Raw genomic sequence first — 56,672 nt, forward strand, 5'->3', positions numbered from 1 at the left:
ATGTTTGGAAAACTCAAGGACTGGAGGCGCATTCACACACGATACGACCGCTGCGCCCACACCTTCATGTCCGCAATCGCCATAGCCGCCATCGTCATCTTCTGGATATGATCAATGAGTCCTGAGCCTAGTGAAGTAAACCTGATTAATCCTGAAGATAGTGCGTCAACCGGGCAAAGCTTGCCTGCACTCCTCCTGCAGGAGAATCTTCTGCAAGAAAACTGTCTAACCCCGGCCACAGGCGGATTGCCTGATCGACCATAGGGTCGCTGCCTTTTTCATATAACCCTGCCTGAACCATCATTTCGGCGCGATCCCATGCCGAAAGCAAGGCTCTGGCGCGGGAAATCAGGCCGTTCTCGGCGTCACTTGCTACGGCAGGCAGGCTACGGGAGACCGAGCGCAGCAGATCAACTGCGGGAAATCGCCCCCGCTCTGCGATCCTGCGATCCAGAATGACGTGACCGTCGAGCACGCCGCGCAGAATATCTGCAACTGGCTCTTCCATATCCGACCCCGCAACCAGAACGGTAAAGACCGCTGTAATATCTCCTTGCCCATCAACACCCGGTCCCGCACGTTCTGCCAGGGCCATGATCGCGTGCTGGAGCGAGGGGGGATAGCCCCGCAAACTTGGCGGCTCGCCTGCTGACAACGCAATCTCACGATGGGCTTCGGCAAAGCGCGTGATGCTGTCGGCAAGGAGCAACACATTCAGCCCCTTGTCGCGGAAATGCTCCGCCACGGTGATCGCTGTCAGGGCGCAACGGCGACGCAGCAACGGTGACCGGTCAGAAGTGGCGGCGATCACGATGCTGCGCTTCATGCCCTCTGGCCCCAGAACGCTTTCGGTAAATTCTCGCAGCTCACGACCGCGCTCCCCGATGAGCGCAATCACCACGATATCGGCAGAGAGCGCCCGCGCAAAGCTGCCCAGCAAGCTAGATTTTCCGACACCCGACCCCGAAAAAAGCCCGATTCGCTGCCCTCGTGCAATCGGCAAAAGCGTGTCGAAGGCCGCTTTACCGGTACTGAGCCGCTCGCCCAGCCGCCTGCGGCGCGCTGGTGGTGGCGGGGCTGAGGAAAGACTGCGCAATTCGGTTCCCGAAAAGAGCGGGCGCCCATCCAGAGGTTGACCGAGCGGATCAATCACCCGGCCGATCCAGCTTTCATCCGGCGCAATCCGGGCAGGGCCATGCAACGCGATTTCCGCGCCAATGGCCAGGCCATCCAACCCGTCATCGGGCAGGACGGTCAGGGAATCAGGGCCGATCCCGATAACTTCCCCCCCGCTCTGATTTTTTGCACCAATAGCGATTCGGTCCCCCAAAGCGGCCGCATGTTGCAGGCCCCGAACAGAAATTGTTCCGCCCCCGGCGGTGCGGATCCGTCCGATCGGATGCGAAAGACTGATCCGGGCGATCTGATGGCTTAGCGGGGTAAAAATATCGGTCATGGGATTCTCCCTTTGTTCGGTGATTACGTTTTTTAAAGGAATCACCCCTAAGAACTGATGAAGCGGATCGAGGGAGAAGCCCCGGTGTTTGAAAAACTTGGATTGACCAGAATGGCACAGGCACTTGCAGCCCACGCGGGCTCTCGGGTTGAAGTGGTGGCGCGCAATGTGGCTAATGCTGATACCCCCGGCTTTCGGGCGATGGACATGCCGGCATTTGCCAGCATGTATGAGGATGACGGGTTTTCACTTCGCGGCACCCGTGTCGGTCACATTGTGAATGAAAGATCACTTTCCTCCTCACCCGTGATGTCCGGCTCCGGGATGACCCCCAATGGCAATGATGTTTCCTTGGATCAGCAGATGATGAAGGCGATCGAGGCGCGCCAAAGCCACGAGATGGCATTGGCAGTCTATCGCAGCACCTCTGCCATTATCCGCACATCACTTGGCCGGAACAATTGAGGGGGATGACATGACAGATCTTTTGAAGGCATTGTCGCTCTCGGCCTCTGGAATGGAGGCTCAGGCAAAGCGGCTGCGGCATGTGTCCGAGAATATCGCCAACGCTGACACGCCCGGATACCAGCGCAAACTGGTTTCCTTTCAGTCAGAGATGAATACTGGAGCGGTTTCCGCCGCACGTGTCCGATTGGATAAAACGCCGCTGCCAAAACTCTTCGACCCCAGCCATCCTTTGGCTGATACGACCGGTCACTATGATGGATCGAATGTCGATCTGGTGATCGAAATCGCTGACGCGCGCGAAGCGCAGCGCAGCTATGAGGCTAACCTCAGACTCTTCGATCAGGCGCGGCAGATGACGCAGAGCCTGTTCGATCTCATCCGTCGATAGGAGATCCAGAATGGATATCAAGAAGTCTCTGGCCGCGCAGGCCTATGCGCAAACCCGTTCAGCGGTGGCGCTTGAGCCACCCCCGAATTCAGCCGAGGATGGCGCGGCGCGGTTTCTGGGCAGTTTTGCCGAAACGCTGTCGCGTGGCGAGGAAACGGCCCGCGCCGCAATGACTGGCGGAGCCGACCCACATGCTTTGGTCGAAGCCCTGGCCTCGTCTCAGACTGCAGTGGAAACGGTGGTTACCGTGCGTGACCGTGTGGTTGAGGCATATCAGGAAATCCTGAGGATGCCGGTATGAACAGCCCGACGACCGAGGGTGTCATCTTTGACATCCTACGGCAGGGCCTCTGGATTGCCGTTACCATTTCTGCCCCGCTTCTGATTGTGGCGCTGGTTGCGGGTGTGGTTGTGGGCCTGTTTCAGGCCCTGACCTCTATCCAGGAGATGACGCTGACTTTTGTTCCAAAGGTGGGCGCGATGCTGATCGTTTTCTGGGTATCGATGAGCTTTATGACCGCAACGCTTGTGACGTTTTTTACCGATGCAATCATTCCTTTGATTGAGGGAAATTGACATGGATACCCCCGGTTACACCGCTTTGACCCGGCAGTCGGGCCTGATGCGTGAAATGCAGGTGATTGCCAACAACATTGCGAATATTTCTACCAACGGGTTCCGGCGTGAGGGGGTGGTTTTTTCCGAATACGTCACCCGGCTGGAGGGGGAGCCTTCGCTTTCGATGGCCCACGGGAATGCCCGCCATGTCGATCTTGGTCAGGCTGGTTTGTCACAGACGGGCGGCATCTTTGATCTGGGTCTTCAGGGCGAAGGGTTCTTTCTGATCGCCGCTCCAGAAGGCGAACGGCTGACCCGTGCCGGGAGCTTTTCGCCGAATGCCGAGGGTGTGCTGGTCAATTCAGATGGGTTTGCTTTGCTGGATGCTGGCGGAGCCTCCGTTCCGGCGCCGCTTGGTGCTGGTGCGGTCTCTATTGCGTCGGATGGCACCATGTCTGCCGACGGCCAGCCGATTGCCCAGATCGGCGTCTGGCGCCCGGTTGATCCGCTGTCGCTGCGTCATCAGGCGGGAACACTGTTTGCAGCAGATGACATCGAGCCGGCCGAAGGCGCCGTGATCCGGCAGGGGTTTCTTGAGGACAGCAATGTCGAACCCGTTTCGGAAATTGCCCGCATGATCACGGTTCAGCGGGCCTATGAGCTGGGCCAGAAGTTCCTGGATGCCGAGGATCAGCGCCAGCGCAACGTTATCCAAACACTTGGCCGATAGGAGAAACCTATGAAAGCGCTGCAAATTGCCGCAACCGGCATGGCCGCACAACAAATGCGGGTCGATGTTGTGGCGCACAACCTCGCGAACATGTCGACCACGGGATATAATGCCCGACGGGCCGATTTTGCCGATCTTCACTATCAGCAGCTGGCGCGCCCCGGCTCTGTATCTGCCAGCGATGGCACCTTGTTGCCGACCGGGGTGCAACTGGGGCTGGGTGTCAGGCCTGCCGCCGTCTCGGTCATCCTTGCGCAAGGGCCGCTGACCCAGACCGGTGGCGATCTTGATGTCGCGATCGAGGGGTTGGGCTATCTTGAGGTCACGCTGCCCGGCGGTAATGCCGCCTATACCCGCGACGGCGCGCTGAAGCGCACCGGAGAGGGGTTGATCGTCGACTCCGAGGGGAATCAGGTTGCGCCGGGCATTACGATTCCCGCAGATGCGCGGTCCCTTGCCATCAATGCGGACGGCGAAGTTTACGCCTATTTCGGGGATCGGGCAGAGCCCGAACTGCTGGGAGCCTTGTCGCTGGCGGGCTTTACCAACGAAAAAGGACTAGAAGCCATCGGGTCAAACCTTTTTCTGGAAACCGAGGCCTCTGGCCCTCCGCTTCAGGCCGCACCGGGTGAGAATGGTCTGGGCACATTGCGCCAGGGCTATCTTGAAGAAAGCTCGGTTGACGCGGTCCGTGAGGTGACCGAACTGATCAAGGCGCAGCGTGGGTATGAGTTGAATGCAAAGGTGATCACCGCTGCGGATCAGATGCTGTCAGCCACCACACAGGTCCGCTGATGCGCTGGATGGTTCTTTGCCTTTTTCCCCTGCCGGCTTTTGCCGATGCGTTGATTCCGAACCGTATCATAAAGGCGGGTCAGGTGATTGAAGCGGCTGATATTTCCGTTGTCGATGCCGACATTCCGGGCACGGCAACTGACCCCGCCCTTGTGGCTGGCCAAGAGGCGCGTGTGGCGCTGTATCCGGGGCGCCCCATTCGTAACGGTCAATTCGGCCCGCCTGCAATCGTCCTTAGAAACCAAGTTGTCTCACTCTCTTATGTCATGGGAACACTTGCCATTTTTACCGAAGGCCGCGCACTTGATCGTGGCGGTGTTGGCGATGTGATCCCCGTAGTAAATCTCTCTTCACGCAACACGGTGCAAGGGCGGATCATGCCCGATGGCACCGTGAGCGTCGTCCGGACAGAAGGATAGCCCATGCGCACTGCTCTTTGTTTCATGCTTTTTCTGGCGGGGTGCGGCTCACTTGACCAGGTGGGAAAAGCCCCGGATTTTTCGCCATTGGAAGGCAGCTATCAGCATCATGCGATGTATTCCAATGCGCTGCCAGATCAGGCAGATCCGGATGGCCCGACCGACGCCTCGTCGCTCTGGACGGCGAGCCGGGCATCGCTCCTCGGCGACAGGCGTGCCGGAAAACGCGGCGATATTCTGACCGTTGTGATCGAGATCGACGACAGGGCAGAGATTTCCAACTCTTCAGGCCGGTCCCGTACCGGGAATCAGACGATGGGAATGCCCCAGCTTCTAGGGATTCCACAACGCCTCAACAAGGCCCTGCCGGAAGGGGCAACGATGGCGGAGGCGGTGAATACAAACTCGTCGTCGACCTTTTCGGGGAACGGTTCGGTGTCACGCAACGAAAAGATGACTTTGCGGGTCGCAGCTACCGTGGTCGAAGAACTGGCCAACGGTGTTTTGCGGATCGAAGGGCAGCAGGAGGTCAGGGTAAATTTTGAATTACGCGAGCTGATCGTGACCGGATATGTGCGCCCGGCGGATATCTCCAGAGCGAATGAAGTGACCTACGATAAAATTGCGGGGGCGCGGATTGCCTATGGCGGCCGGGGGCAGATAACTGATGTTCAGCAGCCCCGCTATGGTCAGCAGATTACCGACATCCTTCTGCCGTTCTGAGGACATAATGCGCAAACTCCTTCCTCTGTTGCTGATTTTGCTTGGTGCGGGTGCCGGAGTTGGGGCGGGGTTTTTCCTGCGTCCACCGCCTGCGGCTGCGGTGGGGGATGAACATGGTGCAGATCCCGCTCCGCAAACTGCAAATGAAGCGGCAAAGAGCGATCAACTGCCTGAGTTTGTGAAACTGACCAATCAGTTCATTGTGCCGGTCGTCGAAAAGAACCGGATTGTCTCGCTTGTGATCCTTTCCCTGAGCCTTGAGGTGAAGCCGGGGGGGACCGAACGGGTTTTTGCGCAGGAACCCAAGCTGAGGGATGGGATTCTTCAGCTCTTGTTTGATCATGCGAATACGGGCGGGTTCCGGGGCTCATTTACCGATGCGGACAATCTGGTCATCCTGCGCAGGGGGCTGAAGGAGGTCGCACAGCGTGTGCTGGGTGACATGGTAAAGGATGTTCTGATCACCGATATGATCCGCCAGGACAGCTGACCACCAGTTTCAGGTGACCGATCTGGCAAACGGGTTGGTGAAAACCCGTTCGGTCTGATCCGGCGGAAAGATTCTTGCTTGCATATTGTTGTGGCGCCAAGCCTACAAGTTGCTGTGCCCCCCGAGCAGCGCAAGCGGCCCGGTGACCGTTTCCCGTGCCATACCATACAGGCCCGCAGAATCACCGGCGTTTTGTCAGTTTGCCAAGCACTTCGGCGCGTCCGAAGGATTTTTGCGCATCGGCCTTTGCAGCAAGCCATTTGACAGTGTCCCGGGCCAGCTGCTGATTGAGCAAGATACGACGGTTCATGGTCCACAGACCGAAACGGTCAACGACTTGTGCCGCGATCACAGGGTCCAGTCCAGTGGTTGGTTGTGTTTTGTCGAGGCCCGAAAGCAGCGACTGAGTTCCGGCCTTTTGAGCCGAGGCGAGTGTCAGCCGGGACAGATCCCGGTCCCGCATCAGCTGCGCGATCTTTTCCAGCTTGCGCAGGTTTTCCAGGGTGTTCATCGGGTGCGCGCCTTTGCCCGTTTGCGCATCGCTTCGGCAAAGCGGATGGCGGCCGCGACAGCGCGGTAGTGATCCCGCGCGATGGGCTTTCCGATCTCGACCATGGCAAACAGGGATCGTGCCGTCGGGGGATCGGAATGGATCGGCACGCCATGCTCTGCCGCGGCCTCGCGAATGCGGCGGGCGATTTCATCAACGCCCTTGGCCACGACAATGGGGGCAGTCGGTGCGCCTTTTGTCCAGCGAAGGGCAACCGCATAGTGGCTTGGATTGACGATCACCACACTGGCTGTCGCCACTTCGGCCAGCATCTGATTCATCGCGATATCCTGCCCCCGTTGCCGCCGTTGCGACTTAGTATGCGGGTCGCCTTCGCTTTCTTTCATTTCATCCATCATGTCTTTGCGTGACATACGGTTGCGCTGCAAAAGAGAGTGGTTCTGCCAAAGCAGATCAAGACCACCGATGGCGGCGGTCACCAGAATGACAATCATCAGAAACTGGCCAAGCAGAGCGATCAGTTGTACGAGCCCTTGGCGTGGATCGAGGGACGCGGAAGCCAGGATGTTGTCAGCATGGCTGATGAGGAACCAGCCCAGAGCGACAGACACGATCATCAGCTTTGAGAAGTTCTTTGCAAACTCCACCAGACCTTCGGCGCCGAATTTTTTCTTTGCGGTCGCCAAGGGTGAAATGCGGGAGAGCTTCGGTGCCAGCTTGTCCGGGGCAAAGACGATTGCCTGTTGCGCAAACAGGGCAAGCCAAACAGCCGCCGCAGGAACCAGCAGCAGCAGCACAAAGGGCAGAACCGACGCCTGAAGCACGCCAGCGATGACAGCACGCGCGGACTCCGTAGCCAGTCGGGCAATGTCGGGCGCTTGGCCGATCAGGATGCTGGCGGCAAGAGCTGCCTTTTCCACCGCGGGCGCACCGGCCAGCCCGGCAACAAGCAGCCCGGCATAAGAGGCTGCTGCCAGCAGTTCGGTTGATTTGGCGATGTCGCCCTTACGGCGTGCATCTGCCAGCTTTTTCTCGCTGGGCGCGTGTTCCTTTTCGCTCGGGCTCTGATCGTCAGATTTTGACATCTGCGATCACCGTATCGGGCCGGAAGGGGCGACAAGAAAGCTGTTCAAGGACTGAAGCCAGATCGCCAAGGCAAGGGGGGCGACCAGTGCAAGCAGGATCAGCCCACCGAAGCTGAGCGCAGGGGCGCCTATAAAGGTCACCATCAACTGTGGCATGGCGCGGTTGATGACTCCGAGCGCCACGTTGTAAATCAGGGATGCAATGACAAAGGGCATCGCAATCATGAATGCCATGGCAAAGGCGCGCCCGGTCTGGGCGACACCCCACTCGGCCATAAGACCCGCAGACGGCCATTGACCGGCGGGAAGCATTTCATAGCCAAGCAGCAGGTAATCGAGCACCCGCAAATGCAGCTCTGCGGTGACGGCGAGCGCCAGCCCGGTCGTCACCAGAAGTTTGGAAATTGCGGGCTGTGCCTCTGCTCCGGCGGGAAACAGCTGCGACAGCGAGGTGGCATTTGCGGCGATTGAGCCCGCAGTCATCAGAGATAGGACGAACAGGCGTACCATCAGTCCAAGCGCCAGACCGATCGCCACTTCGGGCGCAAAGCCGGTACTGAACGAAATACCGTCCAGCATGGGCTCGACGCCGGGGAACAGCGCGGCAGAGAGCATCACTGCCAGGACCAGCCTGATCCGGGCAGGAATTGTGGTCTCGCCAAAGGCCGGAAGTGTGGCCATCACCGCCCCGACACGCAGAAAAACCAGCGCCGCCGCCTCTGCCTGATCTGCGACGAGCGCATGAGAGGTCATCAGCAGGGTGAGGATCTCGTTCATTGCGGGACCAGACCAACAATGGCGGGCCGCGCTTCCAGCCCGATTTCCTCATACGACAACACAGGTGCGCTCAGGCCCTTTGCAGCCAGAACGGTGCGGACAAACCGTCGCCTCAACGTGGTGGTCACAACGGCGGCGGTGATGCCGCTTTCGGCGGCTCGGTTCAGCTTTTCTGCCAGCAGTCCAGAGAGACGGGCAAACTGATCGGGCGGCAGGGCGATGTCGCGATGGCCACGCTCCCCGTCGATCTGATAGGTGGCAAAGGTCTTTTCCCACTCAGGTGCGATCTGGATCAGGGGTATCGTGCCATCATTGCGCTTCAGTTCCGAGACAAGCTGAAATCCGATCCTTTGCCGCACATGTTCGCAGATTGCTTCGGCGGACGGCAGGCCCCGGCCTTCGGCAATGGCTTCGAGGATCAGGGGCAGATTGCGGATCGACACCCGCTCATCCAGCAAAAGACGCAGGACCGACAGCAGCAGGTCGACCGGCACCTTTTCCGGGATCATGTCATCCAGCAGTTTGCGGTTCGACTCGGCGCGGCTGGGTTCGGACACGTTGATGAACTCATCCAGCAGCCGTCGCAACCCACGCAAAGACAGCAAACGGGCCAGGTTGGCGCGGATCACTTCCATCAGATGGGTGGCGAGCACTTCGGGAGGGGAAACGACGGTCATACCGGCAATCACTGCATCTTCCTGCTGCTCCGGAAGAATCCAGCGCGCGGGTGTGCCGTAGACGGGCTCGCTGACATCAATGCCATCGGGGGCTGGCATCCCCTCATTCAGCAGGACAAGGCAGCGCTCGGGCATCAGCCGGTTGGTCACGCGCTCTACCCCCTGAATGCGGATACGGTAGGTGCCATGCGGCAAGGCGGGTTCGTCGGTCAGGCGAATTTCGGGCAGGATCAGGCCAAAGCTGGCCGCAATATGGTTGCGCATGTTCCCGATACGGCCATCAAGACCGGTTGCCGGATCCAGCACCATGGCAACGAGGTCGGGAGAGAATTCCAGATGAAGCTCATCAAAATCAAGCACATCTCCCAAAGCCCGTTTGCGCTCTGGCTCGACAGCGGGCAGCAGGGGCATTGCGGTCTGGACAGAGCGTCGATGGACCAATAGCGCTGTGCCGGCCAGTACCCCGGCCCCCAGGATAAACGGCAGAAAGGGCATGCCCGGCACCAGCGCAAAAAGCGCCATCAGAACGGCCACAGTGCCGAGCGCACCGGGGTAACGCCCAAGTTGGGCAAAGAATGAAACATCTGCCGCGCCTTTGGCGCCGCCACGGGCAAGCAACAGAGCTGCGGCGACCGAGATGATGACGGCGGGGATCTGGCTGACAAGACCATCGCCGACGGTGAGGATTGCATAGGTTTTGAAGGCTTGCGCGACCTGCATATCATGCAGGAACACGCCCATCACCAGACCCATGATGATGTTTAGCATGGTGATCAGCAGGCCGGCAACCGCATCACCCTTTACAAATTTCGAGGCCCCGTCGAGAGAGCCGAAAAAGTTGGTCTCAGCCAGTTCGCGTTCGCGGCGTTCCTTGGCTTCGGTATGGTCGATTGCGCCTGCGGCCATATCGGCGTCAATCGCCAGCTGGCGGCCCGGCATCCCATCAAGCGCAAAGCGCGCCCCGACCTCTGCCATGCGGCCTGCGCCTTTGGTGATAACCATGAAGTTCACGATCAGCAAAACGCAAAAAATGACCAGACCGAGCAGAACATTGCCGCCCATGATGAAATTGGCGAACCCTTCGATCACCGCCCCCGCAGCGTCGGTACCGGTGTGACCTTCGCCGATGATCAGTTTGGTGGACGAGACGTTGAGCGACAGGCGCAGCATCAGCGAAGACAGAAGGATGGTCGGGAACGCCGAGAAATCCAGCGGACGTTCGATAAAAAGCGTCACCGTCAGCATCAGGATCGCAAGCGCAAAGGACAGCGCCAGCCCGATGTCGAGCATCCAGGCAGGAACCGGCAGGATCATCATGACGATGACCGACATCAGGGCCAGCGCCAGAAGAATGGTGGGGCGGAACAGCAGGGCGAGTCGGGCTTGGGCGGTCATTCTGGCTACCGGAACAAAGGGACGGCAGCGCGGTCGGACAGTGTTGTCACCAACGACCCATGCGCACCTGCCACGCCGGGCATCAGCAGGGGATAAAGGTTTTCACGTGACGCCGTCTGCAAAGGGCCTGAGGGGGCCGCCACCTGCATTTTGGTATCCATCAAGGCAGAAACTCTTGCCAGATAGGCCGTTGCCGCACCGCTTTGCCGCGAATGATAGGCCCCGATTGCATCGTCCCACGACCCGAATTCCTGATACAGCTGCAACAGAAAACGCGCCGCATAGAGGGCATTTTCCGCAGGGTCAAACATCGCCTCCAATGAGGTGAACTGAGTGCCGTGCCAGCGCATGTTGATCTGAAAGCACCCGATATCAATGTTGGTTTCACCATTGCCCATGGCAAGCGAGACGTGATCCATCGCGTCAGACTTTGACTTAAAGAACGACCCGGACCCGGCTTGATTGACGGCCCAAGGCCAGGGTGAAAGCACCCCGCCAATGGTGCGCCCGGTTTCGACACGCGAAATTGCCAGAAGCACGGTTGCTGGAACGCCGGTGATCTCGGCGGCCCTGCCACCTGCCGCGTCACACAGGTTCTGGCTGTCGTGCGATGTGCTGGCCTGAGCGCTGGCAATCCCCATTGCCAAAAAGCCCGCCACCAGCGAAAGACCCCAGATAAACAAAGACGCAGTCTGTCGCATAGGTTTCACCTGCCCGGATGACGCGCACCATTCTGATGCTGTGATGACCATACGAAGCGAATCTTTCGAAATCGGAAACACCATGCGGTAGGATGCGGGCTTGACCCTGCCTTTGGCCTCGTTACCCTTGCGCCCAAGGGTGGAGGCAACCCACAGAAGACGGAGCAGATGAATGACCCAACGGCTACACTTGGTGTTTGGGGGGGAACTTGTGGACCCTGCCAAATCGACGTTTGCAGATGTGAACGACATCCATATCGTGGGCATGTTTCCCGACTATGCCTCGGCGCACAAAGCGTGGAAGGCAGAGGCACAGCGTACAGTCGACAATGCGCATATGCGGTATTTCATCGCACATATTCACCGTCTGCGTGATGAAGAGCAGGCCGGATCGGTGACGGAAGAACTGGGCCGGTAATGTGCCGGGCAAATGGTGCATTCGCTTGGTCTGACACTTTATAATCTGCGGCCCCGGCGCGATCCTGCGTCCGGGGGGGGCTGGCCCGAGCGCCCCTCAGGCCGGTTGATCTGGATGCATGCGCCTTCTGCCGAAGCCGCCCGCGGATTGCTGGAGCTGGCGGCCCGTCTGATCGAGGAAGACGGTTTGACGGTCCTGTTAACATGTCCCGAGGGTTTGCCGGCCCGGAAGGGGCTGGTCAGGGTGTTGCCACCCGATGACCGTCCGGCCGAGGCCCGCGCCTTTCTTGATCACTGGCGGCCAGAGATTGCGATCTTTTCAGATGGTGAGTTGCGCCCGGCCGTGCTGCACGAAGCGGCGGAGCGTGGGGTGCAGCTGATGATGGTTGACGGGCGCGCGCCCTATGTGCTCAAGGACCGCAACGGGTGGTATCCGGGTCTGATGCGGTCAGCCTTGCAAGGTTTTGCCCATGTCCTGACACTGGACGAGGCATCGGCCCGCGCCTTTCGCAAGGGCGGCGCGGCCCTGTCCGCCGTTGGTGTGACCGGACGGATGGAAGAAAACAGTGCTGCCTTGCCCTGTCTGGAAGCGGAACGCGCAGCGCTTGCAAAGCTGTTGGCCACGCGCCCAGTATGGCTGGCAGTCGGGCTGCCCGAGCCGGAAGAAGCGGCTGTGATCGCGGCACATCGTGCGGCACAAAGCCTTGCGCACCGGCTGCTGCTGATCATTGCCCCCGAAGATCCGGCACGGGCCGCCGCTCTGGCCAGACGGTTGGCCGATGACGAAGGCTGGATCGTTGCAGAGCGGTCCGAAGATCAGGAACCTGAGGCGGATGTCGAGGTTTTCGTCGCCGACGGAATGGCCGAGCTGGGGCTGTGGTATCGGTTGGCGCCGATCACTTTCATGGGGGGAAGCCTGGCGGGGCAGGGCTGTGTGCGCAACCCGATGGAGCCTGCAGCGCTTGGCTCTGCGATCCTGTATGGCCCGCGTCCGGGCGTGTTTGGCGGCACTTTCGGCAGGCTTGGTGCTGCCCGAGCAGCCCGCCCTGTGGGCAGTGCTACGGATCTGGGCGAAGCCTTGTCTGATCTGCTGTCGCCGGACCGTGCCGCGCGGTTGGCTCAATCGGCGTGGATGGTGGCGTCAGACGGGGCGGATGTGACCGAGCGTATTATCGCGCTGGTCCGCAACGCCGTGAAAGATAACGCATGATGCGCCCGCCTGCGTTCTGGCACAATCCGCCTTATGCACCGGGTCTGATGGCCCGTTTGTTGCAGCCCTTGGGCTTTGCCTATGGCGCTGCAACCGCCCGCCGGGTGGCACAAGGCGGTTATCGCGCTTCGGTTCCGGTGATTTGCATTGGCAATCTGAATGTGGGCGGCACCGGCAAGACCCCTGCCACAATCGCCCTGCTGGCACGGGTGCAAGGCGCGCATGTGGTGTCCCGGGGCTATGGCGGGGCGCTGGAGGGCCCGATTCTGGTGGAGCCGCAGCTCCATACGGCGGCGCAGGTCGGGGATGAACCGCTGCTGCTGGCCGCCTTTGCGCCAACCTGGGTGGCCAAGGGCCGCGCCGCAGGCGTCCGGGCGGCAGAGGCCGCGGGCGCAAGGATCATCCTGATGGATGACGGCTTTCAGAACCCGTCGGTTCACAAGGATCTGTCGCTGGTGGTGGTCGATGCCGAGCGCGGCTTTGGCAATGGGCTGTGCCTGCCTGCCGGGCCTTTGCGGGAGCCTGTCGTGGCGGGTTTGGCCCGCGCTCAGGTGCTGCTCTCGATCGGCGGGGCTGAGGCTCAGGAAAAATTCGCCCGGCAATGGGGGCCGGCGATTTCCATCCCGCAAGTGCAGGGGGAACTGAAGCCCTTGCAGATGGGCATGGACTGGCGTGGTCAGCGCGTGCTGGCCTTTGCCGGGATCGGCCACCCGGACAAGTTTTTCGCCACCTTGCGCAGTCAGGGTGCAGAGATCGTGCGCGCAGTTTCGCTGGATGATCACCAGCCGCTGTCGGACACCCTGCTGCGTCGGCTGGAGGCCGAGGCCGCTGGATTGGGGGCCCAGCTTGTGACGACGGAAAAGGATCAGGTGCGCCTGCCGCCAGCGTTCCGGCCAAAGGTTCTGACCCTCGTTGTCCGGCTGGAGGTCGCGGATTGGTCGGTTCTGGATGCGGCGCTCGCGGGGCTGCGCTAAACCCCGCCTGCGCCTTTGTCAGCCGACTTCGGCCTGATGCTCGCCCAGCTTCGGTGCCGGGCGGTCCAGCGCAAGGTTGGCTCCGGAAAAGCGGAACGGGGACCGAACGCCCGGCACGCCATCGGGAGAGATCTGCATGCCGCGTGCCACCATCTGCGGGTCGGCAAACACTTCCCCCAGATCATTGATCGGCCCGGCAGGCACCCCTGCCGCTTCGCAGGCGGCCAGCAGATCGGCCTTGGTCCATGTCTGGGTGGCTGCGGTCAGCCTGATGGTCAGTGCCTCCCGGTTCTGCACCCGGTCGGCGTTGGTGAGGAAGTCCGGCGCAGTTGCAATATCGCCGAGCCCGAGGATCGTGCACAGACGCTGATACTGGCCATCGTTCCCCGTGGCCAGGATCAGCCAGCCATCGGCGCAGTCAAAGACCGCATAGGGCGCCAGATTGGGGTGGGCATTGCCCATCTTTTTCGGCGCGATGCCGGTCGTCAGATAGTTCATCGACTGGTTGGCCATGGTTGCCGCTGCCACATCCATCAACGCCATATCGACATGCTGACCGATGCCGGAGCTGTGCCGCTGGTGCAGGGCCGCCAGAATGGCCGTCGCCGCATAGATCCCGGTGAAAATGTCGGTGACGGCCACGCCGACCTTTTGCGGCTGGCCATCCGGTTCGCCGGTCACGCTCATCAACCCGGCCATGCCCTGAATGATGAAATCGTACCCTGCCCGATGGGCATAGGGGCCATCCTGACCAAAGCCGGTGATGGAGCAATAGATCAGGCGCGGGTTTACTTTTTGCAGGCTGGCGTAATCCAGCCCATACTTGGCCAGCCCCCCCACCTTGAAATTCTCGATCACCACATCTGCATCGGCCACCATGCGGCGCACCATATCCTGCCCCTCGGGCGTGCGGAAATCGCAGATGACAGACCGCTTGCCCCGGTTGGTGGCATGGAAATAGGCGGCAGACCGGTCGCCGTCCCGTTCGATGAACGGCGGCCCCCAGCGACGGGTATCGTCACCTTCGGGGGCCTCGACCTTTATCACATCCGCGCCCAGATCGGCCAGGGTCTGACCGGCCCACGGGCCCGCAAGAATGCGGGCCAGTTCAATGACCTTCACTCCAGCAAGCGGCGTGGTCATTCCTTGGCAAGCTCTGCGTCAAGGATGGCTTTCAGATCGGCATAAGACATGTTTGCATGTTTGGTGCCGTTGATGATCAGCGTCGGGGTGCCTTGCACCTCATACTCTTTCATCATGGTTTCATAGTGATCGACCATTGCCTGTGCCGTAGCACCGTCCTGCATGCAGGCATCAAGCTGTGCATCGTCCATCCCAGCCGTCCGGCCAATCTTCTTCAGATTGCCGACCACCACATTCGGATCATCCGAAGCGGTCCAGGCCTGCATGTCCTTGTACAGCATCTCCTGCACGCCGAAGTATTTCATGTCTCCGCCACAGCGGGCCACCATGGCTGCCCATAGGCCGTAGCGATCAAAATACACCTCGCGGTAGACAAAGTGGATCTTGCCGGTGTCGATGTATTCTTTCTTGAGATCTTTGAAGACATTGGCGTGGAAATTCGCACAATGCGGGCAGGTGTAGGACGCATATTCGATCAGCGTCACCTTGGCATCGACCGGACCCAGTGTCATGTCCTTGATTTCAACCGTTTGTGCCTCAGCCGCCGGGGCCGTTTCCTGCGCCTGTGCGCTGGAAACCGGCAACAGTGTCTGGCTGACATTTCCGGATGTCATCGACCACAGGCCAAAGCCGCCTGCAATGACAAGGGCCGATGCGGCCAGAATGGTTTTCTTTGACATTATTTCTCGCCTTCTGTCGTCTTGCGACGGTTTAGGATGTTTTCGGCCAGCGCTTCAAGCGCCGCGCGCAGGCCGGGGTCATGAATCGGGGCCACAGTTTCACTCGCCTCGGCCTTTATGGCCGGGTCGGTTGCAGGCGGGGCCTTTGGGGCGGGTATGAATTCGGCCTGACCTTCGGCAAATCCGATGGGGGCGGTCTGTGTCAGCAGAATGCGCGAAATGGCGTTGTAGCCATAGATCGCGTTCACCTTGGTCCGGATCACTTCTTTCTGCATCTCGATCATCGGCGCCATCGGCCCGGTGGTCAGAAGCGTCAGCGTTCCGCCAAAGCCGTCGCGGCCATAACCAACCTTGACCGGGCGGGTGCATTTGGCCAGATCTTCGCCCACAACCTCTGTCCAATGGGTCAAAAGCCGTGCAATGGCAAAGCCGCGCGATTCCCCTGCCGTGCGCACAGGGTCTTTCATCAGCCCGAAGGCCGGTTCAAACCCGCGCATCCGGCGCGATTGGCTCTGGTAAGGGGTCGTGTTGCGGGCCATCTGGTATCCTGTGACTCTGTTGCTATCTTATCCCGTCAGGACAGCGCCGCCAGAGGCAAGACAGGACAAAGGGTATAAAGATTGCGTGACGCCGAGTTGAGCGACCTGCTGCTACGCTGGTATGACCGTCATGCCAGGGTCATGCCGTGGCGGGTCTCACCGCAGGACCGCAAGGCCGGCGCAGTGCCAGACCCGTACCGGATCTGGCTGTCCGAGGTGATGTTGCAACAGACCACGGTTGCGGCGGTCAAGGACTACTTCCACCGCTTTACCGCCCGCTGGCCCACCGTTTCCGACCTCGCGGCCGCGCGGGATGAGGATGTGATGGCCGAATGGGCGGGCCTTGGCTATTACGCCCGCGCCCGCAACCTGCTGAAAGCCGCGCGCGCGGTGGTCGCGGATCATGGCGGCGTGTTTCCCGGAACGCGCGATGGTTTGCTTAGCCTGCCCGGCATCGGACCCTACACCGCAGGGGCGGTGGCCGCGATTGCCTATGACGAGGCGGCGACGGTGGTGGATGGCAATGTCGAGCGGGTGATGGCGAGGCTGTTTGCAGTGAACACACCGCTTCCTGTCGCCAAGGGCGAACTCACCGCGCTGGCTGCCTCGCTGACCCCTGAAACGCGATCTGGTGACTATGCGCAGGCCGTGATGGATCTTGGCGCCACCATCTGTACCCCTCGCAACCCTGCTTGCGGGATTTGCCCCTGGAGCCACGCTTGTGCTGCACGGGATGCGGGTATTCAGGCCGAACTGCCCCGCAAGCTGCCAAAGGTGGAAAAGCCGGTGCGTCGCGGCACGCTCTGGCTTGCGACGCAAAGTGACATGATCCTCCTGCAACGCCGTCCCGACACAGGTTTGTTGGGCGGGATGCTGGGATTTCCCGGCGACGGGTGGGATGGGGCCGGAGGTGAGGCCCCTGCCGCCGCCGACTGGAGCGAGATTGGCGAAATTCGCCACACATTTACCCATTTTCACCTGTACCTGACGCTGCAAGCCGCTGAACTGCCAGCCGGGTCGGTCGTATCGCGCGGGCATTTTGTCTCGCGCCGTGATTTCAGCCCCGCCGACCTGCCAACAGTGATGCGCAAAGCCTATGATCGCTGGCGGGACAGTTTGTCCCCTTGAGATATTCCCCCCGCTGGCAGATCGTCTGCCTGAAAACAAACGGCTAATCATGTCAGACCACCCGCGCCAGAAGATCGGATTTGTGCAGGCCATGCCATTCTGGCTGACGCTGGGCATCGTGCCGCTGGCGCTGATCGGGGCGACATTCGGCGGATGGTACACCGCTTTGGTTCCGGCCTATTCGCTGGTGATCTATTCGTCGCTCGATGCGCTGACCGGGCGGAACGAGGGCAACGCCGACCCGGAAACCCCCGATGCCATGCTGTTCTGGTATCAGCTGCTGACGCTGATCTGGCCGCCGATCCAGCTGGTCATTCTGTTTGGCACCATCTGGTATGCGACCCATACCAGCCATCTGTCCGGGCTGGAGCTGGGGGTGCTGTTCTTTGGCATCGGCATTGTCACCGGCACGGTGGGGATCAACTACAGCCACGAACTGATGCACCAGAAAAGCAAGCTGGAGCGTTGGCTGGCCGATATTCTGTTGGCGTCAGTGTTGTACTCGCATTTCCGGTCCGAGCATCTGCGCGTGCACCATATCTATGTCGGCACCTGCCGCGACCCGGTGACCGCGCGCTATAACGAGGGGTTCCACCGCTTTTTCCCGCGTGTGCTGCGCCAAAGCCCGGCCTCCGCCTGGCGGGCCGAAGTGGCGATGCTGGCGCGGCGCGGACTGCCGTGGTGGCATCGCAGCAACCCGTTCTGGCGCTATGCCGCTTTGCAGGCGGGCATGCTGGCGCTTGCCATGGCCCTTGGCGGTTGGGCCGGTCTTGGGCTGTTTGTCTATCAGGCCGCCGTCGCGATCTGGCAGCTGGAGGCGGTGAATTACGTCGAACATTACGGCCTGACCCGGCGGCATCTGGGCGAGGGCAAGTACGAACATGTCAAACCGCATCACAGCTGGAACGCATCACACACCGCGTCAAACTGGTTGCTGATCAACCTGCAGCGCCATTCGGACCACCATTTCAAGCCCGACCGGCGCTTTCCGTTGTTGCAGACCTATGACGAAGATCAGGCTCCGCAGCTGCCGCTCGGTTATCCGCTGATGGTGTTTATTGCGATGAACCCGCTGTGGTGGCGGCGGATGATGAACCCCCGTGTGCGGGCGTGGCGCAAGTTTCATTATCCGGATATCACGGACTGGAAGCCCTATAACAAGGCGCTGAATCCGCCGCCCCGGTGATGGTCCTGCCTTAGGAAAATCTGCGACAAGCGATTGGCTTTGTTACTGATCTCCAGAGTGGAGATATTCTGACAGAAATGCAAAACCATATATTGCGCTGCGCAATACGGCTTGCGGGCCGATCGTTCCCCATTTATCAGGCGCGTTATTGTATAACATAACGGAGAGCGCCATGCGTCGCCCCCTATCCCTGCTTGTCCTGTCCGCTCTGTTGCCCGTTGCAGCTCTGGCTGATCCGGCAGCGCTGGACGTTGCTGCCCCGTTCGAGATCAAGGCGGCTGATCCGGTTCTGTCAGGTGATATCTTTCTCAAGATGGATGTGATGGAAACGCTGGTGAATGCCGATGAAAACGGTGCCTTGCTGCCCGGTCTTTCTGACAGCTGGAGCGTGTCTGACGACAAGCTGTCCTGGCGCTTTCACATCCGGCCGGGTGTGACCTTCCACGATGGCACCGCCCTGACATCAGATGCAGCCGCGACCGCGCTGAACTGGTCAAAATCAAAAGAGAGTATTCTGACACGCGCGCCCATTTCTTCGATCAGGGCAGAAGGCGACGAGGTGGAGATCACCCTCACCGAGGCTTTTGCTGCTCTGCCCGCCTTTCTGGCCGAGTACCGTACCGGCATTCTGGCCCCCGCAGCCTATGCTGCCGATGGCAGTGTCGTCGGTCTGATCGGAACCGGGGCATTCAAGGTGACAAGACTGGAACCGCCACTGACACTGGAGGCCGAGCGTTACGATGCCTATTGGGGCGGCGCCGCCAAGGTTCCAGCCGTGCACTACACCGCCGTTACGCGGGCGGAAACACGGGCACTGATGGCTGAATCCGGCGATGCCGAGCTGGTGGTCAACCTTGATCCGGCGTCGTTTGCCCGGCTTGGGTCGGTCGATAGCGTGACAGTGCAATCGGTTTCGCTGCCCCGCGTTTTGCTGCTCAAACTCAATGCCGCCTCACCCTTCTTTGATACAGTCGAAGAGCGGCGCGCCTTGTCGCTTGCGATTGACCGCGACGGGTTGGCGCAGGCTGTGCTGCGCTATCCGGCGGCGGCAGGTCAGATGTTCCCGCCCGCGATGGGTGGGTGGCATGACGAGGCGCTGGAGCCGCTGGCCTATGACGCCGAGGCGGCCAGGGCTGCGTTTGCGGCCGCAGGCTGGTTGCCCGGTGCGGATGGCATTTTGGAACAGGACGGTCAGCGCTTTGAGGTCGAGTTGCTGACCTATCCCGACCGACCAGAACTGCCACTGACCGCCGCCGTGCTGGAGCAGTTCTTCCGGGATGTCGGCATCGCGGTCACGATCAATTCGACCAACTCATCTGAAATTCCGGCAAAGCATACCGACGGAACATTGCAACTGGCCCTGTTTGCCCGCAACTTTGCGCTGGTTCCCGATCCTGTCGGCACACTGATGCAGGATTATGCCCCGACTGGCGACTGGGGCGCGATGGGCTGGGACAATGCCGGCTTTACGGCTGCGGTCAAGAAGATGGCGGCCGAGGGTGGTGCCGATGAAGAAAAGTCAGCGTTGGCGGCGACACTTCATGCCGAACTGCCGGTGCTGCCGATCGCCTGGTATCAGCAGACCGCAGCCATTTCGAAAACCGTGAAAGGCATCGTGATTGACCCCTATGAGCGCAGCTTTGGCCTGAAATCGGCGGAGTTTGTCGAGTGAACACCGCGCTGAATACAATCGCCTTCCGCCTGATGCAGGCGGCGGGCGTGGCGCTGGTTGTCGGCGTGATGTCCTTTCTGATGATGCAGGCCATGCCCGGCGACATGGCATTCCGCATCGCTGCGGCGCGCTATGGCTATGATCTGGTGAATGCCGATCTGGCCAATGCCGTGCGTGCCGAACTTGGCCTTGATGCCGGACCCGTCACCCAGTTTCTGCACTGGATGGGCGGGCTGGCAAGGCTGGACCTTGGGCAGTCGCTTGTCTCGGGGCAACCGGTGTGGGACGAAATCACGCATCAGCTGGGGGCCAGTCTGCAACTGGCGCTGGCGGCGATTGTCCTGTCGCTGCTGATTGGGCCGCCGTTGGGGATCTGCGCCGGTTTGCATGCCGGGGGACGGTTTGACCGGGCGTTGCTGGTGGTGGCCGCCAGTTTCCGGGCCGTGCCGCAGTTCTTGCTGGGGCTTCTGCTGATCATTCTGCTTGCGGTGCAAATGCGGCTGTTGCCCGCCGCCGGGCATGGCAGCCTTGCGCATTTTGTCCTTCCTGCGCTGACGCTGGCGCTGGGTCTGGCCGCCGCATCCGCCCGGATCACGCGCGACGCGATGGCGGGCGTTGCGGCCAGCCCGCTCTACGCCTTTGCCCGCGCCAAGGGGCTGAGCGACGGGGAGGTGCTGCGCCGTCACGGGTTGCGCAATATCGGCGCGCCGGTGGTGACCTATCTGGGCCTGCAATTCGTGTTGCTGGTCGAAGGTGTGGTGGTGGTGGAAACGATTTTCGGATGGCCGGGGATCGGGCATGCCTTGATCCATGCCGTGTTTCACCGCGATGTTCCGATGGTGCAGGGGACGGCGCTGGTGATGGGCCTGGGCTTTGTCCTGCTCAACGCCATCATTGATCTGATCGTGCGTCGCATTGACCCGCGCGGGGTGCAGTCATGACCGCGGCCCATATCGGCTGGTCCGTTCTGGCCGCCCTGATCCTGTTCGCCCTGATGGGCCCGCTGTTTGACCCGGTCGGTCCGTTCAAGCAGTCGTTGATGAAAGCGCTGTCAGGGGCGGATGCTGCTGCGCCGTTTGGCTATGACCATCTGGGCCGGTCGATGTTTTCACGCCTTGCACATGCGCTGCGCCTGTCGCTTCTGCTGGCCTTTGCGGCGACGGCAACGGCGGCGGTCATCGGCATCGGGCTGGGGGCGTTGGCAAGCTGGCGCGGGGGCTGGCTGGACCGGGGGCTGGCGCTTGTGGCCGACTCTGTGCTCGCCTTGCCCGCGCTTTTGATGGTGCTGATGATGGGGGTGATCCTGCCCTCTACCGCGCTTGCGTTCTGGGCCGGGCTGGCCGCCGTGCAATGGGTCGAGTTCTTTCGCCTGACCCGCAATGCCGCGCGCAGCCATCTCGCCAGCCCCGCTGTCGAGGCCGCCACCTTGCAAGGCTTTGGCCCGGTCTGGATTTTCCGCCGGATCCTCTGGCCAGAAATCGGCCCGATGCTGCGCACCGCTTCGGCCTTTGGGGTGGGCAATGCCATCGCAGCCATTGCCGCTCTTGGCTTTGTCAGTGTCGGCATGCGCGCGCCGACACCAGAGCTTGGCCTGATGATGGTCGAGCTGTTACCCAGCTGGCGCGAGGCCCCCTTTGCCCTGATGCAGCCGGTTCTGGCTTGCTTTGCGCTGCTGCTGGCGCTGAACCTGATTGCCGGAGATCGCAGATGACATTGCTTGTTGCCAAAGACATCAGCGTTCATGCCGGGTCTGATCGTCTGGTTGATCCGGTCTCGCTGACCCTTGAAATGGGAAAGGCGGTGACCGTTCTGGGCGAGAGCGGATCGGGCAAAAGCCTGCTGGCGCAAGCGATACTTGGCACACTGCCAAAAGGGCTCGACGGCTCTGGCACGCTGACGGTGGGGGGCGACACGTTTGATCCTGCCCGCCCGCAAGGCAACCGGGTGCTGTGGGGCCGTCGTATCGCGGTATTGCCGCAGGAACCGTGGCTTGCCCTCGACCCGTTGATGCGCGGTCAGCAGCAGGTGGCAGAGGTGCATGATCTGGTGGCTGCCGCGTCAGAGCCTGCTGTCAGGGCAAAGGCCGATCTGACCGCACTGGGGCTGGAAGCGGCGGGTGACAAATTCCCCTGGCAACTGTCGGGTGGCATGGCGCAGCGTCTGGCCTTTGCCGCCGCACGTGCCGGCGGCGCTGCGATCACCGTGGCGGATGAGCCGACCAAGGGCCTGGATGCTGACAGGCGCGATGATGTGCTGGCCCTGTTAAGAAAGGGGCTGGAAGGCGGCGGCCTGCTGACGATCACCCACGATCTGACCCTTGCAAAAGGGCTGGGGGGTGAAATTCTGGTGATGCAGGGCGGCACAGTGGTAGAGCGTGGCCCCGCTGCGCGCATTCTGACCGCGCCGCAACACCCCTATACCCGCGCCCTGATTGCCGCAGATCCTGCCAATTGGCCCCGCCGCGTTCCGCCATCCGTGCAGCCTGTTCTGGTCCGGGCCACCGACGTGACGGTATCGCGGGCAGGCCGCACATTGTTCCGCCCGGTTGGTTTCAGCCTGTCTCGCGGCCAGACCTTGGGCATCTTTGGTCCCTCGGGCTGCGGCAAATCCAGTTTGGGGAATGCAATTCTGGGTCTGCTGCCGTATGAAGGAACGCTCTGGCGCGATCCGGGCGCACCAAAGCTGGGCTTTCAGAAACTGTGGCAAGATCCGCCAGCCGCCTTTCCGGCGCGGATCACGCTGGGGCAGGGGCTGGATGACCTGATCGCCCTGCACCGCATTGACCGCAAGCGCGTTGCCCCGTTGCTGGACCGGCTGAAGCTTTCGCCCAGCCTGTTGACGCGCCTGCCCTCTGGTGTGTCAGGGGGAGAGTTGCAGCGGATCGCCCTGCTGCGCGCTTTGCTGCTTGATCCGGTGTTCCTGTTTGCGGACGAGCCGACCTCGCGGCTTGATCCGGTGACGCAGGCAGAAACCGTGCGTCTGATGACAGAGATTGCCGCCGAACGTGACATGGCGATTGTTTTCGTCAGCCATGACCGGGCCTTGCTGCACAGTGTCAGCGATCAGATGCTCGAGCTGTCAGCGCAATAGAAATGGCCCCGGCAGTTCTGCCGGGGATACAAGGTCAGCTCAGACCCGCTCCAGCGCGATCGCAATACCTTGGCCGACACCGATGCACATCGTGGCAAGCGCGCGACGCCCGCCGGTCTGCGCAAGTTGCAGCGCTGCGGTTCCGGTGATGCGCGCGCCCGACATGCCCAGCGGATGGCCAAGGGCGATGGCACCGCCATTCGGGTTCACACGCGGATCGTCATCGGCAACGCCAAGCGCGCGCAACGTTGCCAGACCCTGCGCGGCAAACGCCTCGTTCAGCTCGATCACATCCAGATCGGCGGGGGTCAACCCCAGCCGCGCCAGCAGCTTTTGCGAGGCGGGTGCGGGGCCGATGCCCATGATCCGGGGCGGCACACCTGTCGTGGCCCCGCCCAGAATGCGCGCAATTGGTGTCAGCCCGTATTTGGCTGCCGCCTCTGCATTCGCAAGGATCAGGGCCGCCGCCCCATCATTCACACCGCTGGCATTGCCCGCGGTCACCGAGCCATTGGCAAACAACGGCTTGAGCTTGGCCAAAGCTTCGGGGGTGGTGGCGCGGGGGTGTTCGTCGCTGTCCACCACCAACGCATCGCCCTTGCGCTGCGGAATGGTGACCGGCGTGATCTCGGCGGCAAGTCGCCCGTTGGCCTGCGCGGCCGCCGCCTTGGTTTGTGACGCAAGCGCCATGGCATCCTGCGCCTCGCGGCTGATGCCATAATCATCGGCTACATTTTGCCCGGTCTGCGGCATCGAATCCGTGCCATAGGCGCTGTGCATGGCAGGGTTGATAAATCGCCAGCCGATGGTGGTGTCATAAACCGCATTATCGCGGCTGAACGCGCTGCCCGCCTTTGGCATGACAAAAGGCGCACGGCTCATGCTCTCGACCCCGCCTGCAATCATCAGGTCAGATTCGCCCGCTGCGATGGTCCGCGCGGCCATAAGAACCGCATCCATGCCCGAGCCGCACAGCCGATTGATGGTGGTGCCACTGACCCCGACCGGAAGGCCCGCCAGCAGCAGCGACATGCGCGCGACGTTGCGGTTGTCTTCGCCCGCCTGATTGGCGCAGCCAAAGATCACGTCATCGACCGCCTCCCAATCCACGCCAGCATTGCGCGCCATCAGCGCGCGCAACGGCACGGCCCCCAGATCATCGGGGCGCACGGTGGCAAGGCTGCCCGCATAGCGCCCGATCGGGGTGCGGATGTAGTCGCAGATGAAAACCTCGGTCATGATCGGATCAGCCTTTTACAGTGCAGGAACATCAAGATCGGTCACCGTGCCGTCGCGGTGCAGGGTGGCGCCGGTCAGCGCCTGCAAGTCCTCGACCGACAGTGATGCCAGCTTTTCACGCAGGACGAAGTGGCCGTCAACAATGTCGATCACGGCAAGGCTGGAGTAGATGCGGGTGACGCATCCCACCCCGGTCAGCGGCAGGGAACAGCGTTGCACCAGTTTCGGCTTGCCATCCTTGGTCACGTGATCGGTGATCACGGCAACCGTCTTGGCACCATGCACCAGATCCATCGCGCCGCCAACGGCAGGCACCCCGCGCGGTCCGGTGGACCAGTTCGCCAGATCGCCGGTTTCCGCCACTTCATAAGCGCCCAGAATTGCCACATCCAGATGCCCACCGCGCACCATGGCAAAGCTGTCGGCGTGGTGAAAGAACGCGGTGCCCGGCTTGATCGTCACGGCTTTCTTACCGGCGTTGATCAGATCCCAGTCCTCTGACCCCGCGGCAGGGGCCTCGCCAAAGCCGAGGATGCCGTTTTCGGTGTGAAAGATCGCCTCGCGCCCCGGCGGCTGGAATTTTGCCACCATTTCGGGAAAGCCGATGCCAAGATTGACATAAGCGCCATCGGCAATGTCCTGCGCCGCGCGCCATGCCATCTGGGTCGGGGTGAGTTTTAGGGTCATGCTGTGGGCTCCGGATAGACCGCTTTGGCGCGGTTCAGGTCTTCTTCCTGCTGCGGGTGAGGCACTTCGACCACGCCCTGCACAAAGATGCCTGGGGTGATGACTGACTCGGGGTCGATCGCACCTGGGGCGACGATCTGCGACACCTGCACGATGGTTGTTGCGGCGGCCATGCACATCAGCGGATTGAAATTGCGCGCCGCCATCCGGTAGGTCAGGTTGCCCAGGCGGTCGCCATGATGCGCCTTGACCAAGGCGACATCGGCCTTGAGCCAGCGTTCCTGTACATACGACCGACCCTCGAACACCTCCACCGGCTTGCCCTTGGCCAGATCGGTGCCAAAGCTGGTTGGGGTATAGAATGCGGGAATGCCCGCGCCACCGGCGCGGATGCGTTCGGCCAGCGTGCCCTGCGGCACCAGCTCCAGCTCGATCTTGCCCGCCAGATAGCGTTCGGTGAACACCACCGGATCGGCCGAGCGCGGGAAAGAACAGATCAGCTTGGCGACCATCCCCACCTCGATCAGCGCTGCCAGACCCACATGGCCATTGCCCGCATTGTTGTTGACGACCACCAAATCCTTCGGGTGGCCGGTTTCGCGGAAGCGGTCGATCAGGGCGTGAATCAGTTCGATCGGGGCGCCTGAGCCGCCAAAGCCGCCGATCATCACGGTCATGCCGTCGTCAATGCCAGCCACTGCGGCGGCGAGGCTGGGAAGGGTTTTGTCCATCAGGAATCTCCATCGGGGCAGGTCATATCCCGCATTCGGGGACTTGTTGTGGGTGTGGGGTAGCGGAGAGACCGACTTGCCGTCCACTCAATTTGTGCGATATGATGCATTTGTTTACATATCGCACAGCGGATGCAGCCATGACCATTGCAGAGCGGGATATCATGGGCGGGCTCGCCAAGGGTCTGGCGGTAATCGAAACCTTTACCGCCGAGCGCCCGCGCCAATCTATTGCCGGGGTTTCGGCGGCGTCGGGGTTGGACCGGGCCACCGCGCGCCGCTGTCTGCTGACGCTGGCGCATCACGGCTATGCCGACTGGGATGGCAAGTTTTTCACCCTGACCCCGCGCGTTTTGCGGTTGGGCACCGCCTGTCTGGCCACCATGCCCTTGCCACAGATTGTGCAGCCGGTGCTGGATGATCTGTCGGACCGGATCGGCCAAAGCAGCTCGGTGTCGATCCTTGACGGGGCCGAGATTGTCTATGTCGCACGCGCGGCCCAGAAAAAGGTGATGTCGGTCGGGTTGATGCCGGGCTCACGCCTGCCTGCGCATTGCACCAGTATGGGCCGCGTGCTGCTGGCCGCCCGGCCCGAGCGGGAGGTTTGGGATCTGCTGGCCGCGCATCCTCCGACGGCCCGCACGGCCCGCACGCGCACCGAACCAGAGACGATCATAGCGGAACTGGCGCAGGTGAGGGCGCAGGGCTATGCGATCATTGATCAGGAAGTAGAGGTGGGGTTGCGGTCTTTGGCTGTCCCGCTGCTTGATGCACATGGCCGGGTGATTGCCGCGCTGAATGTTGGCGTCGCCGCCATTCATGCCGAACCGGAGCAGCTTGTCGCGCTGTATCTGGGGCCGTTGCAACGGGTTCAGATGGACCTGCGCCCGATGTTGCGCTGACCAGAGGCAAAACCGAACGCTGACTGCATCAATTGCGATCCGTCAGCTTGGATCGTTGATGTCCTTGCGGAAGCAGGATCACTACGGAACGCAGCACGGTTGCCAGAGTGGGGTATCTGCCTCAGATCGCGCGCGCATTAATGAATGATTCATAATTGGCTGAAAGAATACGGCAAACGTAATCGTGTCCGGTTCACAGTAAACACCTTTGCCACAGGCACAGCAGGACTCGGGTGATGTAGCAGATGAGTCCCCGACTTTCCGGCCAGAGTGGAGATGAGCGGGCGCACTGTAAGTGCGTACCGGCCCTTGGCACGGCATTTGTCGCGGACAAAGCCCGAAAGGGTGCCGGAGGCGCTTGACTTCAGGGTCAAAGCACATTCATTATGATGTAAGATGTCAACATAAGTATGTATTTTTGACTGGCAGGCTTCATCGCGTGACAAGGCCGGTGCAAGGCGACCCGCCACAGCCTTGACGGAGATCCCACAGCTGAGGGCTGCAGGCTACACGTGAGGCGAGGTTGAGGTCCTGGACGGAACATCAGATCGGCTGCGACGTTTTGTGCCGCCGTTCACGTAAAAAGATGAAAGGGAGAGCGGTCATGATTGCTGCATATGTGTTGATCGCCGCAATCGGGGGGCTGCTGGGCTTTTGCGCAGGGCTTCTTCTCGGGGTGCCGTTCTGGGCCTCACTGCTGTTCTATCCCGCAGGCGGCACGACGCTGGTTGCACTTTCAGTCATGTGGCAGCAGGTCAAAATATGGAAAAATACCAACACATATCAGTCTATTAATGGCGCGAGCATGCGCGGCGTTAAAGACTGAAAGAACCCGCGCTTGGCTTTGTCCCTTTGTAGAAACAGGCCTTGATTTCGCGGCGGTTCATCAGATTTGTCAGATTTCAATCTGGTTGGCTGGTCAGATCCAGCACGCGTCGGTCATCCCTTCAAACGCGCGGGGCGGTCTGAAGCCTTCGCCACTTCACGTGTCTTTTCGGACAACTCCGGCACCCCTTCTGAACTGCTGGTTTGTCAGAATCTCACCGGCGGCTGCGTGTTGCGGGGCGCGGTCTTCACCGCATTTGGCGCTCCAACCCGCGCAAGGGTCGGCGCGACTCAGTTGACATATCCAATAGTATGCATTTAGCTTACATACTATTGTATGAGTTCGCGGAGCGTGACCCATACTTCCTCATGATACCCCTGCGGGGCCTAAGACTGGAGCAAGCGATGGCACAAAGTGTAATTCAGGCTAGTACGATAAAGGATGTGTCCATTCATGCCCTGCCGGGGGAGGTCCAGCAATATATGAAATCGGGCAATGACCTTGTCGTGCAGATGAACAGCGGCGACTCGATCCTCGTCCAGGGCTTTTATACCCCCACAGCCAACGGAGAGTCACATCTTCTGGTGCTGGGTGACGGCAAAGTTGTAAACCCGGTCCCGGATGAGGACGAAGCTGCGGCAGGGCTCGGCGCGGGCATGCTCGATACCGACGAGCTGGTGGCTCTTGGCGTGGCTGGTCTTGGGGCAGGGCTGATTGCGACCAGTGGCGGCGGCGGCGCCGATCTGACTGACCCGACCGACGGCACCGACCCGACCGACGGCACCGACCCGACCGATGGCACTGACCCGACGGATGGTACCGACCCGACCGATGGCACCGACCCGACCGATGGCACCGATCCGACGGATGGTACCGACCCGACGGATGGCACTGACCCGACGGATGGCACCGATCCGACGGATGGCACTGACCCGACGGACGGCACTGACCCGACGGATGGCACCGATCCGACGGATGGCACTGACCCGACAGACGGCACTGACCCGACGGACGGCACTGACCCGACGGACGGTACTGACCCGACAGATGGCACCGATCCCACCGATGGCACTGACCCGACGGATGGCACCGATCCGACCGATGGCACCGATCCGACGGACGGCACTGACCCGACGGACGGCACTGACCCGACCGACGGCACTGACCCGACGGATGGCACTGATCCGACGGATGGCACTGATCCGACGGATGGCACGGATGGGACGGATGGGACGGATGGCACGGCCGGGTTGCTTGATCCGGTGCTGGCGGATGAGGGTTTGCTGGGGATTGTGACCGGCAATGACGGTCTTTTGGGCGACATCACCGGCTCGGATGGCCTGTTGGGCGATCTTGCGGGCGCGGATGGCCTGCTGGGCGGAATTGCCGGCGATCTGCTGGGCGTTCCTGTGCTGGGCGACGGTCCTGATTCCGAACAGGGGCTGCTTGATCCGGTGCTGGGTGATGACGGGTTGCTGGGCGACGTGACCGGCAATGACGGGGTGCTGGGCGACCTTACCGGCTCGGATGGCTTGCTGGGGGGGCTGACCGGCAATGACGGCCTGCTCGGGGCTGTGACCGGATCAGAGGGCCTGTTGGGCGAGTTGACCGGCACCGGCCTTCTGGGCGGCGGCGAGGGCGCGGGCTCCGGGGGTGGCCTGCTGGATGGTCTGCTCGGCGGCGATGACGGGTTGCTGGGCGGCTTGCTCGGTGGCGACAACGGCCCGCTGGATGGCGTGACTGACACGGTTGGCGGCCTGCTCGGCGGTGACGACGGGCTGCTGGGCGGCTTGCTCGGGGGCGACGGCGGCCCGCTGGATGGCGTGACCGACACGGTCGGCGGTCTGCTCGGCGGGGATGACGGGTTGCTGGGCGGTCTGCTCGGTGGCGACGGCGGCCCGCTGGATGGCGTGACTGACACGGTCGGTGGTCTGCTCGGCGGCGATGACGGGCTGCTGGGCGGTCTGCTCGGCGGTGGTGATGGCGTGCTGGATCCGGTGGTGGCAGATGGGGGTCTGCTGGGCGATATCACCGGCAACAGCGGGCTGTTGGGCGACGTGACCGGCTCCGACGGCGTGCTGGGCGATGTGATCGGCGATGATGGGCTGCTGGGGGATCTCACCGGATCTGACGGGCTGATCGGCGAGCTGACCGGCGCGGGCCTGCTGGGCGACGGTGGTGAGCCATCCGGAGGGCTGCTGGGGGGGCTTCTGGGCGGCGCAACCGGCGGATTGCTGGGCGGCGGCCTGCTGGGAGGCGGTCTGCTGGGAGGCGACGGCGGATTGCTGGGATCGGACGGCCTGCTGGGGGGGCTGGACGACACCACCGCCTGAACCACCCGGTCACACCACCGGGGCTCCCGCCGCTGCGGGAGCCCCACCGCGCGGCCCCCACCAGGGGACCGCGCGTCTTGTATTGAGGGCGCGTGCCAAAAGGCGGTGTTCCTTGCAGGCAATCACACTTGAGCGAAGCACCTATCCTTTATGGATGAGGCCACGCAGGCATTGTCATTTGGCGGTGATGAATACATACTGTAGTATGTGATACTGAGTCCCTCTCGACTCCGTTGTACGATTCTTGCGCAAGCACCGCGCGCATAGTGTTAGGGAAGCCGACATGACGGCACAGAAGTCCAGCCCAGCCAATCTCCCCGGAAAACATGGGGATGCTGCGGATATTCTTCCGCCGCGACGGCTTGCGGATGCCGAAGGTCAGGCGCGTTCAACCGGTGGCGGCTTCAGTGCGGCGGCCGCGATGAGCGCGGTTGGTGCCGGTTTGGCCATGCAAAGCGCTACCCATGCCGGCGAAGTTGCGCTGCGCACGGATCCTGAAGGTGATCTGTCCGTCGGGTCCGAGGGCAGTTTTTCGACGGTCGCTTCTGCGGCCATGCCTGCAGAGATCGCGCCGATAGCGGACACTGATCCGGGGCACGTGATCATTGCGGGCGGGGCCGTTGATCTGCCCGGTTCTGCTGCGATCACAATGGATGCCGCCCTAGATAAGGCCGGGCCTTCTGGGCCATCTCTGGCTTTCGCGCCACCGCTTGGCTCGGATGCGTTTGAAGGGGCAGGTGAAGGGCCGGTCCGTATTGCGGCAAACATGACGCTGCCGCTTTCCGTTCCCTCGACTGTGATACAAGGCGGTGCTTTGGCACCTGCCCCAGTCGCTGTCCACACTGCGGTCGAAGCGGGTATCAGCCCTGCGCCTGCTGTCGTGCCGGTGATTGGCACGGGCGTTGGTGCGGATGGCCCGACGGAAAACAGCGATCTGGTGGAGACGGTGGTTTCACCGGTTCTCGGGGATGGCAGGCTGGTTGATGGCATCCTGAGTCCGGTGCTTGGCGACGGCGGGATCGTCGACACGGTCCTGGACCCGATTCTTGGCAGCGATGGTTTGGTATCTGATGTCGTAGAGACGGTAATGGAAGGGGTTCTTGACCCGTTGCTGGGCGAAGACGGTTTGCTGGACACTGTGCTTGACCCTCTGCTGGGCGAGGGTGGCGTGGTTGAGACGGTACTCGACCCGTTGCTGGGTGAGGGCGGCGTTGTGGACACCGTTCTTGACCCTCTGCTAGGCGAGGGTGGCGTGGTTGAGACCGTGCTCGACCCGTTGCTCGGTGAGGGCGGCGTTGTGGACACCGTTCTTGACCCTCTGCTAGGCGAGGGTGGCGTGGTTGAGACCGTGCTCGACCCGTTGCTCGGTGAGGGCGGCGTTGTGGACACCGTTCTTGACCCTCTGCTAGGCGAGGGTGGCGTGGTTGAGACGGTACTCGACCCGTTGCTCGGTGAGGGCGGAGTTGTTGATACCGTTCTAGACCCGCTTCTCGGCGAAGGTGGTGTGGTTGAGACGGTACTCGACCCGTTGCTGGGTGAGGGCGGAGTTGTTGATACCGTTCTAGACCCGCTTCTCGGCGAAGGTGGTGTGGCTGAGACGGTACTCGACCCGTTGCTGGGTGAGGGCGGCGTTGTGGACACCGTTCTAGACCCGCTTCTCGGCGAAGGTGGTGTGGTTGAGACGGTACTCGACCCGTTGCTGGGTGAGGGCGGCGTTGTGGACACCGTTCTTGACCCTCTGCTAGGCGAGGGTGGCGTGGTTGAGACGGTACTCGACCCGTTGCTCGGTGAGGGCGGAGTTGTTGATACCGTTCTAGACCCGCTTCTCGGCGAAGGTGGTGTGGTTGAGACGGTACTCGACCCGTTGCTGGGTGAAGACGGTTTGCTGGACACTGTGCTTGACCCTCTGCTGGGCGAGGGTGGCGTGGTTGAGACCGTGCTCGACCCGTTGCTCGGTGAGGGCGGCGTTGTTGATAGCGTACTCGATCCTCTGCTGGGCGAAGGCGGGGCGCTTGAACCCGCCCTTGATCCTATCCTTGGCGAAGAGGGTATTGTTGACAGCATTCTCGACCCGATTATCGGCGATGACGGGATTCTGAGCGGGGCGCTGGACCCGGTTCTTGGTGAAGACGGTGCGCTTGGTGGCGTGTTGGCCCCCGTCGTTGGCGAGGGCGGGGTTGTGGACACAGTGCTGAACCCCGTGCTCGATCATCTTGGCCCGGTTGGTGGGCTCGTTGACACGGTCCTTGGTGGTATTTTGGGGGGACGTGGCGGCCGCTCTGCACCGGTTCAGAACGCGCCGGTGACGGCTGCCAGTGATGTATCGGCCCCTGTAATCATTACGGATGATCCGGTCGTGGTCGATGAGACGACGGATGACGACGGCGATGACGGTTTCGTGGAAGGCCTGATCGGCGAGAGCACACTTATGGCCGGGGCGGACAGTCATGAAGACATGGCAGATCTGCTGAGTACATCGACGGATGACGTTCTGGATGAGCTTTTGTCAGATGACTACCTAGCAGACCTTGATCATGACGCGGTTGTTTCCGGCGAAGACGCGCTTCTGAGTGAAATGCTTGAAGTGGGGTTGAGCGGTGCGCTGGCACAAGAGGCTGTGTTGGGCCTGACTTCTGAAAGCGATGACTCAGACCCTGAACTGGATGCCTTGCTGAGCGAGATTCTGGACAGTGGCGAAAGACCACTTGGCGGCGTCACTGATCCTCTGGCCGCCCTTTTGGAAAGTGCCACAGATGGTGAGGGGGTAGAAGGCGATCTGTCTGGTCTGGACATCGGACCGGCCGTCGAAGATGCGCTTGAAACGCTGTTTGGCGCACCGCCTGTCGAGGCTGATATTTTGGGTTCAACCTTGGGTAGTGGGGGTCTTTTGGGTGGGCTTGGCTTGCCTGGGTCTGAAGATGAGCAGCGCTGATGCCCTCCAGAAGGGGGAGTTAATCTTGCAACTCGCGCACAGATGGTGTTGTTTCAATGTTAACGCCAGTGGGTTTGGGAGATATTTTGCAGGTTTCAACGATCATTGTGTGGGAATTCAGGTGTTCAAAATGATGTTTCTACGCCGCATCTTTGTTCCGATTGCAACCGACGTGAGGTACTTGACGTGACCTGTGGCGCTTTGGTGATCAAGGACATGGCGACCCGCCTTGTCGCAGCGACCAGCGGGAGCATGTCCTTTCTGAAATGTCCGGCGCGGGTATTTGTCGTCAGCTTGTCGATGGCAGTGGCGGCCCCGGCCCTTGCCCAAACCCCGTTGCAGCAAGCGGTTCTGATCGCGTCTGAACGTGATCCTGGTATCACCGCTTTGCGCCATGAAATTGCCCGCCGCTCTGTCGATATTCAGGCGGTGAACGATCAGAAATATCCCCAACTCAGTCTTTCGGCGGATACCGCCACCACCAGCTCTGACGGGCCGGGTGTGACGCTGACTGTGTCGCAGGTTCTGTATGACTGGGGCCGGGTACGCAGCATGGTGGCCAGTGCGTCGCAGGATCGCGTGGTTGCGGTGGCTGATCTGAAGATGGGGATCGAAGAGCTCACGCTTGATGTGTCGAATTACTACATCGACGTTGACGTGCTGGACCAGAAAATTGCCCGGACGCAAGGCTATCTGGAATTCGCGCGCCGTATCGCCGACCATGCCGAAGCGCGCCTGGCAGCTGGCCGGGGCGATAACGGTGAGGTTGCGCGGGCCCGGCTGGAAGTTGGCCGAACCGAACAGCGGATGGATCAGCTGAGCAGCGACCGTATGCTTGCACTGGCGCAGCTGGAATTTCTGATGGGGCGCAATCCCGGCACGCTTTCCAGGCCTGCCGATCTGGATTTTGTGGGCCGCTACCGCAAACCGGATGCGGTCACATCGGCGATCCGGCTGTCTCCGACCTATATTTCCGCGAATGCCCGGCTGGGACGTGCCGAGTCAGAGATCGGCCTGGCGCGCGCCTCCCGGCTGCCCACCATCCGGTTGCAGGCGCAGGTGCGGGCAGATCTTGACCGGGGGCGCACACGGTCTTCGGTCGGGCTTTCAACGGGCGTGGATATTGGTGCCGGCGCCATCACCGGACGACAGATCGAGTCGGCACGGCTTCAGGCCGAAGCGGCCCGGTCAAATCTGGATGCTGTGGGTCGCAATCTGGGCAACGGGGTCCGCAGTGCGCTTGAGCGGATCCGTGTGCTGCGCGCAAGCGAGATATCGCAGCGCAATCAGCTGTCTCAGGCGCAGCAGGTTCTCGACAACTATGAACAGCAATTCGTCGGCGGTCAGCGCGAACTGATCGACCTTCTGACAACGGGGCGTGATCTTTACGATGCCCAGGTTGATCAGATTGACACTTACGACGAACGCAAACGGACAGAATACAGTGCGGCTTTTGATCTTGGTGTGCTCGGCACTCTGATCCTCGCAAGCTCCAATCAAGGCTGACAGGGATGACAATCGCGCGGGAACAGACCTCTGCCAGATCAACCCGAGCGGACCCGCTGGTGACCGGTCTGGTAGAGTTGTGCCGCGTCCATGGTATTGCGGCATCAGCGGAACGGCTGACCGATGGCCTGCCGCGCGGCAAGGACAACGCCCTGCCGATGTCCCATGCGGCATCGGCCCTGCGCCGGGCCAACATGAGCTGCCGCCTCAGTTCAGAGCCGTTGCTTTCTATCCCCGAACACAGCCTGCCCGTGCTGTTGTTCCTGCGCGACGGGACAACGGTTATTCTTGAATCGCTACATGGCGATCAGGCCAATCTGCTGCTTCCCGAGACAGGCGGCGGCCGCGCCGCGTGGAGCCTGAAAGACCTGAACGCACGTCATGACGGGCGCATTCTGGTTTCAAAACCCATCGACATCGTATCGGGGCGGCTGGACAAAGCGCCCGAGTCCCGGCGGCACTGGATCATCGGGCCGGTGCTCGACAACTGGTCTGTCTATCGCGATGTGATCATCGCATCGTTTGCGGCGAACCTGCTGGCGATTGTCTCGGCGCTGTTTGCCATGCAGGTCTATGACCGCGTGGTGCCGAACCAGGCCTTTGATACGCTTTGGATTCTGGCCAGCGGTGTCGCTATCGCCATCGTGCTTGAAATCATGCTGCGCATCATGCGCGCGTCCTTGATCGACGTGTCGGGGCGCGATCTGGATCTGCGGCTTTCGACCCAGCTGTTCGACCGCGTGTCGAACATCCGTCTGGCCCATCAACCCAAATCGACGGGCGTGTTTGCCAGTCAGGTGCGCGATTTTGCTACCGTGCGCGAGTTCTTTACCTCGGGCACCGTGACCGCGTTGTGTGACATTCCCTTTGTGATCATCTTCGTCGGCGTTCTGACCTATCTTGGTGGCCCGATGCTGGGGCTTGTCACTGTGGCGGCGGTTGTGCTGACCGTGCTGCCGGGGCTGCTGATGCAGCGCCGTCTGGCGCGGGCCTCGCGTGAAAACACGCGCGAGGCGGCGGCCTTGAACGGGCTGCTGCTGGAAACGGTGTCCAACCTTGAAACCGTCAAGGCAGCGCGGGCCGAAGGGCGCCTGCAACGCGCCTATGCGCAGCTGACGGCGACAATGGCGACAACGGCGATCCAGACCCGCAACCTGACCAACATCATGTCGCAGATCGTGGCTGCGGTGCAGAAATTTGCCTATGCTGCGGTGATCATCGTGGGTGTCTACCTGATCAGCTCCGGTGATCTGACCGTGGGCGGGCTGATCGCCTGTACCTTGCTGTCCAGCCGCACCCTGTCACCCATGGGGCAGGTCGCCGGGCTGCTGGCGCGCTGGCAGCATGTCCGTGCCGCGATGGAGGGGTTGGACGGGATCATGAAACTGCCGGTCGAACGTCCGGCTGACCGCGATTATGTCCGCGCGCCGAACATCTCGGGCGATTACCGGCTTGAGGATGTGACGTACCGCCATGATCCCGAAGCGGCCCCCTGCGTCATTATCCCGGATCTCAAATTCTCCAAGGGTGAGAAAATTGCGCTGCTGGGTGGCAACGGCGCGGGCAAATCCACGCTGCTGCGCCTGTTGGCCGGGCTGACCGACCCGCAGGACGGGGCGGTGCTGGTCGACAATCTGGCATTGAGCCAGATCGACCCGATCGACCGCCGCCGCCAGATCGGCTATCTGCCGCAAAGTGTTGCGCTGTTTCAGGGCACCTTGCGCGACAACCTTTTGCTGGATCACGGCCTGCACAGCGACGATGATCTGCTGGAGGCGCTGGATGCTGTTGGTCTGGGTACCTATGTCCGCCGCCATTCGCGCGGGCTCGATCTGCAGATCCATAGCAATGCCAACGTCTCTGGCGGGCAAAAGCAGGCCATCGGTCTGGCCCGCGTCATTCTGCAAGACCCGCGCATCGTTCTGCTGGATGAGCCGACGGCAGCCTTTGACCATATCACCGAAGACAAGGTCATTTCCTTTCTGCGGGTCTGGCTCGAAGGTCGGACCGCGATCATTTCCACCCACAAACGCGAACTTCTGGGTTTGACGCGCCGCGCCATCGTGATGAAAGACGGCCGTGTTGCCCGTGACGGTGATCTGTTGCAGATCCTCAATGCCGCACGGGCCAGCAAGGTTCAGCAATCCTCCGTTCAGATCGTGACATGAGCGGGGCGGACGCCTACGACACCAGCCATCTGGACGGAAGCTACCGGCGCGACGTGCTCCGGCGGTCCCGATGGATGATCCGGCTGGTCTGTCTGTCGGTGCTGATTGCCGTGGTCTGGGCCGGGTTTGCCGAGATTGACAAGATCACACGTGGCGACGGGCGTGTGGTGCCGCTGCGCCGGATGCAGACGATCCAGAGCCTTGAGGGCGGCATCCTGTCTGAACTTCTGGTCAAGGAAGGCGATATCGTCACCAAAGGTCAGATCATCGCGACCCTTGACCCCACCCGGTCGCGCGCCGCTTTCATGGGCGCGCGGTCGGAAATTGATGCGCTCGAGGCCGAAGTCACCCGGCTGGAGGCCGAGGTGCTGGAGCAGCCAGACCTCGATTTCGGGGCGGAGCCGACCGAGACGCAGCAAACCGAACTGCGCCTGTTCACGGCACGCCGGACCCGGCTGGAGGCGTCACTGGTTGCGCTGGAGGCGGAACGGTCGGCCATTCAGGAGCAGCTGGATATCACCACCTCTCTTGCTGCCAGCGGATCGGTCAGCCGGTTGGACATGCTGCAACTGCGTCAGAAACTGGCAGAACTCGATGGCCGCATCAATGAGGCCCGCAACGGCTATGTGCAGGATGCCTACCGCGATCTGGCCGAGCGCCGGGCCAAGCTGACAGGTCTGCAACAAGAGGTGGTGCGCAAGGAAGACGAATTTCTGCGGACCGTCGTGCGCTCGCCGGTCGAGGGGCGGATCAACAACATCTCGATCACGACGCTGGGCGGTGTCGTGCAGTCGGGCGAATCGATCATGGAGATCACGCCGATTGATGATCAGCTGATGATCGAGACCAAGATCCTGCCGCGCGATGTGGCCTTTATTGCGCCGGACATGCCAGCCAGTGTAAAGATCACCGCCTATGATTTCGCCGTCTACGGCGATCTGCGCGGAACCGTCGTGCAGATCTCGGAAGACACGGTCGAAGAAGATACCCCCTCGGGCAAACAGGACTTTTACCGAGTCATGGTCCAGACCGACCGAAGCTATCTGGAACGGTTTGGCGAGCAGTTCCCGATCCGTCCGGGGATGGTGGCACAGGTCGACATTGAAAGCGGCCAGCAAACCATCCTCAGCTATCTGACCCGGCCACTGCTCCGCGCCAAGTTGCGCTGACCCTGCCCGCCAATCATCGGTATCAAATGACCCAGCCTTTCCTCTCTTTCCGTGCAGCCTTTCCGTTTGCCTTGCTTGCGGGCCTGACCACAATTGCGCAGCCCGTGATGGGGCGGGTGTATCAGTCCGTCGAGGTGCGGGGGGCCGAGTTCATCCCCGAAGACGATATCCGCCTGACCTGTGGCGACCTGCAAGGCATTGATCTTGATGCGCTGCAACTGCGCTCGGTCGAGGAGTGCCTGATGTCGACCGGCGTGTTTGAACGCGTGTCGGTGGCAGGGCAGGGCGAGGCGCTGGTCATTGACGTGACCGAAGTTGAAACCCGGCCGGGGCGGATTGATGTCGGGGTGGCCTGGGTCAGTGACCATGGCCTGACCGGAACGCTGGCCTATGAACAGTTCAACCTGATTCCAGACGCGTTTCTGGGGATCAAAAGCAGCTACAACCGCGAGCATCGCAGCTACGCGGTGAACCTGTATCACAAGGAAACCTTTGGGCCTGCGCTGCATTTTGGTCTCGACATTGCGGGGGAACGCACCAGCTTTGACGACCAGTCCTTTTCGACCCGCCGCGATCTGGTCGAAGCCTATCTTGCCTGGACCCCGCAAGAGGACCTCCGGCTGGAATTTGGCTTGGGTTACAGGGATCACCGGCTGTTTGACGTGGCCGCCATCGCCAGCCCGCTGCTGCGGGCAGAACGTGGCACGATCAGCGCACCATTCCTGCACTTCGCGGCCGATTACACGCATGGCACGGAAGAGGACAAACAAAGCTATTCGGTGCGGCTTGACCAGTATGTGTGGAACATCGGCACCGGATCGGGTGTCGCCGAGACGCGGCTTGATGCGCGTTCGCGTTTTGCGCTCGGGGAAAAATCTGCCCTGCTTGTCGGCCTTCAGGGCGGGCTTGTTGCCGGTCGCAGCGACTATGAGACAACCGTTCTGGATCGTGCCTTTGTCGGGGGCGAGGGGTTCCGTGGCTTTGCGCCGCGCGGCTTGGGCCCTGCCGATGCGGGCGACAGGCTGGGCGGCAACCGCTACGTTGTCGGCTCGGTCGAGGTGCGACGTGCGCTTGGTGTGCAGTCGGACAACCCGTTCTACGGCGGCGTCTTCATGGATTTCGGATCGGTCTGGTCGCTGGACAATACCCTCGGCGGGACGATTGATGATGCGGCCTATTTCCGCAACAGCATCGGGCTTTCCCTGACCTTCGAGGTGGCAAAAGTGCCGGTCTCGCTTTACGTGGCCACGCCGGTCAAGCAACGCGCCGGCGACAAGCGCCAGGTTTTTGGGCTTTCCGCCGCCGCCCGGTTCTGACCCCGGCGGCCTGCCTCAGGTCACACGCCGTGCTCTATTGTCCATCGCCTGCCGGAACAGGGTCATATAGCGCGGCGCGACCACCTGCAGGCTCTGGTTCTGACCCAGAATGCGGGCGGCCTGACCAAGACGTTGCCGGCGCGCAGGGTCGTCTTTCAACGCGAGCACCGTATTCACCCAGACATCAGGATCATCGGGCAGCAAAGTGCCATTCACGCCGTCACAGATCAGTTCTGTCGGATAGCCCCGGTCCGGCGCAATCACACAACCGCCCCGGCCCAGAATCTCCATCAGCCCCCAGTTCGCCACGCCATAGCGCAGGGGGTAGAGAAACAGGTCTATGTCTGACAACTGCTGAACATAGTCGTCATAGGGCAGCTTTCCGGGCAGGTCGATGACCTGTGCAACGGCGGGATATTCGCGCATCAGATGGGCGCAGAAATCGGCGACCTCGCCCTTGTACTTGCGCTGCACCCATTGCTGTTCATAGCCATAGGTCGCCCCGGACGATTCCCCCAAGGCCACAAACCGGGCCTCGATGCCCTGCCGGATCAGGCGATCCGCGATCTGGACAAAGGTATCAAATCCTTTGGCATTCGACAGATCGCGCGCGGTAAACCCGATGGTAAAGGGCGTGCCGGGCGTTTTCACCAGCGGGGGGCCGAAATCCAGCCCTTCCAGCTGCACCTCGATATTGCCTTGCAGCGCGGGGGGGAACATGCGTTTGGCATGCTGACTGGGGCAGATGACCAGATCGCTGCGCAGCGCCTGATAGTAGTGCATCATCTCGATGTTCTTGTCGCTCATCCGCTGGGCCTGATCGGGCGGATAGGCCGGGTCCCAGCCATGGGAGCGGTAGCTGGGGAACTCGACATAGCTGACGATCGCTGCGGCGGTTTCGTCATACAGAAAGTGCGGCGTGCCCCAAAGCGAATGCGTCACCAGAACGTCAATCTTGCGCTGCTGCTCAAACGCCTGCACCGCCGCCAGCAGACCCCGGCCGATCCGTGCCGACCGTTCCAGCTTGGCCGTATAGTAATACTGCGTCTTGCCGACGATGCTGCCATCCGGGGTGAACCCAAGGATATGGTCCCCCCGGTGCTTGTTCCGCTCACGGTGACCGGGGGTGGTCAGAAAATAGGTCTCGGCCATTCCGACCTTGCGCAAGTAATCGCACAAGTGCCCGAACTGACCGGGATAGACGGCTCCGGCAAAGACGATGACGGGTCTGGTCATGGGTTCAGATCAGTTTCCTGTCGCGTGCGGCGATAACAGCCTGCGTGCGGTTGCTGACGCCCAGCTTTTTACAGATCGACTTCACATGCATTTTCACCGTTGGCTCTGCCAAGGTCAGGGCCGCGCCGATGTCCCGGTTCGGCATGCCTTCGGCCAACAACTCCAACACCCCGAACTCCCGCTTTGACAGGCCGGTCCCGGACTCATCGCTGGTCGATTGGCGTTTTTCCACCAGTTCAATCGGCAGATAGCGCCCACCCCCCGCCATGAACCTGATCTCATTCGCCAGGTTCTTGAGTGACGCGGTCTTGAGCACGATCCCGGCCCCGCCCAGGGCCATCACCTCTTCCACGACACGTGGGCTGGGGCTGCTGGTCAGGATGCCGACAGGTTTGCCACCATTGTGCTCCAGAGCCTTGGACAGACCCGACAGACCGTCCATGCCCGGCATGTCCAGATCGACCAGCACCAGATCGAACGGCCCGCTTTTGTCAAGCTCGCGGACGGCACTCGGCAGATCCGGGACAGTCTCCACCGTGATGTCAGAGACACCGTTCAGATACAGCTGCAGCATCTCCAGGATCATCGCATGGTCATCGGCGATCAGAAGCCTGATCGTATCGGTCTGTTGTTCATTCATTTTTATGACCTTCGGCGCTTCGTGGTGTCTTTATCCGTTTGGGCAGGTATGTATCTTGCTCCGCTTGGGCATCAATGACCCTTGGCAGCTTTCGCATCAATATACAGCCTGACATTGCCATTAGGGAGAGGGTCATTCTGACAACGCCTCTATCATCTGATGCGTCTCATTCAGCGCCGCGGCCAGAGCATCACACAGCACCTCGGGAACGGCATGCGTGCTGTTCACACTCAGCTCGATGTCCCGCAATCGCTTTTCCACCAGTTGCAGGCCGGTCAGCCCGCTGGCCCCTGTGGCGGCATGCAGCCTGCGTCCGGTATCCGGCCCGACGCCTTCGGCCAAAAGGTCATCCAGCACCGACCGGGCCTCGGACAGGGCGCGTTGCATGAAGGTCCGGGTGCGATCCACGCCGATCTGTTCGAATAGATCGGCCGCCACTGTGGGATTGAGCGCAACTTTGGCCGCGGGCGGCGCGGCTGGCGCTGCCACCTTGAGCGGTGTGCCGTCCAGGATGCTGGCAAGCGTGCGGCTGAGTGTGTTCGGCTGGATCGGCTTTTCCAGAACACAGACCATGCCCGCCTGCAGACAGGCCGTGCGGATACGATCATCTGCATGGGCGGTCAGCCCAACCACCTTGCCGCTCCATGTCACGGCAGAGGCCGGATCACCGGCGCGCAGCCGTGTCGCCAGCTCAATCCCGTTCATCCGGGGCAGCGTCACATCCGTCAGAACCAGATCGACGCGGGCGGCAATGTCGTGGCGCGACAGCAGTGCGAGGGCTTCCGGCCCGCTGCCGACGGGCAGGGCCTCGGCCCCTGCGACCTGCAGCACGTGGGTCAGCCAGTCGCGGCTTGACGGGCTGTCTTCGACCAACAGGATCGTCCGCCCGGCCAGCGGGGACTGACCGGGGCTGCGGTCGGGAACCGCCGCCACGCTGGACCGCGTTTCGGCACGTGGCAGGCTGAAGGTCACAGTAAAGAGTGTGCCAATCACCCGGCCATCGCTGCCCGGCTCCAGTGCCGCGCCATCACGGCCACGATCCGCAATCTCGATCCGCCCGCCCAACTGGCGCAACGCGTGCGCCAGTACATTCAGCCCGGCCGAAGGGCGCTTGTCCGTCGTTGCAATTTGCGGGCCGGGGTCGTCCACCGGCAGACCAAGCGCCTCGGCCAGACGGGCGCGTTGTGCCGGTGGCAGGCCGCCGCCTTCATCCATCAACTCCAGCCGGATCCGCCAGATCTCGTCCCCCGTCTCATCGGCGACAAGGGCAGAACCAAGCGGCGTGCAGGACAGGTGCAGATCCACCCGCCCGCCGCCGTGGTTCACCGAATTGTCGATCAGGTTCTGGCACAGCGCGCGCACAAAGCGGATCGGCCCGTGCAGGGTCAGATCCTTGGGCGCATCGACGGTCAGAGAGACTTCGGTGGCACGGGCATTGGCGATGGGTTGCACCATCGCAATCAGGCTGGTCACTTCCTCGGCGATGCGGAAATCTTCGTCCGGCTGCCCGCCTTTCAGGTTCTGTTCGCCCCGGATCACGGCAAGAACATTGCTGATATGGTCAAGCGCAAGCTCGGCCGCCCGTCTTATTCCGCCGTCACCGCGATCAACCTGCCTGTCACCCTGTTGCCGCATCAGCGAATCGGAGGCGGCCAATAGCGATTGGATCGGCGTGCGCAAATCATGGGCGACCCGCATCAGCGTGGCCGACCGGGCGCGATTGCGCAGCCATGTGGATTCCTGATCGCTTTCGGAAAGGCGCAGCATGAACCCTTCGGCGCGGCCAAGCGGCACATGCACGACCTCGCCATCAAAGGTCTGATCGCCCTCTTGCCAGGTCGCAGCGATGCTGCCCGCCCGCCGCGCCCGCCCACACAGATCGGGCCAGTTGAACCGCGACAGCACTTCGGACTGCGCAATGTTCAGCCGCTGCGCCGACACATTCGCCAGAAGGATTTCGCCCTTCTGGTTGGCAAGCGCGACGGCACGCCTGTCGGTCACGATCACCCGCGCCAGTGCCTGCAGAATGGGGCGCACGGAATCGGCCAGATCCTTGCGGTTGCCTTGTGGCAAGGCCGGTCCGGTTTCTGTCTCCTGACTGTCTCTGTCGCGTCGGTGCGGCACCGTCGGATCTCCTTCTTTTCGCCTCGGGGCAGCGGATGATCGGCGTTCGAGCTCAGTATCCCCTCCAATTTGCGCGAATACCACCTTGATGGGCGGCACAGATGAAATCGTCTGTTTGGGCTCAGCCGGGGCCGCTGTGGGGCCTCTGGAAGATACATGTCTTATAACTTTAGTATGTATTCAATTTACATACTATTGGCTATAGTGTATCGCTTGACCCATACTTCCCGATGCCCCCCCTCCCCTTGGGCCCCAGACTGGAGCAAGCAATGTCGCAAAGCACTCTTCAAGCCGGCACAATCAATAATATCTCGATCCAAGCCCTGCCGGCGGACATCAAGCAATATGTAAAAACCGGCAATGATCTGATCGTGCAGATGAACAACGGCGAGTCGATCCGCATTCAAGGGTTCTACAACCCCGCCGCCAATGGCGAAGAGCATCTGGTCGTCCTTGCTGACGGTACGCTGGTGCGGCCCGTGCCGGATGCGGATCAGGCAGGCCTTGGCGCCGGTATGCTGGCGACAGACGAAATGATTGCGCTCGGCGCTGCGGGTCTGGGCGCGGGACTGATCGCAACAGGCGGCGGCGGTGGCACCGATCCGACCGACGGCACTGATCCGACGGATGGCACCGATCCGACCGACGGCACTGACCCAACCGACGGCACCGATCCGACCGACGGCACTGACCCGACGGATGGCACCGACCCGACCGATGGCACTGACCCGACGGACGGCACTGACCCGACGGACGGAACCGATCCAACCGATGGCACTGACCCGACGGATGGCACTGACCTGACGGACGGCACCGACCCGACCGACGGCACTGATCCGACGGATGGCACCGATCCGACGGATGGCACTGACCCGACGGATGGCACTGACCCGACCGACGGCACTGACCCGACCGACGGCACCGACCCGACCGATGGCACTGATCCGACGGATGGCACTGATCCGACGGATGGCACCGATCCGACCGACGGCACCGACCCGACCGATGGCACTGACCCGACCGACGGCACTGACCCGACGGATGGCACCGATCCGACGGATGGCACTGACCCGACCGACGGCACTGACCCGACGGATGGCACCGATCCGACCGACGGCACTGACCCGACGGATGGCACCGATCCGACCGACGGCACTGACCCGACGGATGGCACCGATCCGACCGACGGCACTGACCCGACGGATGGCACCGACCCGACCGACGGCACTGACCCGACCGACGGCACTGACCCGACGGACGGCACCGACCCGACGGATGGCACTGATCCGACGGATGGCACGGATGGGACGGATGGCACGGCCGGGTTGCTTGATCCGGTGCTGGCGGATGAGGGTTTGCTGGGGATTGTGACCGGCAATGACGGTCTTTTGGGTGACATCACCGGCTCGGATGGCCTGTTGGGCGATCTTGTCGGCGCGGATGGCCTGCTGGGCGGAATTGCCGGCGATCTGCTGGGCGTTCCTGTGCTGGGCGACGGTCCTGATTCCGAACAGGGGCTGCTTGATCCGGTGCTGGGTGATGACGGGTTGCTGGGCGACGTGACCGGCAATGACGGGGTGCTGGGCGACCTTACCGGCTCGGATGGCCTTGTGGGAGAGTTGACCGGCAATGACGGCCTGCTCGGGGCTGTGACCGGATCAGAGGGCCTGTTGGGCGAGTTGACCGGCACCGGCCTTCTGGGCAGCGGCGAGGGCGCGGGCTCCGGGGGCGGCCTGCTGGATGGTCTGCTCGGCGGCGATGACGGGCTGCTGGGCGGCTTGCTCGGGGGCGACGGCGGCCCGCTGGATGGCGTGACCGACACGGTCGGTGGTCTGCTCGGCGGGGATGACGGGTTGCTGGGCGGTCTGCTCGGTGGCGACGGCGGCCCGCTGGATGGCGTGACCGACACGGTCGGCGGTCTGCTCGGCGGGGATGACGGGTTGCTGGGCGGTCTGCTCGGGGGCGACGGCGGCCCGCTGGATGGCGTGACCGACACGCTCGGTGGTCTGCTCGGCGGCGATGACGGGCTGCTGGGCGGTCTGCTCGGCGGTGGTGATGGCGTGCTGGATCCGGTGGTGGCAGATGGGGGTCTGCTGGGTGATGTCACCGGCAACAGCGGGCTGTTGGGCGACGTGACCGGCTCCGACGGCGTGCTGGGCGATGTGATCGGCGATGACGGTCTGCTGGGGGATCTCACCGGATCTGACGGGCTGATCGGCGAGCTGACCGGCGCGGGCCTGCTGGGTGACGGTGGTGAGCCATCCGGAGGGCTGCTGGGGGGGCTTCTGGGCGGCGCAACCGGCGGATTGCTGGGCGGCGGCCTGCTGGGAGGCGGTCTGCTGGGAGGCGACGGCGGATTGCTGGGATCGGACGGCCTGCTGGGGGGGCTGGACGACACCACCGCCTGAACCACCCGGTCACACCACCGGGGCTCCCGCCGCTGCGGGAGCCCCACACCGCGCGGCCCCCACCAGGGGACCGCGCGTCTTGTATTGAAAAGGCACTCTGCTGCCCCGCAAAGCCATCTTGGCAGATCGGGAGTTAGCCTTTTTCTCTCGTTGGCTGTGAATCCGGAAGCCGGAGATCGTCCCGCAAGGCCACTTCGGCGACGGTCTGGTGGTCGATGATGATCTCGGACTCACAATGTGTTTCTGCGACCCCCCATTCCATGAAAGGGCAGCAGATGCTTTTGTTCGCCATACGAAATCCGGGGGGCGTGCGTGCAACAGGCTCGGCGTTGCAACGGATCAGCCCAGCCCTGAAAAAAAACTTGCACACTAGAAACTTTTGACTCGGAATATGTATAAAAAGTATGTAGTAGTACATACTAATGGCAGAGGTCATTATTTCCACTCCGAGGAGCCGGGATGTACAAACAACAGCACGATGCCCCGCTGCACAAATCCAGGGTCACCCGACATGTCCGACCCTTTGATGTGATCTTCGAAAAGGTCGACCATCAGCTGTCGCTCACTCCGCAGGAGCTGCTTTGCCCTAAAGGTCTTTGTGTCCTTTTGGGGGAGTTCGGGGCCTCTTCGCGGGTGATCTCGGAATGGGCGCGCAAGGTCGGCACCACGGTGATGATCATTGGCGACCATCCCCTTCCGATGGACTGGCTGCGGCGCTATGCGCCCCATCTCGACTTCATGCTGGTGGATGGCGACTATATGGATGACACCGAAGATACGGTGGATTTCTGCATGCAGGTGAGACGGGCGACGCCCGCTCTGCCGTTGATCCTGTTGTCGAGTGAAGTGCGCGGCCACGATTTGACCTGCGAGCGTATGACCGCCTGTGATGTGACCCTGAAAAACCCGGTGCAAAGTGCCGCGCTGACCCAGGGTGTGCAGGCCGCCTATCAGAACAACGCCTATTTCCTCTCCAGCCGATGCTGAACGGCGAGACGCGGCCCACTCCGCTCAGACACTGACGTGTTTGCCGTTCAGGCAACTGGCCGCAGGAGGAATCCTGCGGCCCTTTTTTGGTGGGGCGTGGCGGTCCGTAGGGCTGCGCTGTGTCGGAATTGATTAAATAGCAGGCGCTCGGCTGAGCTTTGCGTAAAATGCAGACGAAAGCTGCGATCAGAAGGCATTTGCCCAAGTCTTGCATTGCACAGATGCTGGCTCCGACTGCTTTTCGCTGTGACGGAGTTGAGACATGGCACGGCTTTCCATCATCGTTGTCGAGCGCGACCGGGAGCGCGCTTTGCGCATTGTCGATGGCCTCATGGCATCGGGTGATCATGCCATCACGGTCATTTCCGAAGAAACCGGCCTGGCGCGACGGATTGCCGAGCAAAAGCCGGATATCGTGCTGATCGACGTGGCCGACCCGTCACGCGATGTGCTGGAAGAGCTGGCGCTGGTCTCCGGCCCGATGGAACGGCCCGTTGCGATGTTTGTTGACCGGTCGGATGAACAACTGACCCGTGCCGCGATCGAGGCGGGTGTATCGGCCTATGTGGTGGACGGGTTGCAGCCGGAACGGATCAAGCCGGTGCTGGATGCCGCCATCGCGCGGTTTCACATGTTTCAGAAGATGCGCGCCGAACTGGCCGCCACCAAAGCCGCGCTGGAGGATCGCAAGATCATCGACCGCGCCAAGGCCATTCTGATGAAGGCGCGCGGGATTGACGAAGAGGCCGCCTATGCGCTGCTGCGCAAGACGGCGATGGATCAGAAACGCCGCGTGGCCGACATTGCGCAGCAACTGGTGATGGCGGCGGGGCTGCTGACATGAGCCTGACGACGCTGCGCCTTGGCTATGTGCCGCTGACCGATGCCGCGCCGCTGATCGTGGCGCAGGAGCTTGGCTTTGCGGCAGAGGAGGGGCTGGCCCTTGACCTGATCCGGGTGCAAAGCTGGGCGCAAAGCCGGGATTTGCTGGGCATGGGCACAATTGATGCGGCCCATATGCTGGTGCCGCTGCCGATTGCGCAAACGCTTGGGCTTGGCCCTGATTATCCCCGGTTTGATCTGGTGATGATGCTGTCTGTGGGCGGGCAGGCGATTGCGGTCAGCGCGGCGCTAGCCGATGCGATGCGCGGGCAGGGGCACGGGTTTGGCTTTGATGATCCTGTCGCCGCGCGGGATGCGCTGATGGCCGTGACCAAAGGCCAGTTGCGGGTGGGGGTGCCGTTTCCGTTCTCGACGCAGGCCGAACTGGTGCGGCGTTGGCTGGACGGCACCGATCTGGCCGCCGGGGTTACGATCCATACCGTACCGCCACCCTTGATGGCCGACGCGCTGGCAGCGGGTGAAGTGGATGCGTTCTGTGTCGGCGAGCCCTGGGCCTCTTATGCGGTGGAAACCGGGGTGGGAGCGCTTTTGCTGGCCGGGCGGGCGATCTGGGCCTCGCCGCCGGAAAAGGGGCTGGTGCTGACGCGCAACTTTACCGAGGCTCGGCCCGAAGAAACCGGGCGTTTGATGCGCGCGGTCTGGCGGGCTTGCCGCTGGCTCGACCGGCCTGACAATCGCGGGACAGCGGCGGAGATCCTGTCGCGGCCCGAGTATCTGAACCTGCCACCGGAACTGACGGAGCGCGGCCTGCTGGGCCGATTGCATGTCAGCGCGTCGGGGGAGGTCCGGCAATTTCCGGGCTTCATCCGGTTTCACGACGGGGCGGTGAACTTTCCCTGGCGCAGTCTGGCCGCCCTTTTGGCGCGGCGGATTGCAGGGGTGCACGGGCTGGACGTTGCCCGCGCGATGGAGCAGGCGACCGAGTGTTTCCGCACTGACCTGTACCGTCAGCACCTGCGCAGCGCCGGGGCAGATCTGCCCGGCGCTTCGGCCCGGATCGAGGGGGCAATGGCACATCCGACCGCGGTGGCTTCGGAAAAGGGACAGATGATTCTGGCCCCTGACGCCTTTTTTGACGGCGAAACCTTTGATCTGGCCTTTGCGCCGCGCTGAAGTTTTGAGCAAGGCTTGCGGGTCTTGCGCAAATGATATGCTGCAACCGCGATACTGCGATGCAGCACTTGACCAGCGCCCGCGCGACGGCACATCCTGAGATCAGGACGAAAGCAATGGCGCTTTTGACCTGCACGTTTTCCGCAAAGATGCGGTCCCCCCAAATGGCAACGCCGCCACCCATCCTGTCCTCTCGTCCGAGGCAGTGATCGAGGTGGCTTTTTGCCGTTCAGCCCAAGCCCGCCGCGCAGCCGCCGGCCCGGCCTTTGCCAGAGGACACGCCATATGACCCTGATCCAGCCCAATCGCCGCAGCTTTCTGAAATCCGCCGTCAGCGTTGCTGCCACCGCAGCCGCTGTGCGCCTTGCCTTGCCCGGTGGCGCATGGGCCGCGACGCCCACGCCCGAAGTGACCGGCTGCACGCTGGGCTATATCGCGCTGACCGATTCCGCGCCGCTGATCATCGCGTTTGAAAAGGGCTTTTACGCCAAACATGGCATGCCGGATGTGAAGGTGGAAAAGCAGGCCAGCTGGGGGGCCACGCGCGACAACATGGCGCTTGGCTCGGCATCGGGCGGAATTGACGGCGGCCATATCCTGCGCCCCAAGGTGCATCTGTATGCGACCGGCAAGGTGATGCAGAACAACCAGCCGCTGCCGATGTATACGCTGCTGAACCTGAACGAGGATTGTCAGGGCCTGTCCGTCGCACAGCCCTATGCCGAGACCGGTGTCGGACTGGACAGCGCCCCCTTGCGCGAGGTCTTTGCCGCCAAGCGCGCCGCCGGTCAGGAAATTCCGGTCGCCATGACCTTCCCCGGTGGCACCCATGATCTGTGGATGCGCTACTGGCTGGCGGCGGGCGGGATTGATCCGACCAAGGATGTTGACCTGATCGTGGTGCCGCCGCCGCAGATGGTGGCGAACATGAAGGTTGGCAACATGGAGGCCTTTTGTGTGGGCGAGCCGTGGAATGAACAGCTGGTTAATCAGGGCATCGGCTTTACCGCCGCCACCACCGGCGAGGTCTGGGCCAACCACCCCGAAAAGGTGCTGGGCATGCGCGCCGAATGGGTCGATGCGAACCCCAACGCCACCCTTGCCCTGATGATGGCGGTGATGGAGGCGCAGATCTGGTGCGAAGACGCCGCCAACAAGGATGAGATGGCCGAAATCATCGGCCGCCGACAATGGTACAACGTGCCGGTGGGCGACATCATCGGCCGCATCAAGGGAGAGGTAAATTATGGCAACGGCCGCACCGCATCGGACCCCGCCCTCGCCATGAAATTCTGGCGGGGTGGGGCCACCTCGTTCCCGTGGAAATCGCTGGATGCGTGGTTCATCACCGAAAACAAGCGGTGGGGCTATTTCCCCGGCGATCTGGACACCAAGGCCACCGTGGATGCCACCAACCGCAGCGACCTGTGGCTGCAGGCGGCAAAGGGCCTGGAGATCGACACCAGCAGCTTTGGCGACAGCCGTGGGGTAGAGACGTTCTTTGACGGCAAGACCTTCGATCCGGCTAACCCGGAGTCCTATCTCGACAGCCAGTCGATCAAGGCCATGGTGTAAGGGGGTGGGCATGTCTGTCGTCGCGTTGAAAAAAGCCCCGCCACCGGTCAAGCAAGCCCCGGCACAGGTGGTGCCGCTGCCGGTTGCCGCCAGATCGGGGCAATGGCTGCAGAAGTCCGTGGCATGGGTGGTCTCATCGGTGCTGCCGCCACTGGTGGTGCTGCTCGTGCTGCTGGCGATCTGGCAGATCGCCTTTTCCGGCCCCACTGCCGGGTTGCCGACCCCCACCAAGGTCTGGGCCGAAAGCAGCGAGCTGATCCTCGACCCGTTCTTTGTCTACGGCTCGCAGGACATCGGTCTTGGCTGGCGCGTGCTTACCTCGCTGGAGCGTGTGGCTTACGGCTTTGGCCTTGCAGCGATTGCCGGGGTGCTGATGGGGGCAGTCATCGGTCAATCAGCGCTGATGATGCGCGGGTTTGATCCGATCTTTCAGGTGCTGCGCACAGTGCCGCCCCTGGCCTGGCTGCCGATTTCGCTGGCGGCTTTCATGGACAGCCGCCCGAGCGCGATCTTTGTGATCTTCATCACCGCGATCTGGCCGATCATCATCAACACCGCCGCCGGGGTCCGGGCCATTCCGCAGGATTACCGCAATGTGGCCGCTGTCTTGCGGCTCAATCAGGTGGAGTTCTTCTGGAAGATCATGGTGCCCTCTGCTGCACCCTACATCTTTTCCGGCCTGCGCATCGGGGTTGGCCTGTCCTGGCTGGCCATCGTTGCCGCCGAGATGCTGACCGGCGGGGTGGGCATCGGGTTCTTCATCTGGGATGCGTGGAATTCGTCACGCCTGACCGACATCATCGTGGCGCTGATCTACATCGGAGTGACCGGCTTTGTGCTGGACCGTATGGTGGGCTGGCTTGGCGCCGTCATCTCACGGGGGACAGCGACATGACCATGGCACCCGCAAAATACCTGCACATCGACCGGGTCTGCAAATCCTTTACCAACGGGTCCAAGGTCACCGAGGTTCTGTCTGATATCCGCCTGACCATCGACAAGGGCGAATTTGTCTCGATCATTGGCCATTCCGGCTGCGGAAAGTCCACTTTGCTGAACCTGATCGCCGGGCTGACCGACGTGACCACCGGAGCGCTGAAGCTGGAAGGGCGCGAGGTCAACGCGCCGGGGCCGGAACGCGCCGTGGTGTTCCAGAACCACAGCCTGCTGCCCTGGCTGAGCGTGTATGACAACGTGAAGCTGGCGGTGAACAAGGTGTTTTCCGGCACCAAGTCGCGGGCCCAACGGCATGACTGGATCATGCAGAACCTTGATCTGGTGCAGATGACCCATGCCGCCGACAAGCGGCCGGGCGAGATCTCGGGTGGGATGCGGCAGCGCGTCGGCATCGCGCGGGCGCTGTCGATGGAGCCAAAAGTGCTGCTCTTGGATGAACCCTTTGGCGCGCTGGACGCGCTGACTCGGGCGCATCTGCAGGATGCGGTGATGGATATCCACGCCCGCCTTGGCAACACCATGATCATGATCACCCATGATGTGGATGAGGCCGTGCTGCTGGCCGACCGCATCGTGATGATGACCAACGGCCCGGCGGCAACGATCGGTGAGGTGCTGGAGGTTGGCATCCCCCGCCCGCGCGACCGCATCGCGCTGGCCAGCCAACCCGACTACGTCCGCGCCCGCGAAGCGGTGCTGCGGTTCCTGTATGAACGTCACCGCTTCGTCGAAGCGGCGGAGTAACCGATATGAAACAACGACTTGTGGTGATCGGCGCAGGCATGGCCTCGGGCCGGATGCTGGAGACGATCTTTGAGGCGGGCGGCGATTTCGATGTCACCCTGTTCAACGCTGAGGCGCGCGGCAACTACAACCGGCTGATGCTGTCGCCGGTGCTGTCTGGGGAGAAGACCTACGCGCAAATCGTGACCCACGATGCGGAATGGTATGAGGCACACGGTGTCGATTGCCGCTTTGGCGAGGTGGTGGTCAAGATCGACCGCGCCAACCGGATCGTTTATTCCAACGCAGGCGGCGTGCCCTATGACGCGCTGGTGATTGCGACCGGATCCTCCCCGTTCATCATTCCGGTGCCGGGCAAAGATCTGCCGGGCGTCTGCACCTATCGCGATCTGGAAGACACCAACGCGATGATCGCCGCCAGCAAACCGGGGGCACGCGCCGTGGTGATCGGCGGCGGTCTTCTGGGGCTGGAGGCGGCAGCCGGCATGGCCGCGCGCGGGGCCGAGGTGGTGGTCATTCACCTGATGGGCCATCTGATGGAGCGTCAGCTGGACCCCGCTGCCGGATACCTGCTGCAAAAGGATCTCGAAAGCCGGGGTATCCGGGTGCATTGCAAAGGGGCCACCAAGGCCATTCTGGGCTCAGCCCGGGTGGAGGCGGTGCTGCTGGAAGATGGCACCGTCTATCCCGCCGATCTGGTCTGCATGGCCGTCGGCATCCGGCCCGAGGTGCGTCTGGCCAATGACGCGCATCTGGAGGTCGCGCGCGGCATCACGGTCGATGACCAGATGCGCACCTCTGACCCGGCAATCTTCGCGCTGGGCGAATGTGTGGAGCATGAAAAGCAGCTCTTTGGCCTTGTCGCGCCGCTCTATGATCAGGCCAAGGTGTTGGCGGCGACGCTGCTGGGGCAGGACGCGGCCTTCAAACCCGTGCAGACAGCGACCAAGCTGAAGGTCACCGGCGTTGACCTGTTCAGCGCGGGCGACTTTGCCGATGCGCCGGGGCGCGAGGATATCGTGTTTCGCGATCCGGGGCGCGGAGTCTACAAGCGCTTGATCCTCGAAGGGGATCAGCTGATCGGGGCGGTGATGTATGGTGATACCGCCGATGCGGCGTGGTTCTTTGACCTGATCAAGCAGGGCAAGTCCGTGACCGATCTTCGCGACACGCTGATTTTTGGCCCGGCGTTTCAGGGAGGTGCCCAAACGGACCCTCTGGCAGCCGTTGCAGCCTTGCCGCCTGAGGCGGAGATTTGTGGCTGCAACGGCGTCTGCAAAGGAAAAATCGTGACCGCGATTCAAGGCGGGGCCAACACGCTGGACATGGTGCGGATGGCCACCAAAGCCAGTGCCAGCTGCGGCACCTGCACCGGCCTCGTGGAACAGGTGATGGCGCTGACGCTGGGCGACAGTTTCAGTGCCAACGCCAACCCACCGATGTGCAAATGCACCGATCACACGCATGAGGATGTGCGCAGACTGATCAAGTCGATAGGGCTGAAATCCATTCCCGCCGTGATGCAGGAGTTGGGCTGGAAAACCGTCGGCGGCTGCGCGTCCTGCCGTCCGGCGCTGAACTACTACCTGATCGCCGACTGGCCGCTTGAGTATACCGATGACCGCCAGTCGCGCTTTGTAAACGAGCGCAACCATGGCAACATCCAGAAGGATGGCACCTATTCGGTGGTGCCGCGCATGTGGGGCGGGGTGACCACCCCGGCTGAGTTGCGCGCCATTGCCGACGCCGCCGACCGCTACGCCGTGCCGATGGTCAAGGTGACCGGCGGCCAGCGGATCGACCTGCTGGGCGTCAAAAAGGCAGACCTTCCGGCAATCTGGTCGGACCTGAACGCCGCCGGGATGGTGTCTGGCCATGCCTATGCCAAGGGTCTGCGCACGGTGAAAACCTGTGTCGGGACAGACTTCTGCCGCTTTGGCACCCAGGACAGCACTGGGCTGGGGATCAAGCTGGAGAAACTGCTCTGGGGCTCTTGGACTCCCGCCAAGGTGAAACTTGGCGTCTCGGGCTGCCCGCGCAACTGCGCGGAAGCCACCTGCAAGGATATCGGCGTGGTCTGCGTGGACTCGGGCTATGAGATCAGCGTGGCGGGGGCGGCGGGCATGGATGTGCGCGAGACCGAGTTCCTGTGCAAGGTCACCACCGAGGCCGAGGTGATGGAGGTGATCGCCGCCTTCACCCAGCTCTACCGCGAGAATGCCCGCTATCTGCACCGCATCTACAAATGGGTGGCACGGGTGGGCCTCGACTGGTGCCGCGCGCAAGTTGAAGACCCGGCCAACCGCCGCGCGCTGTATGACCGCTTCATGCTGTCGCAGTCGATATATCAGACCGATCCATGGGCAGAACTTGCCGCAACGCCGGCAGACTGGGCCCCGATTGCAGACCTGACCCTGAGGGCCGCAGAATGACAGCGTTTCTGGACATCGCCGCCTTGGATGACATTCCGCGTCAGGGCGCGCGGGTGGTGAAAACCATGATCGGCTGTATTGCGGTCTTCCGCACCGCCGAAGATCAGCTGTTCGCGCTGGAGGATCGCTGCCCCCACAAGGGCGGGCCGCTGTCCGAAGGGATCGTGCATGGCACATCGGTGACCTGCCCGCTGCACGCCTGGGTGTTCGACATGAACACCGGGCAGGCGCAGGGCGCGGATGAGGGCGCGGTGCAAACCTATCCGGTACGGCTGGAAGCGGGGCGCGTGCTGCTGGACGTAACCCGCCTTGCCCGGCGCAGTGCCGCATGACCGGGGTGCGCAGCACCTGCCCCTATTGCGGTGTCGGCTGCGGCGTGATCGCCACGCCGGATGGCAAGGGCAGCGTCCAGATCAAGGGCGACCCGGATCACCCAGCCAACCGGGGCCGGTTGTGCGTCAAAGGGGCGGCCTTGGGCGAAACCCTGTCGACCGGGGGGCGCCTGCTGTCACCGACAATCCGGGGGCAGGAAGCCACATGGAACAGCGCGCTGGACGAAGTGGCAGCGCGGTTTTCGCAAACCATCGCAGCACACGGGCCGGATTCAGTGGCACTCTATGTCTCGGGCCAGTTGCTGACCGAAGATTACTATGTCGCCAACAAGCTGATGAAAGGCTTCATCGGCAGCGCCAATATCGACACCAACAGCCGGTTGTGCATGGCGTCATCCGTGGCGGGACATCGCCGCGCATTCGGGTCGGATACCGTACCGGGGCAGTACGAAGATCTGGAACTGGCCGATCTGGTGGTGCTGGTCGGCAGCAATCTGGCCTGGTGCCACCCGGTGTTGCACCAGCGCCTGATGGCGGCAAAGGCGGCGCGGCCTGCGCTGAAGATCGTCGTGATCGACCCGCGCCGCACGGCCACTTGCGAAGGGGCAGACCTGCACCTTGCACTGGCACCGGGGGCGGATGCGCATCTGTTCAACCTGCTTTTGTGCCACCTTGCCGATCAGGGTCAGATGTCGGCGGATTTCCTCGCTCATGTCTCCGGGCTGGAGGCAACCCTCGCCGCCGCCCGCAGCGCCACCGCCGCCGAGACCGGGCTGGCAGCGGCCGATCTGGCCGCGTTTCTGGCGCTCTGGGCCGGGACAGAGCGTGTCGTCACGGTCTATTCCCAAGGGGTCAATCAATCTGACAGCGGCACCGACAAGGTGAACGCCATCCTCAATTGCCACCTTGCCACCGGGCGCATCGGTCGCTCCGGCATGGGGCCGTTTTCGGTGACTGGTCAGCCCAATGCCATGGGCGGGCGGGAGGTCGGGGGGCTGGCCAATATGCTGGCCTGCCATCTGGATCTTGAGAATCCCATCCACCGCGATGCGGTACAGAGCTTCTGGTCGTCGCCCACCATGGCCGATAAACCCGGCCTGAAAGCGGTGGACATGTTCCGCGCGGTGGAAGACGGGCGGATCAAGGCGCTGTGGATTCTGCACACCAACCCCGCCGTCACCATGCCCGACGCCGACCGCGTGGCCCGTGCCATTGCGGGCTGCGATTTCGTGGTGGTCAGTGACATCTGGCCCACAACGGATACCGCACGACTGGCACATGTGCTGTTGCCCACTGCGGGCTGGGGCGAAAAGGATGGCACCGTCACCAATTCCGAACGCATGATCAGCCGTCAACGCGCCTTTGCCGCGCCGCCGGGGCAGGCGCGGGCAGACTGGTGGCAGCTGGCACAGGTGGCGCAGCGCATGGGGTTTGCCGGCTTTGACTGGGATGGCCCCAGTGCGCTCTTTGACGAATACGCCGCCCTGTCCGGCGTGGCCGGGGGGCTGGGCAGCGATTTTGACATCTCGGTTCTGGTCGGGGCGGATTACGCCACCCTTGCCCCGACCATGTGGCCGCAAGCGCGCAAGCGGGGCGGCAGGTTCTTTGGCGATGGACGCTTTCACACCCCCGATGGCCGCGCCCGGATGGTGCCGGTCACTGCCCGGCTGCCAGAGGTCACCCCCGCCGCGCAGCCGTTCCGGCTCAACACCGGGCGGGTGCGCGACCAGTGGCACACGATGACCCGCACCGGCACCGTCCCGCGCCTGTCACAGCATCTGGGAGAGCCGTATCTGGAAGTTCATCCGACAGATGCCGCGCGTCTGGGTCTCGCCCCGGCCTCGCTCGCCGAGGTCAGCAACGATCTTGGCCGCTCTGTGCTGCGGGTGATGATCAGCGACCGGGTGCAGCCCGGCCACCCCTTTGCGCCGATGCACTGGACGGGCGAGACGGCACCAACGGGCCGCATTGATGCGCTGGTGCCGGGGCGGACAGACCCTGTCTCCGGCCAGCCCGCCAGTAAATCCGCGGCCGTCGCCATCCGGCCCTTTGCCGCCCGGTGGTATGGCTTTGCTCTGTCGCGCAAAGACCTGCGGCCCACCTGTGACTATTGGGCCAAAGGCCCGGTGGCAGGCGGGGTGCAGCTGGAACTGGCAGGGCAGGAGGAGCCCGAGGATTGGGCGGCATGGGGGGCCACCCT

Annotated in this window: 51 protein-coding genes and 1 pseudogene (1 of these 52 running past the window's edge); 37 read left to right on the forward strand and 15 right to left on the reverse strand. The window is 62.3% G+C overall.

Going from position 1 to position 56,672, the window contains the following annotated elements; all coding sequences use genetic code 11:
* A pseudogene (locus tag D1012_RS19540) lies at positions 1–111 on the forward strand (IS5/IS1182 family transposase); the annotation flags it as partial.
* 34 nt (positions 112–145) lie between these two features.
* Here D1012_RS19540 and D1012_RS19545 read toward each other — a convergent pair.
* Positions 146–1,456: a FliI/YscN family ATPase gene (locus D1012_RS19545; RefSeq protein ID WP_118155817.1), complete on the reverse strand. Its 1,311-nt coding sequence runs from the start codon at positions 1,454–1,456 to the stop codon at positions 146–148.
* Positions 1,457–1,513: 57 nt separating this feature from the next.
* Between D1012_RS19545 and D1012_RS19550 the strand changes: the two genes are divergently transcribed.
* Genes D1012_RS19550 through D1012_RS19590 form a run of 9 tightly spaced genes read left to right on the forward strand, consistent with a single transcriptional unit; the run spans position 1,514 to position 6,027 of the window.
* Positions 1,514–1,921 (forward strand): FlgB family protein, encoded by a 408-nt coding sequence (locus tag D1012_RS19550; protein WP_233517199.1) that lies wholly within the window; start codon positions 1,514–1,516, stop codon positions 1,919–1,921.
* A 10-nt stretch (positions 1,922–1,931) separates the two neighbouring features.
* The gene (gene flgC, locus D1012_RS19555; RefSeq protein ID WP_118155818.1) at positions 1,932–2,312 is read left to right on the forward strand and encodes a flagellar basal body rod protein FlgC; all 381 of its coding nucleotides are present in this window, start codon (positions 1,932–1,934) and stop codon (positions 2,310–2,312) included.
* 10 nt (positions 2,313–2,322) lie between these two features.
* Positions 2,323–2,613, forward strand: coding sequence for a flagellar hook-basal body complex protein FliE (gene fliE, locus D1012_RS19560; protein ID WP_118155819.1), 291 nt, complete (start codon positions 2,323–2,325; stop codon positions 2,611–2,613).
* Positions 2,610–2,888, forward strand: coding sequence for a flagellar biosynthetic protein FliQ (locus D1012_RS19565; protein ID WP_118155820.1), 279 nt, complete (start codon positions 2,610–2,612; stop codon positions 2,886–2,888). The genes fliE and D1012_RS19565 overlap by 4 nt, the downstream gene beginning before the upstream one ends.
* A gap of 1 nt (position 2,889) precedes the next feature.
* Positions 2,890–3,600, forward strand: a complete 711-nt coding sequence (locus D1012_RS19570; RefSeq protein WP_118155821.1) for a flagellar hook-basal body complex protein — start codon at positions 2,890–2,892, stop codon at positions 3,598–3,600.
* A 9-nt stretch (positions 3,601–3,609) separates the two neighbouring features.
* Entirely contained in the window at positions 3,610–4,395 is a 786-nt protein-coding gene (flgG, locus tag D1012_RS19575) for a flagellar basal-body rod protein FlgG (protein ID WP_118155822.1), read from the forward strand.
* The gene (gene flgA, locus D1012_RS19580; protein ID WP_118155823.1) at positions 4,395–4,814 is read left to right on the forward strand and encodes a flagellar basal body P-ring formation chaperone FlgA; all 420 of its coding nucleotides are present in this window, start codon (positions 4,395–4,397) and stop codon (positions 4,812–4,814) included. The genes flgG and flgA overlap by 1 nt, the downstream gene beginning before the upstream one ends.
* Positions 4,815–4,817: 3 nt before the next feature.
* Positions 4,818–5,537, forward strand: a complete 720-nt coding sequence (flgH, locus tag D1012_RS19585; RefSeq protein ID WP_118155824.1) for a flagellar basal body L-ring protein FlgH — start codon at positions 4,818–4,820, stop codon at positions 5,535–5,537.
* A 7-nt stretch (positions 5,538–5,544) separates the two neighbouring features.
* A complete protein-coding gene (locus D1012_RS19590; RefSeq protein ID WP_199489577.1) occupies positions 5,545–6,027 on the forward strand; it encodes a flagellar basal body-associated FliL family protein in 483 nt (160 codons plus the stop codon).
* Positions 6,028–6,208: 181 nt separating this feature from the next.
* On the opposite strand, the gene D1012_RS19595 is transcribed toward D1012_RS19590, so the two are convergent.
* From D1012_RS19595 to D1012_RS19615, 5 genes are read right to left on the reverse strand one after another with little or no spacing between them, the layout of a single operon-like run.
* Positions 6,209–6,538, reverse strand: coding sequence for a hypothetical protein (locus D1012_RS19595; RefSeq protein WP_118155825.1), 330 nt, complete (start codon positions 6,536–6,538; stop codon positions 6,209–6,211).
* The gene (gene flhB / locus D1012_RS19600; RefSeq protein WP_118155826.1) at positions 6,535–7,623 is read right to left on the reverse strand and encodes a flagellar type III secretion system protein FlhB; all 1,089 of its coding nucleotides are present in this window, start codon (positions 7,621–7,623) and stop codon (positions 6,535–6,537) included. The genes D1012_RS19595 and flhB overlap by 4 nt, the downstream gene beginning before the upstream one ends.
* A gap of 6 nt (positions 7,624–7,629) precedes the next feature.
* Positions 7,630–8,400, reverse strand: a complete 771-nt coding sequence (locus D1012_RS19605) for a flagellar biosynthetic protein FliR (protein WP_233517201.1) — start codon at positions 8,398–8,400, stop codon at positions 7,630–7,632.
* Complete coding sequence (locus D1012_RS19610; RefSeq protein ID WP_118155827.1) at positions 8,397–10,472, reverse strand: flagellar biosynthesis protein FlhA; 2,076 nt, start codon at positions 10,470–10,472, stop codon at positions 8,397–8,399. Before D1012_RS19610 ends, D1012_RS19605 begins: the two co-directional genes overlap by 4 nt.
* 5 nt (positions 10,473–10,477) lie before the next feature.
* Positions 10,478–11,173, reverse strand: coding sequence for a transglycosylase SLT domain-containing protein (locus D1012_RS19615; RefSeq protein WP_158569405.1), 696 nt, complete (start codon positions 11,171–11,173; stop codon positions 10,478–10,480).
* Positions 11,174–11,345: 172 nt separating this feature from the next.
* Between D1012_RS19615 and D1012_RS19620 the strand changes: the two genes are divergently transcribed.
* Genes D1012_RS19620 through lpxK form a run of 3 tightly spaced genes read left to right on the forward strand, consistent with a single transcriptional unit; the run spans position 11,346 to position 13,774 of the window.
* Positions 11,346–11,591, forward strand: a complete 246-nt coding sequence (locus tag D1012_RS19620; RefSeq protein ID WP_118155884.1) for a DUF4170 domain-containing protein — start codon at positions 11,346–11,348, stop codon at positions 11,589–11,591.
* 12 nt (positions 11,592–11,603) lie between these two features.
* A complete protein-coding gene (locus D1012_RS19625; RefSeq protein WP_118155829.1) occupies positions 11,604–12,800 on the forward strand; it encodes a 3-deoxy-D-manno-octulosonic acid transferase in 1,197 nt (398 codons plus the stop codon).
* Positions 12,800–13,774, forward strand: a complete 975-nt coding sequence (gene lpxK / locus D1012_RS19630; RefSeq protein ID WP_118155885.1) for a tetraacyldisaccharide 4'-kinase — start codon at positions 12,800–12,802, stop codon at positions 13,772–13,774. The genes D1012_RS19625 and lpxK overlap by 1 nt, the downstream gene beginning before the upstream one ends.
* Positions 13,775–13,792: 18 nt before the next feature.
* On the opposite strand, the gene D1012_RS19635 is transcribed toward lpxK, so the two are convergent.
* From D1012_RS19635 to D1012_RS19645, 3 genes are read right to left on the reverse strand one after another with little or no spacing between them, the layout of a single operon-like run.
* Entirely contained in the window at positions 13,793–14,917 is a 1,125-nt protein-coding gene (locus tag D1012_RS19635) for a CaiB/BaiF CoA transferase family protein (protein ID WP_118155830.1), read from the reverse strand.
* Positions 14,914–15,597 carry a DsbA family protein gene (locus D1012_RS19640; RefSeq protein WP_118155831.1) on the reverse strand — a complete coding sequence of 228 codons (684 nt, stop codon included), beginning with the start codon at positions 15,595–15,597 and terminating at the stop codon, positions 14,914–14,916. Before D1012_RS19640 ends, D1012_RS19635 begins: the two co-directional genes overlap by 4 nt.
* A complete protein-coding gene (locus D1012_RS19645) occupies positions 15,597–16,136 on the reverse strand; it encodes a DUF721 domain-containing protein (protein WP_233517203.1) in 540 nt (179 codons plus the stop codon). Before D1012_RS19645 ends, D1012_RS19640 begins: the two co-directional genes overlap by 1 nt.
* Before the next feature lie 81 nt (positions 16,137–16,217).
* Between D1012_RS19645 and mutY the strand changes: the two genes are divergently transcribed.
* The 6 genes from mutY to D1012_RS19675 all read left to right on the forward strand — a co-directional run bounded on the left by mutY (position 16,218) and on the right by D1012_RS19675 (position 23,212).
* Complete coding sequence (gene mutY, locus D1012_RS19650; RefSeq protein ID WP_118155833.1) at positions 16,218–17,264, forward strand: A/G-specific adenine glycosylase; 1,047 nt, start codon at positions 16,218–16,220, stop codon at positions 17,262–17,264.
* A 49-nt stretch (positions 17,265–17,313) separates the two neighbouring features.
* Positions 17,314–18,450, forward strand: a complete 1,137-nt coding sequence (locus D1012_RS19655) for an alkane 1-monooxygenase (RefSeq protein ID WP_118155834.1) — start codon at positions 17,314–17,316, stop codon at positions 18,448–18,450.
* Between the two features lie 172 nt (positions 18,451–18,622).
* Complete coding sequence (locus tag D1012_RS19660; RefSeq protein ID WP_118155835.1) at positions 18,623–20,122, forward strand: ABC transporter substrate-binding protein; 1,500 nt, start codon at positions 18,623–18,625, stop codon at positions 20,120–20,122.
* Positions 20,119–21,063, forward strand: a complete 945-nt coding sequence (locus D1012_RS19665) for an ABC transporter permease (RefSeq protein ID WP_233517204.1) — start codon at positions 20,119–20,121, stop codon at positions 21,061–21,063. Before D1012_RS19660 ends, D1012_RS19665 begins: the two co-directional genes overlap by 4 nt.
* A complete protein-coding gene (locus tag D1012_RS19670; RefSeq protein ID WP_118155836.1) occupies positions 21,060–21,833 on the forward strand; it encodes an ABC transporter permease in 774 nt (257 codons plus the stop codon). Before D1012_RS19665 ends, D1012_RS19670 begins: the two co-directional genes overlap by 4 nt.
* A complete protein-coding gene (locus D1012_RS19675; protein ID WP_118155837.1) occupies positions 21,830–23,212 on the forward strand; it encodes an ATP-binding cassette domain-containing protein in 1,383 nt (460 codons plus the stop codon). Before D1012_RS19670 ends, D1012_RS19675 begins: the two co-directional genes overlap by 4 nt.
* 39 nt (positions 23,213–23,251) lie before the next feature.
* Here D1012_RS19675 and pcaF read toward each other — a convergent pair whose 3' ends face one another.
* From pcaF to D1012_RS19690, 3 genes are read right to left on the reverse strand one after another with little or no spacing between them, the layout of a single operon-like run.
* A complete protein-coding gene (gene pcaF / locus D1012_RS19680) occupies positions 23,252–24,451 on the reverse strand; it encodes a 3-oxoadipyl-CoA thiolase (RefSeq protein ID WP_118155838.1) in 1,200 nt (399 codons plus the stop codon).
* A 15-nt stretch (positions 24,452–24,466) separates the two neighbouring features.
* Complete coding sequence (locus D1012_RS19685) at positions 24,467–25,138, reverse strand: 3-oxoacid CoA-transferase subunit B (protein WP_118155839.1); 672 nt, start codon at positions 25,136–25,138, stop codon at positions 24,467–24,469.
* On the reverse strand, positions 25,135–25,869 hold the full coding sequence (locus D1012_RS19690; RefSeq protein ID WP_118155840.1) for a 3-oxoacid CoA-transferase subunit A: 735 nt from the start codon (positions 25,867–25,869) through the stop codon (positions 25,135–25,137). Before D1012_RS19690 ends, D1012_RS19685 begins: the two co-directional genes overlap by 4 nt.
* A 140-nt stretch (positions 25,870–26,009) precedes the next feature.
* Between D1012_RS19690 and D1012_RS19695 the strand changes: the two genes are divergently transcribed.
* The 8 genes from D1012_RS19695 (at position 26,010) to D1012_RS19735 (ending at position 39,021) form a co-directional block, all read left to right on the forward strand.
* Complete coding sequence (locus D1012_RS19695) at positions 26,010–26,771, forward strand: IclR family transcriptional regulator domain-containing protein (RefSeq protein WP_118155887.1); 762 nt, start codon at positions 26,010–26,012, stop codon at positions 26,769–26,771.
* Positions 26,772–27,375: 604 nt separating this feature from the next.
* Positions 27,376–27,597 carry a hypothetical protein gene (locus D1012_RS19700; RefSeq protein WP_118155841.1) on the forward strand — a complete coding sequence of 74 codons (222 nt, stop codon included), beginning with the start codon at positions 27,376–27,378 and terminating at the stop codon, positions 27,595–27,597.
* Positions 27,598–28,001: 404 nt separating this feature from the next.
* Entirely contained in the window at positions 28,002–29,930 is a 1,929-nt protein-coding gene (locus tag D1012_RS19705) for a BapA prefix-like domain-containing protein (protein ID WP_158569406.1), read from the forward strand.
* A gap of 283 nt (positions 29,931–30,213) precedes the next feature.
* On the forward strand, positions 30,214–32,862 hold the full coding sequence (locus tag D1012_RS19710) for a hypothetical protein (protein ID WP_147335750.1): 2,649 nt from the start codon (positions 30,214–30,216) through the stop codon (positions 32,860–32,862).
* A 216-nt stretch (positions 32,863–33,078) separates the two neighbouring features.
* Complete coding sequence (locus D1012_RS19720; protein WP_233517205.1) at positions 33,079–34,368, forward strand: TolC family protein; 1,290 nt, start codon at positions 33,079–33,081, stop codon at positions 34,366–34,368.
* 5 nt (positions 34,369–34,373) lie between these two features.
* Positions 34,374–36,536: a type I secretion system permease/ATPase gene (locus tag D1012_RS19725; RefSeq protein ID WP_118155845.1), complete on the forward strand. Its 2,163-nt coding sequence runs from the start codon at positions 34,374–34,376 to the stop codon at positions 36,534–36,536.
* The gene (locus tag D1012_RS19730; protein WP_118155846.1) at positions 36,533–37,705 is read left to right on the forward strand and encodes a beta-barrel domain-containing protein; all 1,173 of its coding nucleotides are present in this window, start codon (positions 36,533–36,535) and stop codon (positions 37,703–37,705) included. Before D1012_RS19725 ends, D1012_RS19730 begins: the two co-directional genes overlap by 4 nt.
* 26 nt (positions 37,706–37,731) lie before the next feature.
* A complete protein-coding gene (locus D1012_RS19735; protein ID WP_118155847.1) occupies positions 37,732–39,021 on the forward strand; it encodes a BamA/TamA family outer membrane protein in 1,290 nt (429 codons plus the stop codon).
* Positions 39,022–39,036: 15 nt separating this feature from the next.
* Here the strand turns inward: D1012_RS19735 and D1012_RS19740 are convergent, their stop codons facing one another.
* From D1012_RS19740 to D1012_RS19750, 3 genes are all read right to left on the reverse strand, one after another.
* Positions 39,037–40,257: a glycosyltransferase gene (locus D1012_RS19740; protein ID WP_118155848.1), complete on the reverse strand. Its 1,221-nt coding sequence runs from the start codon at positions 40,255–40,257 to the stop codon at positions 39,037–39,039.
* 4 nt (positions 40,258–40,261) lie between these two features.
* Positions 40,262–40,897, reverse strand: coding sequence for a response regulator transcription factor (locus tag D1012_RS19745; RefSeq protein WP_118155849.1), 636 nt, complete (start codon positions 40,895–40,897; stop codon positions 40,262–40,264).
* Positions 40,898–41,029: 132 nt separating this feature from the next.
* Positions 41,030–43,021 (reverse strand): hybrid sensor histidine kinase/response regulator, encoded by a 1,992-nt coding sequence (locus tag D1012_RS19750; protein ID WP_147335751.1) that lies wholly within the window; start codon positions 43,019–43,021, stop codon positions 41,030–41,032.
* Between the two features lie 269 nt (positions 43,022–43,290).
* Between D1012_RS19750 and D1012_RS23195 the strand changes: the two genes are divergently transcribed.
* The 10 genes from D1012_RS23195 to D1012_RS19805 form a co-directional block, all read left to right on the forward strand.
* Positions 43,291–45,429 carry a BapA prefix-like domain-containing protein gene (locus tag D1012_RS23195; RefSeq protein ID WP_158569407.1) on the forward strand — a complete coding sequence of 713 codons (2,139 nt, stop codon included), beginning with the start codon at positions 43,291–43,293 and terminating at the stop codon, positions 45,427–45,429.
* Between the two features lie 459 nt (positions 45,430–45,888).
* The gene (locus tag D1012_RS19765; RefSeq protein ID WP_118155852.1) at positions 45,889–46,416 is read left to right on the forward strand and encodes a hypothetical protein; all 528 of its coding nucleotides are present in this window, start codon (positions 45,889–45,891) and stop codon (positions 46,414–46,416) included.
* Positions 46,417–46,678: 262 nt separating this feature from the next.
* The gene (locus D1012_RS19770; RefSeq protein ID WP_118155853.1) at positions 46,679–47,260 is read left to right on the forward strand and encodes an ANTAR domain-containing response regulator; all 582 of its coding nucleotides are present in this window, start codon (positions 46,679–46,681) and stop codon (positions 47,258–47,260) included.
* Positions 47,257–48,432 (forward strand): ABC transporter substrate-binding protein, encoded by a 1,176-nt coding sequence (locus D1012_RS19775; RefSeq protein ID WP_118155854.1) that lies wholly within the window; start codon positions 47,257–47,259, stop codon positions 48,430–48,432. The genes D1012_RS19770 and D1012_RS19775 overlap by 4 nt, the downstream gene beginning before the upstream one ends.
* Before the next feature lie 285 nt (positions 48,433–48,717).
* The gene (locus D1012_RS19780) at positions 48,718–50,007 is read left to right on the forward strand and encodes a CmpA/NrtA family ABC transporter substrate-binding protein (protein ID WP_118155855.1); all 1,290 of its coding nucleotides are present in this window, start codon (positions 48,718–48,720) and stop codon (positions 50,005–50,007) included.
* 10 nt (positions 50,008–50,017) lie between these two features.
* Entirely contained in the window at positions 50,018–50,902 is an 885-nt protein-coding gene (gene ntrB, locus D1012_RS19785; protein WP_118155856.1) for a nitrate ABC transporter permease, read from the forward strand.
* On the forward strand, positions 50,899–51,708 hold the full coding sequence (locus D1012_RS19790) for an ABC transporter ATP-binding protein (RefSeq protein WP_233517206.1): 810 nt from the start codon (positions 50,899–50,901) through the stop codon (positions 51,706–51,708). Before ntrB ends, D1012_RS19790 begins: the two co-directional genes overlap by 4 nt.
* A 5-nt stretch (positions 51,709–51,713) precedes the next feature.
* Positions 51,714–54,140: a nitrite reductase large subunit NirB gene (gene nirB / locus D1012_RS19795; RefSeq protein ID WP_118155857.1), complete on the forward strand. Its 2,427-nt coding sequence runs from the start codon at positions 51,714–51,716 to the stop codon at positions 54,138–54,140.
* Positions 54,137–54,472 (forward strand): nitrite reductase small subunit NirD, encoded by a 336-nt coding sequence (gene nirD / locus D1012_RS19800; protein WP_118155858.1) that lies wholly within the window; start codon positions 54,137–54,139, stop codon positions 54,470–54,472. Before nirB ends, nirD begins: the two co-directional genes overlap by 4 nt.
* A protein-coding gene (locus D1012_RS19805; RefSeq protein WP_118155859.1) for a nitrate reductase crosses the window boundary here: on the forward strand, positions 54,469–56,672 show its 5' portion. The gene runs 394 nt beyond the window's last position; the window shows 2,204 of its 2,598 coding nt (coding positions 1–2,204); its start codon is at positions 54,469–54,471; its stop codon lies beyond the right edge, outside the window. The genes nirD and D1012_RS19805 overlap by 4 nt, the downstream gene beginning before the upstream one ends.

The organism is Pseudotabrizicola alkalilacus (assembly GCF_003443995.1).
Lineage (GTDB): Bacteria > Pseudomonadota > Alphaproteobacteria > Rhodobacterales > Rhodobacteraceae > Pseudotabrizicola > Pseudotabrizicola alkalilacus.

What these genes read in the sequence shown, in the direction of transcription:
- flgA (WP_118155823.1), top strand. Translation starts at nt 4,395, where the DNA reads ATGCGCTGGATGGTTCTTTGCCTTTTTCCCCTGCCGGCTTTTGCCGAT.
- D1012_RS19565 (WP_118155820.1), top strand. Translation starts at nt 2,610, where the DNA reads ATGAACAGCCCGACGACCGAGGGTGTCATCTTTGACATCCTACGGCAG.
- D1012_RS19790 (WP_233517206.1), top strand. Translation starts at nt 50,899, where the DNA reads ATGACCATGGCACCCGCAAAATACCTGCACATCGACCGGGTCTGCAAA.
- D1012_RS19655 (WP_118155834.1), top strand. Translation starts at nt 17,314, where the DNA reads ATGTCAGACCACCCGCGCCAGAAGATCGGATTTGTGCAGGCCATGCCA.
- flgH (WP_118155824.1), top strand. Translation starts at nt 4,818, where the DNA reads ATGCGCACTGCTCTTTGTTTCATGCTTTTTCTGGCGGGGTGCGGCTCA.
- D1012_RS19670 (WP_118155836.1), top strand. Translation starts at nt 21,060, where the DNA reads ATGACCGCGGCCCATATCGGCTGGTCCGTTCTGGCCGCCCTGATCCTG.
- D1012_RS19740 (WP_118155848.1), bottom strand. Translation starts at nt 40,257, where the DNA reads ATGACCAGACCCGTCATCGTCTTTGCCGGAGCCGTCTATCCCGGTCAG.
- D1012_RS19720 (WP_233517205.1), top strand. Translation starts at nt 33,079, where the DNA reads ATGGCGACCCGCCTTGTCGCAGCGACCAGCGGGAGCATGTCCTTTCTG.
- D1012_RS19770 (WP_118155853.1), top strand. Translation starts at nt 46,679, where the DNA reads ATGGCACGGCTTTCCATCATCGTTGTCGAGCGCGACCGGGAGCGCGCT.
- D1012_RS19635 (WP_118155830.1), bottom strand. Translation starts at nt 14,917, where the DNA reads ATGACCACGCCGCTTGCTGGAGTGAAGGTCATTGAACTGGCCCGCATT.
- D1012_RS19685 (WP_118155839.1), bottom strand. Translation starts at nt 25,138, where the DNA reads ATGACCCTAAAACTCACCCCGACCCAGATGGCATGGCGCGCGGCGCAG.
- flgC (WP_118155818.1), top strand. Translation starts at nt 1,932, where the DNA reads ATGACAGATCTTTTGAAGGCATTGTCGCTCTCGGCCTCTGGAATGGAG.
- D1012_RS19625 (WP_118155829.1), top strand. Translation starts at nt 11,604, where the DNA reads ATGGTGCATTCGCTTGGTCTGACACTTTATAATCTGCGGCCCCGGCGC.
- D1012_RS19705 (WP_158569406.1), top strand. Translation starts at nt 28,002, where the DNA reads ATGGCACAAAGTGTAATTCAGGCTAGTACGATAAAGGATGTGTCCATT.
- D1012_RS19735 (WP_118155847.1), top strand. Translation starts at nt 37,732, where the DNA reads ATGACCCAGCCTTTCCTCTCTTTCCGTGCAGCCTTTCCGTTTGCCTTG.
- lpxK (WP_118155885.1), top strand. Translation starts at nt 12,800, where the DNA reads ATGCGCCCGCCTGCGTTCTGGCACAATCCGCCTTATGCACCGGGTCTG.
- D1012_RS19615 (WP_158569405.1), bottom strand. Translation starts at nt 11,173, where the DNA reads ATGCGACAGACTGCGTCTTTGTTTATCTGGGGTCTTTCGCTGGTGGCG.
- pcaF (WP_118155838.1), bottom strand. Translation starts at nt 24,451, where the DNA reads ATGACCGAGGTTTTCATCTGCGACTACATCCGCACCCCGATCGGGCGC.
- D1012_RS19610 (WP_118155827.1), bottom strand. Translation starts at nt 10,472, where the DNA reads ATGACCGCCCAAGCCCGACTCGCCCTGCTGTTCCGCCCCACCATTCTT.
- D1012_RS19730 (WP_118155846.1), top strand. Translation starts at nt 36,533, where the DNA reads ATGAGCGGGGCGGACGCCTACGACACCAGCCATCTGGACGGAAGCTAC.
- D1012_RS19725 (WP_118155845.1), top strand. Translation starts at nt 34,374, where the DNA reads ATGACAATCGCGCGGGAACAGACCTCTGCCAGATCAACCCGAGCGGAC.
- D1012_RS19545 (WP_118155817.1), bottom strand. Translation starts at nt 1,456, where the DNA reads ATGACCGATATTTTTACCCCGCTAAGCCATCAGATCGCCCGGATCAGT.
- D1012_RS19780 (WP_118155855.1), top strand. Translation starts at nt 48,718, where the DNA reads ATGACCCTGATCCAGCCCAATCGCCGCAGCTTTCTGAAATCCGCCGTC.
- D1012_RS19590 (WP_199489577.1), top strand. Translation starts at nt 5,545, where the DNA reads ATGCGCAAACTCCTTCCTCTGTTGCTGATTTTGCTTGGTGCGGGTGCC.
- D1012_RS19695 (WP_118155887.1), top strand. Translation starts at nt 26,010, where the DNA reads ATGACCATTGCAGAGCGGGATATCATGGGCGGGCTCGCCAAGGGTCTG.
- nirB (WP_118155857.1), top strand. Translation starts at nt 51,714, where the DNA reads ATGAAACAACGACTTGTGGTGATCGGCGCAGGCATGGCCTCGGGCCGG.
- D1012_RS19775 (WP_118155854.1), top strand. Translation starts at nt 47,257, where the DNA reads ATGAGCCTGACGACGCTGCGCCTTGGCTATGTGCCGCTGACCGATGCC.
- D1012_RS19640 (WP_118155831.1), bottom strand. Translation starts at nt 15,597, where the DNA reads ATGTCAAAGAAAACCATTCTGGCCGCATCGGCCCTTGTCATTGCAGGC.
- D1012_RS19550 (WP_233517199.1), top strand. Translation starts at nt 1,514, where the DNA reads ATGAAGCGGATCGAGGGAGAAGCCCCGGTGTTTGAAAAACTTGGATTG.
- D1012_RS19710 (WP_147335750.1), top strand. Translation starts at nt 30,214, where the DNA reads ATGACGGCACAGAAGTCCAGCCCAGCCAATCTCCCCGGAAAACATGGG.
- D1012_RS19605 (WP_233517201.1), bottom strand. Translation starts at nt 8,400, where the DNA reads ATGAACGAGATCCTCACCCTGCTGATGACCTCTCATGCGCTCGTCGCA.
- nirD (WP_118155858.1), top strand. Translation starts at nt 54,137, where the DNA reads ATGACAGCGTTTCTGGACATCGCCGCCTTGGATGACATTCCGCGTCAG.
- D1012_RS19595 (WP_118155825.1), bottom strand. Translation starts at nt 6,538, where the DNA reads ATGAACACCCTGGAAAACCTGCGCAAGCTGGAAAAGATCGCGCAGCTG.
- fliE (WP_118155819.1), top strand. Translation starts at nt 2,323, where the DNA reads ATGGATATCAAGAAGTCTCTGGCCGCGCAGGCCTATGCGCAAACCCGT.
- D1012_RS19660 (WP_118155835.1), top strand. Translation starts at nt 18,623, where the DNA reads ATGCGTCGCCCCCTATCCCTGCTTGTCCTGTCCGCTCTGTTGCCCGTT.
- D1012_RS19675 (WP_118155837.1), top strand. Translation starts at nt 21,830, where the DNA reads ATGACATTGCTTGTTGCCAAAGACATCAGCGTTCATGCCGGGTCTGAT.
- flhB (WP_118155826.1), bottom strand. Translation starts at nt 7,623, where the DNA reads ATGTCAAAATCTGACGATCAGAGCCCGAGCGAAAAGGAACACGCGCCC.
- D1012_RS19570 (WP_118155821.1), top strand. Translation starts at nt 2,890, where the DNA reads ATGGATACCCCCGGTTACACCGCTTTGACCCGGCAGTCGGGCCTGATG.
- D1012_RS19745 (WP_118155849.1), bottom strand. Translation starts at nt 40,897, where the DNA reads ATGAATGAACAACAGACCGATACGATCAGGCTTCTGATCGCCGATGAC.
- flgG (WP_118155822.1), top strand. Translation starts at nt 3,610, where the DNA reads ATGAAAGCGCTGCAAATTGCCGCAACCGGCATGGCCGCACAACAAATG.
- D1012_RS19765 (WP_118155852.1), top strand. Translation starts at nt 45,889, where the DNA reads ATGTACAAACAACAGCACGATGCCCCGCTGCACAAATCCAGGGTCACC.
- D1012_RS19690 (WP_118155840.1), bottom strand. Translation starts at nt 25,869, where the DNA reads ATGGACAAAACCCTTCCCAGCCTCGCCGCCGCAGTGGCTGGCATTGAC.
- D1012_RS19620 (WP_118155884.1), top strand. Translation starts at nt 11,346, where the DNA reads ATGACCCAACGGCTACACTTGGTGTTTGGGGGGGAACTTGTGGACCCT.
- D1012_RS19645 (WP_233517203.1), bottom strand. Translation starts at nt 16,136, where the DNA reads ATGGCCCGCAACACGACCCCTTACCAGAGCCAATCGCGCCGGATGCGC.
- ntrB (WP_118155856.1), top strand. Translation starts at nt 50,018, where the DNA reads ATGTCTGTCGTCGCGTTGAAAAAAGCCCCGCCACCGGTCAAGCAAGCC.
- D1012_RS19700 (WP_118155841.1), top strand. Translation starts at nt 27,376, where the DNA reads ATGATTGCTGCATATGTGTTGATCGCCGCAATCGGGGGGCTGCTGGGC.
- D1012_RS23195 (WP_158569407.1), top strand. Translation starts at nt 43,291, where the DNA reads ATGTCGCAAAGCACTCTTCAAGCCGGCACAATCAATAATATCTCGATC.